The 55207-nt window shown below is 72.1% G+C and carries 54 protein-coding genes and 1 tRNA gene (2 of these 55 running past the window's edge); 31 read left to right on the top strand and 24 right to left on the bottom strand.

Translation table 11 applies throughout. The features are described 5' to 3' along the window. Window positions 1–2625, top strand: the 3' portion of a protein-coding gene (locus ACIBQX_RS04560; protein WP_397000544.1) for a hypothetical protein. It extends 810 nt beyond the left edge of the window; only the last 2625 of its 3435 coding nucleotides appear in the window; its start codon lies beyond the left edge, outside the window; it ends in the stop codon at window positions 2623–2625. Between the two features lie 15 nt (window positions 2626–2640). On the opposite strand, the gene ACIBQX_RS04555 is transcribed toward ACIBQX_RS04560, so the two are convergent. Continuing rightward, on the bottom strand, window positions 2641–3030 hold the full coding sequence (locus tag ACIBQX_RS04555; RefSeq protein ID WP_397000542.1) for a MerR family transcriptional regulator: 390 nt from the start codon (window positions 3028–3030) through the stop codon (window positions 2641–2643). Between the two features lie 136 nt (window positions 3031–3166). Here ACIBQX_RS04555 and ACIBQX_RS04550 point away from each other — a divergent pair, with 136 nt between their 5' ends. Then, window positions 3167–3502, top strand: a complete 336-nt coding sequence (locus tag ACIBQX_RS04550) for an EthD domain-containing protein (RefSeq protein ID WP_397000540.1) — start codon at window positions 3167–3169, stop codon at window positions 3500–3502. Here ACIBQX_RS04550 and ACIBQX_RS04545 read toward each other — a convergent pair. Continuing rightward, on the bottom strand, window positions 3499–4383 hold the full coding sequence (locus tag ACIBQX_RS04545) for a helix-turn-helix transcriptional regulator (protein ID WP_397000538.1): 885 nt from the start codon (window positions 4381–4383) through the stop codon (window positions 3499–3501). The genes ACIBQX_RS04550 and ACIBQX_RS04545 overlap by 4 nt on opposite strands. A gap of 175 nt (window positions 4384–4558) precedes the next feature. Between ACIBQX_RS04545 and ACIBQX_RS04540 the strand changes: the two genes are divergently transcribed. The 10 genes from ACIBQX_RS04540 to ACIBQX_RS04495 all read left to right on the top strand — a co-directional run bounded on the left by ACIBQX_RS04540 (window position 4559) and on the right by ACIBQX_RS04495 (window position 16022). Beyond that, entirely contained in the window at window positions 4559–5404 is an 846-nt protein-coding gene (locus ACIBQX_RS04540) for an SDR family oxidoreductase (RefSeq protein ID WP_397000536.1), read from the top strand. A 29-nt stretch (window positions 5405–5433) separates the two neighbouring features. Further along, on the top strand, window positions 5434–6861 hold the full coding sequence (locus ACIBQX_RS04535; protein WP_397000534.1) for an N-6 DNA methylase: 1428 nt from the start codon (window positions 5434–5436) through the stop codon (window positions 6859–6861). Between the two features lie 100 nt (window positions 6862–6961). Next, window positions 6962–7699 carry a VOC family protein gene (locus tag ACIBQX_RS04530; protein ID WP_397000532.1) on the top strand — a complete coding sequence of 246 codons (738 nt, stop codon included), beginning with the start codon at window positions 6962–6964 and terminating at the stop codon, window positions 7697–7699. A gap of 69 nt (window positions 7700–7768) precedes the next feature. After that, a complete protein-coding gene (locus ACIBQX_RS04525; RefSeq protein ID WP_397000530.1) occupies window positions 7769–8131 on the top strand; it encodes a hypothetical protein in 363 nt (120 codons plus the stop codon). Window positions 8132–8167: 36 nt separating this feature from the next. Next, window positions 8168–11170: a hypothetical protein gene (locus ACIBQX_RS04520; RefSeq protein ID WP_397000528.1), complete on the top strand. Its 3003-nt coding sequence runs from the start codon at window positions 8168–8170 to the stop codon at window positions 11168–11170. Then, entirely contained in the window at window positions 11167–11409 is a 243-nt protein-coding gene (locus ACIBQX_RS04515) for a hypothetical protein (protein ID WP_397000526.1), read from the top strand. The genes ACIBQX_RS04520 and ACIBQX_RS04515 overlap by 4 nt, the downstream gene beginning before the upstream one ends. 66 nt (window positions 11410–11475) lie before the next feature. Next, window positions 11476–12144: a TetR/AcrR family transcriptional regulator gene (locus ACIBQX_RS04510; RefSeq protein WP_397000524.1), complete on the top strand. Its 669-nt coding sequence runs from the start codon at window positions 11476–11478 to the stop codon at window positions 12142–12144. Window positions 12145–12217: 73 nt separating this feature from the next. Next, window positions 12218–12733 carry a (2Fe-2S)-binding protein gene (locus ACIBQX_RS04505; RefSeq protein ID WP_397001534.1) on the top strand — a complete coding sequence of 172 codons (516 nt, stop codon included), beginning with the start codon at window positions 12218–12220 and terminating at the stop codon, window positions 12731–12733. Beyond that, a complete protein-coding gene (locus ACIBQX_RS04500; protein ID WP_397000522.1) occupies window positions 12730–13719 on the top strand; it encodes an FAD binding domain-containing protein in 990 nt (329 codons plus the stop codon). Before ACIBQX_RS04505 ends, ACIBQX_RS04500 begins: the two co-directional genes overlap by 4 nt. After that, window positions 13716–16022, top strand: coding sequence for a xanthine dehydrogenase family protein molybdopterin-binding subunit (locus ACIBQX_RS04495; RefSeq protein ID WP_397000520.1), 2307 nt, complete (start codon window positions 13716–13718; stop codon window positions 16020–16022). Before ACIBQX_RS04500 ends, ACIBQX_RS04495 begins: the two co-directional genes overlap by 4 nt. A gap of 111 nt (window positions 16023–16133) precedes the next feature. On the opposite strand, the gene pruA is transcribed toward ACIBQX_RS04495, so the two are convergent. Continuing rightward, window positions 16134–17759: an L-glutamate gamma-semialdehyde dehydrogenase gene (gene pruA, locus ACIBQX_RS04490; protein ID WP_397000518.1), complete on the bottom strand. Its 1626-nt coding sequence runs from the start codon at window positions 17757–17759 to the stop codon at window positions 16134–16136. Between the two features lie 2 nt (window positions 17760–17761). After that, complete coding sequence (locus ACIBQX_RS04485; protein ID WP_397000516.1) at window positions 17762–18679, bottom strand: proline dehydrogenase family protein; 918 nt, start codon at window positions 18677–18679, stop codon at window positions 17762–17764. 75 nt (window positions 18680–18754) lie between these two features. Here ACIBQX_RS04485 and ACIBQX_RS04480 point away from each other — a divergent pair, with 75 nt between their 5' ends. Further along, window positions 18755–19807: a PucR family transcriptional regulator gene (locus ACIBQX_RS04480; RefSeq protein ID WP_397000514.1), complete on the top strand. Its 1053-nt coding sequence runs from the start codon at window positions 18755–18757 to the stop codon at window positions 19805–19807. Window positions 19808–19811: 4 nt separating this feature from the next. Here ACIBQX_RS04480 and ACIBQX_RS04475 read toward each other — a convergent pair whose 3' ends face one another. The 3 genes from ACIBQX_RS04475 to ACIBQX_RS04465 form a co-directional block, all read right to left on the bottom strand. Further along, window positions 19812–20405 (bottom strand): FMN-binding negative transcriptional regulator, encoded by a 594-nt coding sequence (locus ACIBQX_RS04475; protein WP_397000512.1) that lies wholly within the window; start codon window positions 20403–20405, stop codon window positions 19812–19814. Window positions 20406–20450: 45 nt separating this feature from the next. Then, a complete protein-coding gene (locus ACIBQX_RS04470) occupies window positions 20451–21554 on the bottom strand; it encodes a glycosyltransferase (protein ID WP_397000510.1) in 1104 nt (367 codons plus the stop codon). Window positions 21555–21659: 105 nt separating this feature from the next. Continuing rightward, window positions 21660–23492: a SpoIIE family protein phosphatase gene (locus ACIBQX_RS04465; protein WP_397000508.1), complete on the bottom strand. Its 1833-nt coding sequence runs from the start codon at window positions 23490–23492 to the stop codon at window positions 21660–21662. Between the two features lie 59 nt (window positions 23493–23551). On the opposite strand from ACIBQX_RS04465, the gene ACIBQX_RS04460 reads away from it, so the two are divergent. Then, the gene (locus tag ACIBQX_RS04460; RefSeq protein WP_397001532.1) at window positions 23552–24268 is read left to right on the top strand and encodes an ANTAR domain-containing response regulator; all 717 of its coding nucleotides are present in this window, start codon (window positions 23552–23554) and stop codon (window positions 24266–24268) included. On the opposite strand, the gene ACIBQX_RS04455 is transcribed toward ACIBQX_RS04460, so the two are convergent. Beyond that, window positions 24265–24621 carry an STAS domain-containing protein gene (locus tag ACIBQX_RS04455; protein WP_397001530.1) on the bottom strand — a complete coding sequence of 119 codons (357 nt, stop codon included), beginning with the start codon at window positions 24619–24621 and terminating at the stop codon, window positions 24265–24267. The two genes, ACIBQX_RS04460 and ACIBQX_RS04455, sit on opposite strands and share 4 nt — an antisense overlap. Window positions 24622–24834: 213 nt before the next feature. Between ACIBQX_RS04455 and ACIBQX_RS04450 the strand changes: the two genes are divergently transcribed. Next, window positions 24835–25608, top strand: a complete 774-nt coding sequence (locus ACIBQX_RS04450; RefSeq protein WP_397000506.1) for a SigB/SigF/SigG family RNA polymerase sigma factor — start codon at window positions 24835–24837, stop codon at window positions 25606–25608. An 18-nt stretch (window positions 25609–25626) separates the two neighbouring features. Beyond that, entirely contained in the window at window positions 25627–26040 is a 414-nt protein-coding gene (locus ACIBQX_RS04445; RefSeq protein WP_397000504.1) for an ATP-binding protein, read from the top strand. A gap of 87 nt (window positions 26041–26127) precedes the next feature. Here ACIBQX_RS04445 and ACIBQX_RS04440 read toward each other — a convergent pair whose 3' ends face one another. From ACIBQX_RS04440 to ACIBQX_RS04425, 4 genes are all read right to left on the bottom strand, one after another. Next, window positions 26128–26322 carry a hypothetical protein gene (locus ACIBQX_RS04440; RefSeq protein WP_397000502.1) on the bottom strand — a complete coding sequence of 65 codons (195 nt, stop codon included), beginning with the start codon at window positions 26320–26322 and terminating at the stop codon, window positions 26128–26130. 6 nt (window positions 26323–26328) lie between these two features. After that, on the bottom strand, window positions 26329–26937 hold the full coding sequence (locus tag ACIBQX_RS04435; protein ID WP_397000500.1) for a hypothetical protein: 609 nt from the start codon (window positions 26935–26937) through the stop codon (window positions 26329–26331). Between the two features lie 5 nt (window positions 26938–26942). Further along, window positions 26943–27488, bottom strand: a complete 546-nt coding sequence (locus tag ACIBQX_RS04430) for a hypothetical protein (protein ID WP_397000498.1) — start codon at window positions 27486–27488, stop codon at window positions 26943–26945. 68 nt (window positions 27489–27556) lie between these two features. After that, window positions 27557–28003, bottom strand: a complete 447-nt coding sequence (locus ACIBQX_RS04425) for a hypothetical protein (protein ID WP_397000496.1) — start codon at window positions 28001–28003, stop codon at window positions 27557–27559. Window positions 28004–28139: 136 nt separating this feature from the next. Here ACIBQX_RS04425 and ACIBQX_RS04420 point away from each other — a divergent pair. Both ACIBQX_RS04420 and ACIBQX_RS04415 read left to right on the top strand, forming a co-directional pair. Next, window positions 28140–28213, top strand: a tRNA-Pro gene (locus tag ACIBQX_RS04420). Window positions 28214–28399: 186 nt separating this feature from the next. Continuing rightward, entirely contained in the window at window positions 28400–29260 is an 861-nt protein-coding gene (locus ACIBQX_RS04415; RefSeq protein WP_397000494.1) for an NAD(+)/NADH kinase, read from the top strand. Here ACIBQX_RS04415 and ACIBQX_RS04410 read toward each other — a convergent pair. Beyond that, window positions 29206–30606, bottom strand: a complete 1401-nt coding sequence (locus ACIBQX_RS04410) for a YibE/F family protein (protein WP_397000492.1) — start codon at window positions 30604–30606, stop codon at window positions 29206–29208. The genes ACIBQX_RS04415 and ACIBQX_RS04410 overlap by 55 nt on opposite strands. Before the next feature lie 72 nt (window positions 30607–30678). On the opposite strand from ACIBQX_RS04410, the gene ACIBQX_RS04405 reads away from it, so the two are divergent. After that, entirely contained in the window at window positions 30679–31392 is a 714-nt protein-coding gene (locus ACIBQX_RS04405) for a DUF72 domain-containing protein (RefSeq protein ID WP_397000490.1), read from the top strand. Continuing rightward, the gene (locus tag ACIBQX_RS04400) at window positions 31393–32358 is read left to right on the top strand and encodes a magnesium transporter CorA family protein (protein ID WP_397000488.1); all 966 of its coding nucleotides are present in this window, start codon (window positions 31393–31395) and stop codon (window positions 32356–32358) included. Here the strand turns inward: ACIBQX_RS04400 and ACIBQX_RS04395 are convergent. From ACIBQX_RS04395 to thrS, 4 genes are all read right to left on the bottom strand, one after another. Further along, on the bottom strand, window positions 32253–32792 hold the full coding sequence (locus tag ACIBQX_RS04395; protein WP_397000486.1) for a DUF1850 domain-containing protein: 540 nt from the start codon (window positions 32790–32792) through the stop codon (window positions 32253–32255). The genes ACIBQX_RS04400 and ACIBQX_RS04395 overlap by 106 nt on opposite strands. A 35-nt stretch (window positions 32793–32827) precedes the next feature. Beyond that, window positions 32828–33769 carry a TAXI family TRAP transporter solute-binding subunit gene (locus tag ACIBQX_RS04390; RefSeq protein WP_397000484.1) on the bottom strand — a complete coding sequence of 314 codons (942 nt, stop codon included), beginning with the start codon at window positions 33767–33769 and terminating at the stop codon, window positions 32828–32830. Next, window positions 33766–35904, bottom strand: coding sequence for a TRAP transporter permease (locus ACIBQX_RS04385; RefSeq protein WP_397000482.1), 2139 nt, complete (start codon window positions 35902–35904; stop codon window positions 33766–33768). The genes ACIBQX_RS04390 and ACIBQX_RS04385 overlap by 4 nt, the downstream gene beginning before the upstream one ends. Window positions 35905–35996: 92 nt before the next feature. Then, window positions 35997–37172 carry a threonine--tRNA ligase gene (thrS, locus tag ACIBQX_RS04380; RefSeq protein WP_397000480.1) on the bottom strand — a complete coding sequence of 392 codons (1176 nt, stop codon included), beginning with the start codon at window positions 37170–37172 and terminating at the stop codon, window positions 35997–35999. Window positions 37173–37384: 212 nt separating this feature from the next. On the opposite strand from thrS, the gene ACIBQX_RS04375 reads away from it, so the two are divergent. Beyond that, window positions 37385–38356 (top strand): response regulator transcription factor, encoded by a 972-nt coding sequence (locus ACIBQX_RS04375; RefSeq protein WP_397000478.1) that lies wholly within the window; start codon window positions 37385–37387, stop codon window positions 38354–38356. On the opposite strand, the gene ACIBQX_RS04370 is transcribed toward ACIBQX_RS04375, so the two are convergent. After that, entirely contained in the window at window positions 38353–38829 is a 477-nt protein-coding gene (locus tag ACIBQX_RS04370) for an ATP-binding protein (RefSeq protein WP_397000476.1), read from the bottom strand. The two genes, ACIBQX_RS04375 and ACIBQX_RS04370, sit on opposite strands and share 4 nt — an antisense overlap. Window positions 38830–38987: 158 nt before the next feature. Here ACIBQX_RS04370 and ACIBQX_RS04365 point away from each other — a divergent pair, with 158 nt between their 5' ends. The 6 genes from ACIBQX_RS04365 (at window position 38988) to ACIBQX_RS04340 (ending at window position 43341) form a co-directional block, all read left to right on the top strand. Beyond that, window positions 38988–39455 (top strand): adenylyltransferase/cytidyltransferase family protein, encoded by a 468-nt coding sequence (locus ACIBQX_RS04365; protein WP_397000474.1) that lies wholly within the window; start codon window positions 38988–38990, stop codon window positions 39453–39455. 26 nt (window positions 39456–39481) lie between these two features. Beyond that, window positions 39482–40249 (top strand): hypothetical protein, encoded by a 768-nt coding sequence (locus ACIBQX_RS04360; protein WP_397000472.1) that lies wholly within the window; start codon window positions 39482–39484, stop codon window positions 40247–40249. A 56-nt stretch (window positions 40250–40305) separates the two neighbouring features. Then, window positions 40306–41049, top strand: coding sequence for a DUF427 domain-containing protein (locus ACIBQX_RS04355; RefSeq protein WP_397000470.1), 744 nt, complete (start codon window positions 40306–40308; stop codon window positions 41047–41049). A 62-nt stretch (window positions 41050–41111) separates the two neighbouring features. Next, window positions 41112–41504, top strand: a complete 393-nt coding sequence (locus ACIBQX_RS04350) for a GntR family transcriptional regulator (RefSeq protein ID WP_397000468.1) — start codon at window positions 41112–41114, stop codon at window positions 41502–41504. Next, window positions 41501–42382, top strand: a complete 882-nt coding sequence (locus ACIBQX_RS04345) for an ABC transporter ATP-binding protein (protein ID WP_397000466.1) — start codon at window positions 41501–41503, stop codon at window positions 42380–42382. The genes ACIBQX_RS04350 and ACIBQX_RS04345 overlap by 4 nt, the downstream gene beginning before the upstream one ends. Then, window positions 42379–43341 carry a hypothetical protein gene (locus ACIBQX_RS04340; protein ID WP_397000464.1) on the top strand — a complete coding sequence of 321 codons (963 nt, stop codon included), beginning with the start codon at window positions 42379–42381 and terminating at the stop codon, window positions 43339–43341. Before ACIBQX_RS04345 ends, ACIBQX_RS04340 begins: the two co-directional genes overlap by 4 nt. 35 nt (window positions 43342–43376) lie before the next feature. Here the strand turns inward: ACIBQX_RS04340 and ACIBQX_RS04335 are convergent, their stop codons facing one another. The 4 genes from ACIBQX_RS04335 to ACIBQX_RS04320 form a co-directional block, all read right to left on the bottom strand. Next, window positions 43377–43961: a TIGR03086 family metal-binding protein gene (locus ACIBQX_RS04335; RefSeq protein WP_397000462.1), complete on the bottom strand. Its 585-nt coding sequence runs from the start codon at window positions 43959–43961 to the stop codon at window positions 43377–43379. Between the two features lie 63 nt (window positions 43962–44024). After that, complete coding sequence (locus ACIBQX_RS04330) at window positions 44025–45287, bottom strand: M20/M25/M40 family metallo-hydrolase (RefSeq protein WP_397000460.1); 1263 nt, start codon at window positions 45285–45287, stop codon at window positions 44025–44027. Beyond that, window positions 45284–47152 carry a prolyl oligopeptidase family serine peptidase gene (locus ACIBQX_RS04325; protein ID WP_397000458.1) on the bottom strand — a complete coding sequence of 623 codons (1869 nt, stop codon included), beginning with the start codon at window positions 47150–47152 and terminating at the stop codon, window positions 45284–45286. Before ACIBQX_RS04325 ends, ACIBQX_RS04330 begins: the two co-directional genes overlap by 4 nt. A 3-nt stretch (window positions 47153–47155) precedes the next feature. Further along, window positions 47156–48217, bottom strand: coding sequence for a C39 family peptidase (locus ACIBQX_RS04320; RefSeq protein ID WP_397001528.1), 1062 nt, complete (start codon window positions 48215–48217; stop codon window positions 47156–47158). An 84-nt stretch (window positions 48218–48301) separates the two neighbouring features. On the opposite strand from ACIBQX_RS04320, the gene ACIBQX_RS04315 reads away from it, so the two are divergent. Beyond that, on the top strand, window positions 48302–49633 hold the full coding sequence (locus ACIBQX_RS04315; protein ID WP_397000456.1) for an SWIM zinc finger family protein: 1332 nt from the start codon (window positions 48302–48304) through the stop codon (window positions 49631–49633). Beyond that, window positions 49630–51012, top strand: coding sequence for a hypothetical protein (locus ACIBQX_RS04310; RefSeq protein ID WP_397000454.1), 1383 nt, complete (start codon window positions 49630–49632; stop codon window positions 51010–51012). The genes ACIBQX_RS04315 and ACIBQX_RS04310 overlap by 4 nt, the downstream gene beginning before the upstream one ends. 83 nt (window positions 51013–51095) lie before the next feature. Here the strand turns inward: ACIBQX_RS04310 and ACIBQX_RS04305 are convergent, their stop codons facing one another. Next, window positions 51096–52211: a DUF5925 domain-containing protein gene (locus ACIBQX_RS04305; RefSeq protein WP_397000452.1), complete on the bottom strand. Its 1116-nt coding sequence runs from the start codon at window positions 52209–52211 to the stop codon at window positions 51096–51098. Window positions 52212–52263: 52 nt separating this feature from the next. Continuing rightward, a complete protein-coding gene (locus ACIBQX_RS04300) occupies window positions 52264–53826 on the bottom strand; it encodes a protein kinase (protein WP_397000450.1) in 1563 nt (520 codons plus the stop codon). A gap of 71 nt (window positions 53827–53897) precedes the next feature. On the opposite strand from ACIBQX_RS04300, the gene mtnA reads away from it, so the two are divergent. After that, window positions 53898–54845, top strand: coding sequence for an S-methyl-5-thioribose-1-phosphate isomerase (gene mtnA, locus ACIBQX_RS04295; protein ID WP_397000448.1), 948 nt, complete (start codon window positions 53898–53900; stop codon window positions 54843–54845). Window positions 54846–55099: 254 nt separating this feature from the next. Continuing rightward, a protein-coding gene (locus ACIBQX_RS04290) for an N-acetylmuramoyl-L-alanine amidase (protein WP_397000446.1) crosses the window boundary here: on the top strand, window positions 55100–55207 show its beginning. It continues 489 nt past the right edge of the window; only the first 108 of its 597 coding nucleotides appear in the window; it begins with the start codon at window positions 55100–55102; the stop codon falls past the right edge of the window.

Raw genomic sequence — 55207 nt, 5'->3', positions numbered from 1 at the left:
CGCCTGCACTCCTCGCTCGCCCACCTGTACGGCAGGCCCCGGACCTGGATCGAGGCCTTCCACTCCAGCGGGTGGGGCGGCACGCTGGAGGAGACCTTCGACTGGCTGCTGCCCTGGCTGCGGGCCGGCGCCACCCTCTACAACCCGCACGCGGTCTACTACACGACCAAGCGCGGCTGGTGGGAGTGGGCGCCGCCGTCCACCGACTGGCGCCAGCCGTACTGGCGGCACCACCGCGTCTTCGCGGACGCGGTCACCCGGTTGTGCGCCGCGCTGTCGCTGGGCAGGCACGCCTGCGACGTCGCCGTCCTGCTCCCCACCGCGACCGCGCAGGCGGGCACGGCGGGCACGGCGGACCCCGGCCCGGACGGCGACGCGGGGCGGGCGCAGCGGGTGTACCGGGAGATCGTCGGGGACATGGCGTGGTTCGCGACCGTCCCCGGCGCGCTGGACCGGCTCTGCCTCGACGCCGACGTGATCGACGACGACTCGGTGCGGCGCGCGGCCGTGACCGGCGGGCGGCTGACGGTCTCCACCGAGGCCTACCGGGCTCTCATCCTGCCCGCCGTCACCGTCATCGACGAGGACGTCGCGGCCAGGCTCGACGAGTTCGTCAGCGGCGGCGGCCTGCTGATCGCGGTGGCCGCGCTGCCGGACTCGCCACGGCTGCGGGCTCGGTTCGAGACGGGCGACGCTCTGTACGTCGAGTCGAGCGAGCGGCTCGGCGAGGCGCTGGCCGGGCTCGTCCCCCGGGTCGAGGCGCCGGTGCCGCCGCTGGTGCGTGAGGTCGGCGACACCACGCTGGTGTTCCTCACCGCCACGTCCCCCATGGCCAGCCGGATCGGGGTGGGCCGGCCCGAGGAACGCGGCGTGGAGCTGGGCTGGCTGGACGCCGCCATCGACTTCGACCCCGGCAGGTACGCGCGCGAGATGCGGGTCAAGGTCAGGGGCGTCTCGGGCACTCCGCTGCTGGCCGGCCTCTTCGGCGGCGAGCCGAGGGCGTTGCCGTACACGATGGACGGTGACGCGGTGGAGGTCGTGGTGCCCTTCGACGACGCGCCCGCCGCGCTGCTCGTGTTCGACGGAAGTCACGTCCCCGCCGGCCCCCCGCCCGCGCCGTACCTCCAGGAGATCGACCTGGGCGAGGAGTGGGCCGTCGAGCTCGTCCCGACGCTGGACGACACCTGGTCGGACCTCGGCAGCAGCGCCACCGTCGAACGCTGGACGCTACGCACGCCGGACGGGGAGACGGCGCACGCGACGTTCGGCCCCCGCGGGGAGCAGCGGGTCGGCGACGGCCCGTGGACACCCTCGGTCTGGTCGGACTCGCGCGGGCTGCGCAAGGACCCGATCCACCGCGACACGCTGGGCCCGAAAGGGCACGTACCAGGGGATTTCCTCGCCTTCGGCCGGGTCGAGGCGGGCGGACGGGCCCGTTTCCGCAGCCTGCTCACCGTGCCCGAAGGGCGGCAGGCGTGGCTGGCCGTCGGCGCCGGCGCCGCGAAGACCGTCTGGCTGGACGGCGACGAGCAGCCGCTCGACGACGCGGGCTACGCCGCGGTGTCGCTGTCGCCGCTCACGCCCGGCGACCACGCGCTGGAGCTGCTGCTCGTTCCCGACGAGGAGCTCGATCTGCGGGCTTACGTCTGCCTGGTGGCCGATCCGGCCGACGCGGTCCGGCCCGAGTGGATCGGCGGCTCACCGCTGGAGACGACGGTGCGTGTCGGCCGGCCCGAACTGATCCAGGTCGCCTCCACCGCGCCCTGCGTCCTGTACGTCAACGGCGCGGAGGCGGGCAGGCAGGGCGGTTTCGACCCGTACGAGGAGGCGGACATCCCCCGGGTGCGCCGCTACGACGTGGCCCACCTGCTGCGGCCCGGCGACAACACGATCCGGGTGGAGTCCGACGGCTGGGTGCTGGTCGACGGGCTGGTCGTCTCCGGTCCCGGCTGGTCGTCCCGGCCGCGCGTACGGCGACGCCAGCACGGTGACCCGGCGGCGCTGTACCTGCGCCCCCGGCCGCATCCGCTGCCTGAGGCGGGCTGGCTGGACGGACGCCCGGCCGCGCTGCCCGCCGGGTTCGCGGTGCCGGGCAGCCGGTCCGGCGTCGAGCGCTTCCTGCTGGACCCGCCGCCGGGGGTGACCGGCATCCAGGTGGACGCGGCGGGCACAGCGGCGGGTTCTGTGGAGATCGTCGACGGCCGCGAGCTGAGGGTGACGACGACCCCCGGCGCTCGTTCCGGCGCGGCGCTGACCGGTCCGGTCCGCTTCACCTGCGGGCCCGGCCGGATGCGGCTCGGCGACTGGGAGGAGCACGGGCTGGCGGGCTACAGCGGCGGCGTCCGCTACCGCACCACGGTCAACGCCACGGGCGGTCCCGGCCTGATCGACCTGGGCCGGGTCCGGGGCACCGCCGAGGTGACCGTGAACGGGCGGCCCTGCGGGATCAGGGTGTGCTCGCCGTACACCTTCGACGTCCGGCTCGACGACGGCGACAACACGATCGAGATCCTGGTCCTCGGCACCCTCGCCCCCTACCTGGACGAGGTGAGCCCCACCCACTTCGTCTTCCCCGGGCAACGTGTCACCGGCCTGTTCGGACCCGTACGCCTGCGCCTGCCCTGAGCCGCCGGAGGCCGCTCACTGACCGGGGAGGGCGGCGCCGGTGCGGCGGTCCTCCGCCAGGAAGGCCAGGTTTTCGTCGATCAGGAGGTCAAGGGCCTCTCTGGCGGCGGTCAGGTCGTCGATCACGGATGACAGGCGGCCTCGCTCCTGATGCATCGCGGTCAAGGCCTGCCGGGCGCCTTCGCTGCTGGGCTCCGCCATGCAGGGAACCATCTGGGCGATGGTCCGGCTGGGCACGCCCGCCGCCAGGAACTTCTGGATCAGCGTAACCCGCTGGACGTGACCGTCGTCGTAGTGCCGCTGGCCGTTGGGGTGCCTCGTGCTGACCAGCAAGCCCTGCTGCTCGTAGTAGCGCAGTGAGCGACGGCTCGCCCCTGTCCGGGCGGACAGCTCACCGATCCGCATCTCACACCCCTCATGTGCGTTGGGTCACAACGGCTTGCCCGTGACATCGATGTCAGCATTTAGCGTAGCTCCGTGGTCAGCGACCCGGCATCCGGTCGCCGGCCTTTCGCGTCCGTGAGCACGAAAGAGGACAGGCATGATCAAATTCGCTTTTCTGATCAATCGTATCCAGGGAATGACCTTCGAGGAATTCGTCGAATATCACCGGAACCGTCACGCCCCGCTGTTCACCTCCATTCCCGAAGCGCGGCAGCTGGTGAAGAAGTACACCGTCTCGCACCCGGTGCCCGCTGATGGTTATCCGAGCCCTGCCTACGACGGGCTGACCGAGATCTGGTTCGAAAGCTGGGCCGATCACGACGCCTTCTTCGCGTCCGACAACTACAGGAAGCTGGTGAACCCGGACGAGAGCGTGTTCATCGATATGAGTTCGGTCGCGGTGATGGTCACCGAAGAAAGAATCGTCATCTAGCTCGGCTTCGGCCGTGGGCGGTCAGGTCCGGGCCTGGGGCCGGTGAGGCTCCAGCTCGCGAGCAGGTCAAGCGCCCGTTTCGACGGCGATCCCGCCTCCGCGGTGTAGACGTACAGGGTCGTGTCGGGGTCCCCGGGCGGCGAGAGAGTCTCGTACTCGACGGTCAGTTCGCCGACCAGAGGGTGGCGGAGGCGCTTGGAGCCGTGGGTGCGCTGGTGCACGCGGTGCTGCTCCCACCACTGGTCGAACTCGGGGCTGCGGGCGCGCAGGTCGTCGACCAGGGCGATCGTGGCCTGGTCGTCAGGGTCGCGGCCGACCTCGAACCGCAGACTCTCGACCGCGGCCCGCGCCTGATCCGCCCAGTCGACGAACAAGGAGCGGGCGTCGTCGTCGAGGAACATCCAGCGTGCGTAGTTGCGCTGCCGGGGAGGCAACTGCTCGAAGTCCGTGAACAGCGCCTTGGCCATCCGGTTGGCGGCCAGGACGTCGGTGCGGCGTCCCAGGACGAGGGCGGGCTCGCCGTCGAGGGCGTCGAGGAGCTGGTAGAGGCCGGGGCGGACCCGCTGGACGCTGGGGGGACGCCGGCGGGCCGGCGCCGCGGTCACGCCGATGAGGTCCTGGAGATGGGCGCGGCCCGCGGAGTCGAGCCCCAGGGCGCGGCCGAGGGCTTCGACGACGGCGGGCGACGGGACGATCGGCCGCCCCTGTTCGAGGCGGGCGTAGTAGTCGGTCGACACTCCGGCCAGGAGCGCGACCTCCTCGCGGCGCAGGCCCGGCACCCGGCGGACGCGGCCGTCCGGTGGCAGGCCGGCTCGCGAGGGGTCGCCCTGGCTACGGGCTCGCCTCAGGAAATCAGCCAGTTCACGGTTGGTCTTAGCCACACCACCAGTGTCCCCGACGCCGGGGCGTTCCAGACTGGCCCTGTGCGTCCTAGGTTGCCCCGTCCGCGGTCGTGCAGGGCTCGATATGCGCCTCCACCGCGGGGTGCGGCGAACCAAGCTGGATGACGTACCGGCCCCGAGAACCGCTCGGGGCGGCCCACAGATAGGGACGATCATGGCTATTCCTGCGATCTGGTTCGTCACCGGCACCTCCCGCGGCCTGGGGCTCGAACTGGTCAAGCAACTGCTGGCGCGCGGTGACAGCGTCGCCGCCACGACTCGCTCGGCCGAGCGGCTGCTCGCGGCGCTCGGCGACGTCGACACCGCCCGCCTTCTCCCGCTCACCGTCGACCTGCGCGACGAGGCGGCGGTCAAGCAGGCCGTGCGGGAGACCACCGAGCGCTTCGGCGGCCTGGACCGCGTCGTCAACAACGCGGGCTACGGATTCCTGGCCGCGGTGGAGGAGACCAGCGACCGCGACATCCGTGACATGCTCGACGTCCAGGTCGTCGGCGTGTGGAACGTGCTCCGTGCCACGCTGCCCGTCCTGCGCGAGCAGCGCGGCGGCCACATCGTCAACGTCTCGTCGATCCTGGGCCTGACCGCCGTCCCGGGCTGGGCGCTGTACAGCGCGGGGAAGTTCGCGCTGGAAGGGCTCAGCGAGGCCCTCGCCGCCGAGGTGGCGGACTTCGGCGTCAAGGTCACCATCGTCGAACCCGGCTACTTCCGCACGGACTTCCTCACCGAGGACTCGCTCGCCCTGCCCGCCGACACCACCGAGCACTACCCGGCCATCCGCGAGATGGTCGCCGACCACCTCAAGCTCCAGGGCAGTCAGCTCGGCGACCCGGTCAAGGGCGCGGAGGCGATCATCGGCCAGGTCGTGGCCGGCGACGGCCCGCTGCGCCAGTTGCTCGGCTCGGACGCCCACGCCTACGCCACCGCCAAGGTCAAGGCCCTCCAGGACGACCTCGACGCCACCGCCCTCAGCGCACCCGCCACCGACTTCCCGGCCGCCTGACTCTCAGGCATGTGTGTACTGTTGCCGCTGTGAACGCCGAGTCCCGGTCGGGTGCTGATCTCCTGGTCACGGCTGCTGAGATCGCGAGATCGGTGGGTGTGACGCGGGCCGCGGTCTCCGGCTGGCGCAGGCGCCACGCCGACTTTCCCGCTCCGGTGGGAGGCGGCACACGCAACGTCCTGTTCGTCCTGTCCGAGGTGCACACCTGGCTGGACCGGCACCGTAGGAGCGACCCCGGGGAGGTGCTCCTCTGGCAGGCTCTGCGGCGGACGTACGGAGACGACATGACGCGCGGCGTCGCCGGCATCGCGGACCTTTTCGTCACCGGGGCCGCCGCGTCTCTCGACGACGAGATCGCATCGCAGGCCACCGCCCTGGCTGCCGAAAGCTCACCGTCCGAGGTGGTCGCGGGGCTGACGGCACGTCTCGCCGGTTCGGCGGTACCGGAGCACGTCACCGGTCCTCGCCTGATCCGCGCCGTGAAGCACTTCGCGGGCCAGGCACACGGCGTCGTCTTCGACCCGGCCTGCGGCATCGGATCCCTGCTCCTGGCGCTCGGCGACGGCTGCGGCGTGGCCGGTCAGGAGCTGGACCCGGCCGCCGCCCGGCTGGCCGGGTCGCGCGCACGACTCGCCGGGCGCGGAGACGTGACGATCAGAACGGGCGATTCCCTGCGCGCGGACGGCTGGCCGGAGCTGCGTGCGCCCCTCGTGGTCTGCGATCCGCCGGTGAACGCGCCCGACTGGGGCCGCGAAGACCTGCTGCTCGACGCCCGCTGGGAGCTCGGCGTCCCCACCCGGGCGGAGGGCGAGCTGGCCTGGCTGCAGCACTGCTACGCGCACGTCGCGCCGGCGGGCAGGGCGATCCTGGTGATGCCGCCCGCCGTCGCCCACCGCGAGGCAGGCCGTCACATCCGCGCGGAGCTCGTACGACGCGGCCTCCTCACCCAGCTCGTCGCCCTGCCCCCGGGGATGGCCGCCAAGCACGATCAGCCCGTGCACCTGTGGCTGCTGGCCCGACCGGCCTCCCCCGACGACGCGGTCTCCTCCGTACGCATGGTGGACCTCACGGCCAACGACCCCGACGGCCCCCTCACGCCCACGCCCGGCCAGGTGGTGGACGTACCCCTGGTCGAGCTGCTCGACGAGACGGTGGATCTCACCCCCGCGCGCCACGTCGCGGCCTCCCGCAGCGACCGGCTCGCGCAGTACGCGTCCCTGCGCGAGGACCTGGCGCACCGGCTCCACGAGCTGCTGACCCTGCTGCCACCCCTCACCGCCGGCCCCGGCACGCTCGACGCCGCGCGGATGAGCATCGAGGATCAGCGGCTGTACGGCGCCGCCTTCCGCGCGCTCGACGAGTTCGAACGGCAGGTCAAGGAGCTCGCTGACCTGGGGGAGCAGGCCGCCTCGATGGCGCGCGACGGCCTCACCAGCGGCGCGATACGCCCTCAGTGAGGCAGGAACGGGCTGGCCGTCCCGCTCCAGGTTCGCGTCCGCGGTATGGCCCGCCGGCGGGGCCCATAACACCCATCTATCCGGTCATAAGATCGGCGGCATGGCACTGCGACTCGTTCAGGTCAATTTCAAGGCTCGGGATGACGCGGCGCTCGGCCGGTTCTGGGCGGAGGCGCTCGGCTGGAGTGTTTCCAGCGAGGGACCCGGCGTGACCAACCTCGAACCCGAGGGCTTCGCCTGGCCGGACCCCGACGCCTTCTACGTCGATCTCGTCACCGTCCCGGACCCCGAAACGGTGCAGTACCGCGTGCACCTCGACCTCGCCACCACCTCCGCCGCGCATCAGGCGGAGTTGGTGACGCGGCTGAAGGAGCTCGGTGCGACGCCTGCCGATGTGGGCCAGGGCGAGGTGCCGTGGACGGTCCTGGCCGACCCGGAGGGCAACGTGTTCTGCGTCCTGGAGCCCCGGGAGATCTACCGGGATACCGGGCCGATCGCCGCGGTGGTGGTCGACTGCGCCGATCCGCGGGCCATGGCCCGGTTCTGGGACGAGGCGCTGGACTGGACCCTGCACGCGGTCACCGACGATCACGCGCGGCTGCGCTCCGCCAAGGATGTGGGCCCGTATCTGGAGTTCCTCCGCACGCCCGGCGTGCAGACCGTGGGGAACCGCATTCATCTCGACCTGCTGCCCTGTCCCGTTGAAGGTCAGAAGGCGGAGGTGGCCCGGCTACGGGCTCTGGGCGCCACCGCCGCCGATGTCGGCCAGGGTGATGTTCCGTGGGTGGTTCTGGCCGACCCGGAGGGCAACGAGTTCTGCGTCCTCGGACGGGGCTGACGCAGAGGTTCTTCACCTGCGGCCTTCCTGAAGCGATAGGACGGGCTTGCATGCAATATGCATGCCTTCGTGCGTGACCTGCTGAACGAGGAGGCGGCCACGCCGACGCTGGATGAGGTGATGGCCAGGATCGCTGCCGACGAGCCGGTGCCGTACGATCCCGACTTCGTTCGAGACATCCTGACCGCCTATGACGGCATGTACGTGGCCCTCGCCGAACTCGCTGGGAGTGCCGTTGCTCACCGACGACGCGAAGTTCGCCGGCTCGCCGGGCCACCGGGCCGAGATCCACCGCTGCGTAGGCCTGAGATTTCGAAGCCGCTTTCCGGGCTGTCAGCGGTTTTTGGCGCGTTCACGGTGGACGACGGTCTTGTCTCCCGGTCCCGGGTACGCCATGAAGTTGATCAAGATGTGACCATTCGACCCCGGTAGCCCCTGTGGATTGTCGGAGATGATCTCTACGTTGCCGTGCATGACGAGTTCATCTACTTCCGCGCAGGCGACCTCATGACGGCCTGGGCGCAGGTCCGCGACCGCATCACCGCCCGCGACGCCCCCGGCCTGGCCGACCTCATGATCACACTGCCGGACGCCGAGCGCGCCGAGGTCGCCCGGCGCCTGCCGGACCTGCGCAAGGACCTGCGCGAGGCCGCCGACCGCCAGGGGAGGGCGCGCTGGGCGCTCGGCGAGGGCGAAGGGGACGATGAGTGGGATGGGGAGTGGGACAGCGGCGAAACCGATGACATCGGCGGGCACGGGGAGGTGCTGCGGATCGCGGGGGCGGGTGTGCTGGCAGGTCCCGCCGCCGCTGTCGCCTGGCTGACCAGGCGCGAGTTCGCAGGCCGGTGGGCCGGGGTGGAGGAGGTGGTCCGGGTGCTGGCCGCGCGCCCGGCCGGTTGGCAGGCCGAGGTGGCCGTCCGGCTGGCCCGGAAGATCCGGACGGCCGACGACCGCAACGCCTCGCTGGCGCTGGCGCTGCTGCGGGCCTGTGGCGCCCCGCCGCCCGAGCACGACCCGCTCGTCCTCGCCTGGCTGCGCGCCAGGCCGGCCGCCGACGACCCGCTGATCGGCCCACTCCTGCCCCGGATCTTCGAGGCCGAGGGCGCCGGTCGGGTGCTGCGCGAGGAACGCCTGGAGCCCGCCCCCACCCGCTGGCTGTCCCTGCTCCAGCGGCTGGGGGCGACCGGCCGGGTGTCGCGCGCGGAGCTGCTGGACGGCTGCCTGCGCCGCTTCCTGCGCGGCGGGGACGCGATCGGCCTGCGCTTCTTCGTCCGGCTGCACCGGATGCTCGATCCCACACCGCAGGAGGCCGCCGACCGGGTCCGTGACTACCTGCGGCTGCTGCCCGCCGCTCCCGGCACGGTCGCCGAGCTGGCGCTCGCCCAGGTGAAGTACGGCGGCCCGCACGAGGAAGCCGAGATCATCGAGGCGATCGGCGCGCTGACCTTCCGGCCCGAGGCCAAGCTCGCCCTGGAGGGCCTGCGCTGGCTGGAGCGGGAGTTGCCGCACGCCGCCGAGCTGGCGCCCGCGCTCGCGCTGGCGTTCGGGCACGCTTCCTACGAGGTTCAGGGGCGGGCGGCCAGGATCGCGCTCAAGCACGCCGCGGCCTTCGCGCCGGCCGGGGAGGCGATCGCCGAGGCCGTGCCGATGCTGCCGGCGGCGCTCGGCGCGCGGGTGGCGGCCGTGTACGGCGGGGAGGTGATGGCCCAGGAGCGGCGCGAGGTGTTCACCCCGCCACCGCTGCCCGTGCCGCCGGCGCCCGAGCCGTTCCCGGAGCCCACCCTGCACGTGCCCTGGAACATGTACCACTGGGTCGACTACGAGCGGTGGCTGGCTGCGTTCGTGCGGCATGCGGCCGGCGATCGGGAGGAGATGCGGCGGACGCTGGCCGCCGACCACGGCGGTGCCAACTCCTACCTGTTCCAGCAGGAGAGCTGGGCCGACGCCCGATCGTGGTTCACCGCCCTGGCGCAGGAGGTGCTGGCGCCCGGCACAGACCCCGGGCCGGGCGAACCCGAGCCCTTCGACCCGTGGGCGGGGGCGAGCTTCCGGGTGCGCGTCGGACTCGTACCGGACAGTGAGGAGGACGACGGGGACGGGGAACCGGCGGAGGAGGACAGCGAGCCGGAGCGGGCCTTCACGAATGTGCCCGAGCACGTGCGCGAGGAGATCTTCGAGCAGCTGCTGGAGCTCGGCGTGTCCAAGGAGCGCGTGGCGGCCATGCGCGACGGGTTGCCCGCCCCTCCGCCGGCGCCCGGTGAGCCGCGCGGCTTCCGCGTCGGGATCGCCTACTCCGGGTCCCGGCCGCCGTTCATGGCGCCCGAGCCGCCCGACCCGGCGGTGGAGTGGCGCCGCAGGCACCGCCTGCCGCAGCCGTCGGGGATCTCGCCGCCGCACGCGTTCGTGCTGCGTCGGCTCAGCGAGATCTACGCGGCGCTGCGAGCTGGGACGCTGCCACCCGTGCTGCTGGCCACGCCCACGCTCATGACTGGCCACCTCGACCCGGACGTGCTGGTGGACCGGCTGGCGGAGTGCGCGGCGGCGGGCGTCGAGCCGCTGCCCGCCGACCTGGCGCAGGCACTGGTGCGACTGCCCCGGGGACGCCACCCGGACGCGGCCGGAAAGGCCGCGCTCATCGGCTCGCCGGCTGCCGCGACCGCCGCCGCCTGGCTGGCGGGAGAGGGGTTGCCCGACCCGGAGACGGGCCTGCGATGGGGCTACCTGGACGGCGCCACCGACCGGTACTTCGACGAGCACGAGCCGGAGCACCGGCCGTGGGAGATCCGGCTGACGCCGAGGCTACGAGCCGCGCCGACCGGCCACGAACTGCTCGACGAGCTGCTCAGCGAGCCGAGCCGCTGGGGCTGGGATGTCCACGGCGGTGAGAAGGGCTGGTGGCCGGCGGTTCTGCCGTCGCACCGGGAGGTCGTGGCCACCAACTACCTGCGGTTCCTGCTCCACCCGGGGATCGCGCCGGTGTTCGTGGAGGCGCTGGCCGACGCGGACGGGCCCACGGGCGAGGCGATGGCCCTCACCCTGGCCTACTTCGTGGCCGCCGGGCATCCGGAGGCGGCGCCGCTGCTGCTGCGGATGGCGGCCAGAGGCGATCTGCCGGCCGAGGCGGTGGGCGAACAGGTCGCGCTGCTGCTCCGGCGCACGCCGAGGTTCGAGGAGCGGGCGGTGGTGCGGGTGCTGGCCGAGGCGGCACGGCAGGGCGCGTACGCCATGATCTGGCGGCTTCTCACGACCCTGCTGCCCGTGCTGCTGCCCGGCCCCGGCGAGCGGCCGGTCGCCGTGCACACCGAGGCGATGACGCTCGCGGCGGACACGGCGACCTGGGCGGGGGCCCGCGGCGCGATCCCGCAGGTGACGGCGTACGCGGAGAGCGGGGGCCGCAGCCGGTTCGTCCGCGAGTGCGCACGGCTGCGGGACCAGCTCGGCCATCCGGTATCCAGCGGGGGAGTGTCATGACGGATCGTGACAAATTAGATCAATGGTCGTATTTCGAGGAGCGAGATCTGGCGAGCGCGTTCGTGTGCTCGTGGGTCGAGGCGCCCGACCACCGCGCCGTCACGCTGCGGGCGGTGCAGGGCAATGCCCGCCTGGCCTCCGGCGGCCTGGCGGAGGAGATCGTCAGGTCTGATCGACGAGTACCTGACCAGGTCTACCCGGTGCTGGTCGGCGGTGGCATCCCGCTCTTTCCTAGGTAAATCTCATTAACCTCATAAGGTAAATGCTATTCACCTCTACAGGTAAATAGTGTTAACCTCGGGAGCGTGATCGGCAGACGGCGTAGCAGCGGGCAACACCATGGCGACCTCCGCAAGGCGCTGGAGGAGGCGGCTCTCGCGCTCGTCGCCGAGCGTGGCCCGCATGGCTTCACCCTGGCCGAGGCCTGCCGCCGGGCCGGGGTGAGCGTCGCCGCGCCGTACAAGCACTTCGCCGACCGCGACGCCCTGCTCGTCTCGCTCGCCGTGAAGGGCTACCGCGAGCAGGACCGGCGCTTCACGGAGGTCTGCTCGGCGAGCGAGGACCCCACCGAGCAGCTGGCCGCCCTGGCCGCGGCGTACGTGCGCTTCGCCTACGAGGAGCAGGCGCTCTTCGACATCATGTTCAACGCGGGCCTGGACAAGACTCGGCATCCTGAGCTGGCCGAGGTGGTCCATGCCCTCTTCGACACCCTGCTGCCGATCGCCAGGCGTGTCACCGGCACGGAGGCCGCCGCCTTCGACCTGCTCATCTGCATGGCGTCCGCCGCCCACGGCCTCGCGTTCTTCCTGCAGGAGGGCCTCCCGGGCGACGTGCAGGCCCCCCTCGCGGCGGCCGAGGAGCGGGCGGCCCGCACCGCGCGGGCCCTCGTCGAGCAGCAGCTTCGCGAGGCGTCATCACCCACGGCGGAGGACTCGGAGCACGGACGCGAGTCACCACGTTTTTCCTGCGGTTGAGCGCAGGCGAATGACTATAGGAGGATCGGTGTCGTTGCATCCTGAGGTACGGCCGCGTCAGGCCGAGCACACGATGGAGATAAGGCTGCGGGTGAACGGCGCAGACCGGACACTCCAGCTCCCACCACAGGTCAGCCTGCTCGACGCGCTCCGCGAGCACCTGGGCCTGACCGGCACGAAGAAGGGCTGCGACCAGGGCGCCTGCGGGGCGTGCACGGTGCTCGCCGACGGGGAGCGGATCAACTCCTGTCTGACCCTCGCCGTGCAGTACACCGGCCGCGAGATCACCACGATCGAAGGGGTCACCGACGGCGAGCTCCAGCGGGCGTTCGTCCGGCATGACGGCCTCCAGTGCGGCTACTGCACCTCCGGCCAGATCTGCTCCGCGATCGGCATGCTGGCCGAGCACGCCGCCGGCATGCCGAGCGCCGTGACCGAGCACCACCACGGCGACACAGAACCGACCGACACAGAACCGACCGACACAGAACTGACCGATGCAGAGATCAGGGAGCGGATGAGCGGCAACCTGTGCCGCTGCGGCGCCTACAACGGCATCGTCGACGCCATCGCCGAGGTCGCCCGATGAGATCCTTCTCGTACGTGAGCGCCCCCGACGTCGCCTCGGCCATCAGCGCGATCGGGGCCGGCCCCAACGCGAAGTTCATCGGCGGCGGGACGAACCTCGTCGACCTGATGCGCGAGGACATCGAGACGCCCGACACGGTCATCGACATCACCAGGCTTCCCCTGACCGGGATCGAGGAGCTGCCCGGCGGCGGCGTCCGGATCGGCGCGCTGGTCCGCAACAGCCACCTGGCCGCCGACCGGCTGATCAGGACCCGCTATCCGATGCTGTCCCAGGCGCTGCTCAGCGGCGCGTCGGGCCAGCTGCGGAACATGGCGACCGTCGGCGGGAACCTGCTACAGCGCACCCGCTGCGCCTACTTCTACGACTCGGCCGCGGCCTGCAACAAGCGCGAACCGGGCAGCGGCTGCGACGCCATCGGCGGGTTCAACCGCAATCTCGCCGTCCTGGGCGTGAGCGAGTCGTGCATCGCGACGAACCCCTCGGACATGTGCGTCGCGCTGGCCGCGCTCGACGCGATCGTCGAGGTGGAGAGCGTACGCGGAGTTCGCCGCATCGCGCTGGCCGACTTCCACCGGCTGCCGGGCAGCACCCCGCACCTGGAGACCGAGCTGGCCGCCGACGAGCTGATCACGGCGGTCGAGCTGCCGGCCCTGCCGATGGCGGCGAAGTCGCGCTACCGCAAGGTGCGGGATCGCTCCTCCTACGCCTTCGCCCTGGTCTCCGTCGCCGCGGCGCTGGACGTACGGGATGGCATGGTGTCGGAGGTCCGGCTGGCCCTCGGCGGGGTCGCCGCCAAGCCGTGGCGGGCACACGAGGCGGAGCGGATCCTGCTCGGCGCGCCGGCCACCGAGGAGTCCTTCGGGCGGGCGGCGGCGGCGGAGCTCAGCGCCGCGATCGGCCGGCCGGGGAACGAGTTCAAGATCGAATTGGCTCGGCGCGCGATCGTGGCGACGCTGCGTGCGCTGGACGGGAGCGCGGCATGACCCAGACCCAGACGGAGAGCCCGCCCCGGAGCGGGGCGAAGGACCTCAGCGTCGGCAAGCCGATCGACCGGGTGGACGGCACGGCCAAGACGACCGGCACGGCCCGCTTCACGGCCGAGTACCCCTATCCCGACCTCGCGCATGCCGCGCTGGTGCACGCGACGGTCGCCCGCGGCCGGATCACCGGGATCGACACGGCGGACGCGTCCGCCGTCGAAGGCGTGCTGGCGGTGCTCACCCATGAGAACGCGCCGGTGCTGAAAACGCCGCCCTCGCCGAGCCCGCTGAACCTGAGCAGCATGGTCTCCGGCGCGTCGCTCAACTACCTCAACACCGACGAGGTGCACTGGAACGGCCAGCCGGTCGCGGTCGTCGTCGCGGAGACCCTGGACGCCGCGCGCCACGCCGCGCTCCTGGTCCGCGTCACCTACGACACGCTCCCCGCCACGGTGGACTTCGCGGCCGAGGAGAAGAACGCCAAGCCGCGCAAGGGCGACCTGATATCGCCCGGCGCAGCGAAGAAGGGCGACGCGGAGGCCGCGCTCGCGGCGGCGCCCGTCTCGGTGGACCTGCGGTTCACCACGCCGCCCTACCACCACAACGCGATCGAGCCGCACGCGACGACGGCGGCGTGGGACGGCGACCGGCTCACCGTCCACGACGCGACCCAGAGCATCGACTGGGTGCGCAAGCATCTCGCCCTGAGATTCGACGTGCCGGTGGCCGGGGTGCGGGTGATCGCGCCGTACGTCGGCGGCGGCTTCGGCGGCAAGGGGTCGGTCTGGGCCGGCACCATCCTCGCCGTGATGGCGGCCCGGGTGACCGGCCGGCCGGTGCGGATGGTGCTCACCCGCGAGAGCATCTACCACACGGTCGGCGGGCGCACCCCCTCGGTGCAGCGGGTCGCGCTCGGCGCGGACGCCGACGGCAGGATGACCGCCCTGATCCACACCAGCGTGACGCGGACCGGCAGGATCGGCGGCAGGCCCGAGCCGGTGACCACCGTGTCCGAGCACCTCTACGACGCCGCCACCATCCTGCTCCAGCAGAACATCGTCGAGCTCGACCTGCTGTCGAACACGTTCATGCGCGCGCCCGGCGAGTCGATCGGTACCTTCGCGCTGGAGGCGGCCGTCGACGAGCTCGCCTGCGAGCTCGGCCTCGACCCGATCGAGCTGCGGATGCGCAACGAGCCCGCCAAGAATCCCATCGACGGCAAGGACTTCTCGAACCGGATGCTCCGGGAGGCGTACGCGCTCGGTGCGGAGAAGTTCGGCTGGTCCCGGCGGACGCCGCAGCCGGGCTCGATGCGGGACGGCAGGTGGCTGGTCGGCATGGGCGTCGCGTCGGCGTACCATCCGCCCGTGCAGCTGAACGCCAACATCACCGTGCGGCTGTCGATGGACGGCACCGTCGTGGTGCGGTGCGGCTTCCAGGAGATGGGGATGGGCGGGGCGACCGTCCAGGGGCAGATCGCCGCCGACGCGCTCGGCGTGCCGTTCGCGTCCGTCAAGGTGGAGTACGGCGACTCGGAGCTGCCCATCGCGCCGATGGCCGGCGGAGCCGCCCAGACCGCGAGCGTGGCCACCGCCCTGCTGGCCGCGTGCGAGAAACTCAAGCGGTCGATGCTCGCCCTGGCCAGACGGTCGAGCGAGTCCCCGCTGCGCGGCCGGCGCCTGGACCGTCTCGAAGCCCGCGACGGCGGCCTCTACCAGGTCGGCGAGCCGGGCCTGGGGGAGAAGTACACCGACATTCTCGGACGGGCGGGCCGGCCCTCGGTCGAGGCCGCCGTCGGGTCCGACACCGGGCTCGGGGCGGTGGCCGGACAGGTCCGTTTCATGACGAAGTTCCTCCGGGACCGCCGCCGCTGGGTGAAGGCCGCGCTCGGGGCACACTTCTGTGAGGTACGGGTGGATCCGGACACCGGCGAGGTACGCGTCTCCCGCTGGGTCGGCTCGTTCGACGTCGGCACCGTGATCAACCCGAAGACGGCGAGCAGCCAGCTCCGCGGCGGCATCGTGATGGGGATCGGCATGGCGATGAGCGAGCACACGCTCATCGACCCGCGCACCGGCCGGATCATGAACCCGAGCCTGTCCGAGTACCACGTCCCGGTGCACGCCGACATCCCGCCGATCGACGTCCACTACCTGAACGAGCCCGACCCGACCATGCCGCTCGGGCTGCGCGGGCTGGGCGAGGTCGGCATCACCGGCGTCGCCGCCGCGGTCGCGAACGCCGTCCACCACGCGACCGGCAAACGCGTCCGCGACCTGCCCATCACCCTGGACAAGCTGCTGTGAACCCGGGCGGGTCGTCGCCGGAGAACTGAAACCGCGCCCCGGCTCACGCGAGAGCCGGGGCGCGGGAACTAAGCCGGCCCGAGGGCCGGGGCGCGGCACAGAGCCGGACCGTTACCCCATGTGCGGGTAGCGGTGGTCGGTCGGCGGGACGAAGGTCTCCTTGATCGTGCGGGCGTTCACCCACCTGATCAGGTTGAAGATCGAGCCGGCCTTGTCGTTGGTGCCGGAGGAGCGGGCGCCGCCGAAGGGCTGCTGGCCGACGACCGCGCCGGTCGGCTTGTCGTTGACGTAGAAGTTGCCCGCCGCGAAGCGCAGCCGCTCCGAGGCCGCCGCGATGGCGTAGCGGTCCTGGGCGATGATCGACCCGGTCAGGGCGTACGGCGCGATGCCCTCCATCTGGTCCAGCACCGTGTCGTAGTCGCCGTCGTCGTAGACGTGCACGCCGAGGATCGGGCCGAAGTACTCCTTGACGAAGATCTCGTCCGTCGGGTCGGCGCACTCCAGGATGGTCGGCTTCACGAAATATCCGACCGAATCGTCGTACGAGCCGGTGAGCACGTCGATGTTCGACGCCTGGCGGGCCCGGTCGATGGCGGTCTTGTGCTTGGCGAAGGCCCGCTCGTCGATGACCGCGCCCATGAACGTCGACAGGTCCGCCGCCACGTCCCCGGCCGTCAGCGACTCGGCCGTGGCCACGAAGTCGTCGCGCATCCGGCTCCACACCGAGCGTGGCACGTAGGCCCGCGAGGCCGCCGAGCACTTCTGCCCCTGGTACTCGAACGCGCCCCTGATCAGCGCGGTCGCGAGCACGCCCGGGTCGGCGGACGGGTGGGCCATGACGAAGTCCTTGCCGCCGGTCTCGCCGACGAGCCGCGGGTAGCCGCGGTAGGAGGCGATGTTCGCGCCGACCGTGCCCCACAGGTGCTGGAAGGTCGCGGTCGAGCCGGTGAAGTGGATCCCGGCGAGCTCCGGATGGGTCAGCGCGACCTCGGAGATCGCCTGGCCGTTGCCGGTCACCATGTTGATGACGCCCGGAGGCAGCCCGGCCGCCTCCAGCAGCCGCATGGTGAAGTGCGCCGCGAACTGCTGCGTCGGCGACGGCTTCCACACGACCACGTTGCCCATCAGGGCGGGCGCGGTCGGCAGGTTGCCGGCGATGGCGGTGAAGTTGAACGGCGTGATCGCGAGCACGAAGCCTTCGAGCGGCCGGTACTCCATCCGGTTCCACACCCCGGCCGAGGAGACCGGCTGGTCGGCGTAGAGCTGCCGGGCGTAGGAGACGTTGAACCGCAGGAAGTCGATCAGCTCACAGGCGGCGTCGATCTCCGCCTGCTGCGCCGACTTCGACTGGCCGAGCACGGTCGCGCCGTTCAGCGTCGCCCGCCACGGGCCGGCCAGCAGGTCAGCCGCCTTCAGGAAGATCGCGGCCCGCTCGTCGAAGGACAGCGCCCGCCAGGCGGGGGCCGCCCGCAACGCGCTGGCGACCGCGTCCTGCACGTCCTGGGCCGTAGCGTCGTTGGTACGCCCCAGGACGGCGGTCTTGTTGTGCGGCTGCACCACGTCGATGGGCGTGCCGCCGCCCAGGCGCTGCTCGCCGTCGATGGTCATGGTCAGGTCGATCGAGGAGCCGGCCAGCTCCTTGATCCGGTTCTCCAGTGCCGTGCGCTCGGCGCTGCCGGGCGCGTACCCGTAGATCCGCTCGTTCGCGGGAACCGGCACGTTGCTGATGGCGTCCATTTTCACTTACCCCCAAGGGCACGAAGGAAGAAGGCGACGTTCGCGGGGCGTTCGGCCAGGCGGCGCATGAAGTAGCCGTACCAGTCGCCGCCGTAGGGGACGTAGACCCGGACGGTGTGACCGGCTCCGGCCAGGGCTTCCTGCCGGTCGGTGCGGATCCCGTACAGCATCTGATACTCGTAGTCGCCCCTGGAGCGGCCGCACCGGTCGGCGAGCAGCTCGGTGATGGAGATCAGCCGGTCGTCGTGCGTCGCCACCATGGGGTACCCCTTCCCCGCCATGAGGACGCGCAGGCACCGTACGAAGGCCTTGTCCACGTCGGTCTTGCTCTGGTGGGCGACGGAGGCGGGCTCCTTGTAGGCGCCCTTGACCAGCCGCACGCGGGCGCCCTCGGCGGCGAGCGCGCGGCAGTCGTCCTCGCTGCGGAACAGGTAGGACTGGATCGCCACGCCGGTCGACGGGTGGTCGGCGCGCAGCTCCCGCAGGATGCGCAGCGTCGAGTCGACCGTGGTGTGGTCCTCCATGTCGAGGGTCACGGTCGCGCCGGCGGCGTCGGCGGCGGCGCAGATCTCGCGGGCGTGCTTCAGCGCCATCGTCTCGTCCAGGGCCTGCCCGACGGCCGACAACTTGACCGACACCTCGGCCCTCGGCCCGAGATCCAGCGGGCGCAGCGCGTCCAGCAGCGTGACGTACGCCCTCGCGGTGGCGGCCGCGGCCTCGGCGTCGAGGGTCTGCTCACCGAGATGGTCGACGGTCACGGCGAGACCCGCGTCGCACAGTCGCTCGACCGCGTCGCGAGCGTCCTCGACGCGCTCTCCGGCGACGAAGCGGCGGACCACCTTGCGCGTGAGCGGGAAGGCGGACACGGAGCGGCGCACGATCGCGCTCCGGGACGCGGCGAACAGCAGCTGACCCAACATGTCTCCAGCCTAAAACGCCTGTTCAGGCGGGGCCATTGACGGGCGTAACGCGGGGTGTGGCAGGCTGTCATACATATGTACAAAGCCACCGATCTGCAGGAGATCGTCGACGAGATAGCCGGTGTGCTGGGCGCGTCGGCGACGCTGGAGGACCGTTCGTTCCGGCTGCTGGCGTACGGCGCGCAGCACGGCGACATCGACACCGTCCGCCAGGAGTCCATCCTGCGCAGGCGCGCTACGGGGGAGGTGCGCGACTACTTCGAGCGCTACGGCATCGCCAGGGCGCACGGCCCGGTGCGCATCCCCGCCGACGCCGACCTCAAGGTGCTGGCCAGGGTCTGCTGGCCGCTGCGCCACCGCGACGTCGTCTACGGCTACCTGTGGCTGCTCGAATCGGGCAGCCTGACCGATGCCGCGCTGGCCCGGGTCGCGCCGCTCGTCGCCAGGGCCGCCGGCGCGCTCGCCCAGGAGGCCAGGAGCCGCCAGGACCTCGGCCGGAGCCTCACGGCGCTGCTGTCCGCCGACCCCGAGGAGCGCGCCGACGTCTCCATCGAGGTGCCGGGCCCGGTGACCGTGATCGCGGTGCGTGAGTCGCAGGATCGGGTCGCCGCCCTGTGGACGCTCCCGCGCGGCGTGCTCGCCCGCGCCGGCTCACCGGTGGCGCTGCTCGCCCCGGCGCACCTGGGTGCCGAGGTCGCCCAGACCCTGCAGCGCGCGTACGGCACCGCCGCCGGGATCGGCGCGCCCCGGGCCGACCCCGCGGACGCCTGGCAGAGCTGGCGGGAGGCGAAGCAGGCGCTGCGTGTGGCCGAGCACTTCCCGAGGTTCGCCCCCGTCGCCCGCTGGGAGGAGCTCGGCGTGCACCGGCTGCTGGCCAGGCTCGGGCCGGGCGATCTGCGGGAGCTGGCGGCCGAGGTCGCCGTCCTCGAACCGGAGCTGGCCCGGACGGTGGAGGTCTATCTGGACCTGGGCGGCCAGGCGAACCAGGCCGCCGCCGAGCTGGGCGTCCACCGGCAGACGCTCTACTACCGCCTGGGCAAGGCCGAGCGGCTGACCCACCGGGACCTGTCCGACGGCGACGACCGGCTCACCGTTCACCTGGGGCTGAAGGCCGGCCGGTTGCGGTGATGGTTCAGGCGAGGTGGCGCAGGGCCGCCTCGTCGCCGGGGCCGCCGCGCTCGGCGAGCCCCCGGGCGACCTGCTCACGCACCTCGGCGTCCTTGTGCGCGTCGTACTTGAACTTGCCCCGGACCTCCGTCACGGCCAGCCGCAGGCCCTGCAGCCCGGCCAGCAGCCTCGGCAGGGCGGCCGGGTCGCCGTGGCCGGGCTCCAGGTCGCGGAGCTGGGCGCGCAGGATCTCCAGCTTGCCCTCGGGATCGGCGACGATCTCGGCGTGGCAGGTGAGCTGGACCGAGGAGTAGTAGGTCGTGGGGACGCCGAGCGAGGGGTCGGTGCCGGGCTCGGCCCGCCACCGGCCGGCGATGTACGCCCACGGGCCCGCCACCGACAGCAGAACCGCGGGGTTCTCCTCGACGGCGGACCAGATGGGGTTGGGCCTGGCCAGATGCAGCCAGACCGTCCGATCGTCCACGAGCAGGAACTGGGTGGGCACCACGACGGGCACGTCACGGCCTCGGCCGGCCGCGATCAGGTGCCCGAACTGGTGGTCCTTGACGTACGCGAGCGCCTGGTCGTGGGTGCCCGCGTCCCACGGGTGGATCAGCATGCGGTGACCATACAAGACGCTCTTCGAGGCTGTCGTACGGGTTTCCTACGCGCAGGCCGATTCGTACACGCGGAGCAGTTCCTGGCTGACGCGCTCCCAGGAGTAGCGCGAGCGGGCCCGGTCGGCCCCCGCGTACCCGAGCGCGGTGCGCAGCGTCGGGTCGGTGAGCAGCTCACGGGCCAGCCGCGCGGTCCTGGCGGGCCGGTCCGGCGGCACCAGCAGGCCGGTGACGCCGTCGATGACGGAGTCGAGGTGGGCGCCCACGGCCGAGGCGATCACCGGCACGCCGCAGGCCATCGCCTCCAGCGCCACGATGCCGCTCGTGGTCTCCCGCGGCACCGACACCACGGCGTCGGCGCTGCGCATCAGCTTGGGCACCGAGGCGCGCTTGACCTGGCCCAGCATCGTCACCCGGTCGGAGACGCCGAGCTGCTCGGCCAGGGCGCGCAGACGCCGCGCGTCCCTGTCGTCCTCGAGCTGCTCGGGGTCGGGGCCGCCCGCGATCACCAGCTCCACGTCCGTCAGGCCCGGCAGCGCGCGGACCACGGTGTGCGCGCCCCGGTCGGGGGAGAGCGGGCCGACGTGCAACAGCCGCTTACGGGTGCCGCGCACGGCCGTCAGGCCCTGGCGGTGAAAACGCTCGGTGTCCACGCCGTAGGGCACGATCGCGATGTGGTTGCGCGGGACGCCGATCCTGATCAGCGCCGACTCCTCGTCGCCCGAGCCCGCGATGACCACCCTGGCCCTGCGGCCGAGTGCCCGCTCCAGCTTCAGATGCGCCGCGTCGACGGTGTGAAAAGTATGGGTGACCGGCACGTCCAGGCCCTTCGCGCCGGTGACCGCGGCCAGGCCGCAGGTCCACGAGTGTGCGTGGATCACGTCGGGGCGGTCCTGCTGCCACCGCTTCATCAGATGGTCGCCGACGTCGTTCAGGAACGGCACGACATCGGACGGGCTCAGGCTGCGGGCCGGCCCCACGCCGATGTGCTCCACCGTGACACCCGGGGCCACCCTCGTCCTGGGTTTGCCGTCGGCGCTCTCACGGCGGGAGTAGATGGTGACGTGGTGCTCACGCCCGAGCTCACGGGCCACCGAAAGGATCTGGTGGCGCCTGTTGCCGGAACCGGAAGCGACGATCGCGATATTCATGGCACACCTCAGCGTTGAAAGCCTTCAAGGTGTGCCTGCGTCTTAGGCACGTCGTTCTACGGCAAGACGATACCCACTTTCCGCTGATCCGCAAACCCTGCCGAATCAGACACCGCGCAGGGCCAGCACCACGATCTCGTCCCAGACCTGCCCGCCTGAGAAGGCGCTGCGGTCCTCCTCGATCGCCTTGACCACGGTGGACGGCCCCTGACCGGCGCACCTGCCCAGGACGTCCGCCAGCCGCTCCTCGCCGTACGGCTCGCCCAGCTCGTTCCTGGAGGAGATGAGGCCCTCCGAATAGAGCACCAGCGTCTCGCCGACGGCCAGCGTGATCTCCTCCGTGCTCGTCTCCGCCTCCGGCGCGATGCCCAGCGGCACCCCGCCGCCCGCGGTGAAGCGCACGTAGCCGTCGGGCTGCACCAGCGCCGCCGGATGGTGACCGGCCGAGGACATGCGGATCCGGCGGCCCTTCACGAACCCGGCCACCGCCATCACGAACAGGCCGGTGCCCTGCTCGACCAGCGCCTCGTTGACCTTGCGCACCACCGGGTCCGGGTCGGACTCCCAGACGCTGAGCACCCGCAGCCCGCCCCTGACCATCGCGCTGACCGACGCCGCCTCCTCGCCCTTGCCGGCCGCGCCGCCCAGCGCGAAACCCCAGCCGCCCCCGACCGGGAACACATCGTAGAACTCGGCCCCGACCGACGAGCCGGGACGGTAGACGGCGGCGGCCTCGTACCCGGGCACGTCCGGCAGGCTGCGCGGGGCGACGCTGGCCGACAGGGCGTCGGCCGCCCGCGAGCGGCTCTGGAAGCTGCTCTGCGCCCTGGCCGCCAGGCCGAGCTGCATCCCGACGTCCTGCATGACGCTCAGGTCCGCCAGCGTGAACGGCGGCCGGTCGTGCGCGCGCACCAGCGTCAGCGCGCCGTCGCCGTCGCCGATCGGCACGCACAGCAGCGATCCGGCGCCCATCACGGTCAGCAGCGGCCCCTCGGCGCAGAACCCGAGCAACGTCTCGTCGTCGACCATCTCGTGCACCACGCCCGAGCGGCGCTCCAGCACTTGCGTCACCACCTGCGCGCCGGCCGGGGCGGTCGCCTCCACCTGCCGGACCAGCTCGGCCACCGGGAGGTTCTTCGGCCCGGCCACGATCGAGCGCCGGGGCAGCCCGTCACGGACCATGTCCGCGATCACCCAGTCGGCCCATTCGGCGGCCAGCAGCCGGGTCGCCCTGGGCAGCGCCACCGGCTGGCGCAGCGCCTCCTCGTCCAGCAGCAGCCTGCCCATCCTGGCCAGCAGGTCCTGCCGTCTGGCCGCGGCCATCAGCAGCGCGCCGTCGGACAGCTCGGGCCGCCGGGAGCCAGGCTCGGGCAGCTGCACCTGCGTCGGCAACGCCACCACGGCCACCATCTGCTGCGGCTCACCGGGCATCGTCAGCCGCGAGATCGCCAGCTGCACCGTGTGCGTCCTGCCCTGGTGCGACAGCCGCGTCTCGAACGCCGCCGGCTGCCCGATCTGCAGGACCGACGTCAGGTGGGACCGGAACGCCGCCCTGCGCGACACGTCCACCAGCAGCGGGAACGACCGGCCCACGAGATAGCCGTCGGGACTGCCGAGCATCCGTGAGGTCTCGGGGTTGATCCGCCGGACCATGCCGCCGCCGTCGAGCACGATGACCGGCACCGGAAAGGCCCGGAACACCTGGCGCAGCAGCTTCAGCTCCCGCTGCGACCCGTCCTTCTTCCCGGCGGGCCGCCGGGGCGCCTTGCTCAGCTGCTCGCGGGCCTCGGCCAGCAGCTCGGCCGCGGTGTCCAGCTCCGCGAGCGCGGCGTCCAGGGTGGGGCCGAGGTCCGCGGGATAGGCGGCCCTCGCCTCACGCAACGACGCGACACGCCCCTCGAGTGCGTCGAGGGCGTGATCGAGGTCCGGCATGGTCATCCTCTGACGCTACGCCACACGGGATAATGGTAGCCATAAGGGGTAGGGGCTTGAATGTTATGGAATCCACCGCGATGATCACTCCCGGGCTTGCCCGTAACCTGGCCACGCTCGGCCGGCTCGGCGAGGACACCTCGACCGAGAGTGTGCTGCGCGGCCTGACCACGGCGCTGGCGGCCGGCGTGCCCGGCTGCTCGGGCGGCTCGGCGGAGCACTGGCGCGACCACCGCGTCCTGGTGTCCGGCTCGCACAGCGAGCTGATCATGCTCGTCGAAGGCGAGCGCGAGCTGGGCGAAGGGCCGTCCGTCGAGGCCAGGAAGACCGGCGGCCGGGTCGCCGTCGCCGACGTGCTCGCCGACAGCCGCTGGCCGCGCTACGCCGCCCTGGCCACCCGCTGGGGCGTGCGCTCGGTCCTCGCGGTCCCCATCGAGGTGGCCCCCGTCCTGCTGATCGTGGGCCTGTACTCGGTACGGCGCGGCGCCTTCTCCCCGCAAGGCGCCCAATCGCTCGCCGGCATGCTGACCGAGCAGGTCGGGGTGGCCATGGCCAACATGTGGGACTTCGAAGAGGTGCGCACCGACGCCGCCCAGATGCAGGAGGCCCTGGCCGGCCGGGCACTGATCGACCAGGCCAAGGGCATCATCATGCAGACCAGCGGATGCACGGCCGAGGCCGCCTTCGAGGAGCTGCGCCGGATCTCCCAGCATCATCAGGTGAAGGTCGCCGACCTGGCGCGCCTCCTGGTCGAGGAGCACCAGCGCAAGAATCGTCGTTAGCCGATGGCGGCCAGGGCGTCGTCGAGCGTGTCGTAGATCGGCAGCCTCTGGGCCAGTCCGGTGATCCACATCACCTTGGACTTCGAATACTCCACACCGATCAGGGCGAACTTGGTCCCCGAGGTCAGGCTCGTCTGCCAGTGGTGGACGATCAGCCCCAGGGCGCGCGAGTCCATGAACGTCACCCCACCGAGGTCCAGGATCAGATCCGGGTCGGCCAGCGAGAGATAGTCGGCGAACTGTTCGCGCGTCGTGGCGTCAAGGACACCGTCGACCTTGATCACAGAGACCTCGGCCACTGTCGACGATGTCAGGGTCAGGGCCGCCACGGACCCGTCGCCGTTCTCGGGCATTGTCACGGGGCAACATTACCGAAGTCCGCAGAAAGCCTTGGCCTTCAGGCATTGAGCTCCCCCAGCAAGTCAAGAGGGGATATTTCCGGGGAGATGGGGGATACTGGAGGAGAAGTCCAGCAGAGGGCTTCCGTCTCGAAGTAGAGCGAGGCGTGCCTCTGCATGGGCTTTTTCTCATGTGGGGGGCGCCCGAAACCCAGATGAGGAGCAGCCATGGCTGCGCAGACACTCGTCCTCGAAGAGATGACCGCAGAAGAGCTTCTGGCCGAGATGGTCAGGGAAGACGCCCCTCACAGCCAGCGGGAACGGGTGCGCGAACGCATCGTCGAGATGCACCGGCCGCTCGCCATGGAGATCGCCAGGCGCTACCGCTACCGCGGCGAGCCCCTGGAAGATCTCCTCCAGGCCGCCTACGTCGGCCTGATGAAGGCCATCAACGGCTTCGACCCGACCCTCGGCCACGCCTTCAGGGGATACGCGGTCGTCACCATGACCGGAGAGGTCAAACGTCACTTCCGCGACCGCACCTGGGCCATCCGGGTGCCCCGCCTCTACCAGGAACGCCGCTCCGAGCTGAACCGGCTCGTCGCCGACCTCAGCCAGGACCTCGGCCGCTCACCGACCATCGCCGAACTGGCGGCCAAGATGAACATCTCCGAGGAGGACGTCCTGCTCACCCTCGACGCCTCCGCGGCGTACAGCACGCTCTCCCTCGACGCGCCGCTGGGCACCGAGGACGACGCCGCCTCACTCGGCGACGTCATCCCGGAGGACGACGACACCCTCAGCACCATGGTCGACCGGGAGGCGGTCAAGCCGCTGATCGACGCGCTGCCGTCGAGGGAGAAGCACATTCTGCTGCTGCGGTTCTTCGGCAACATGACGCAGGCCGAGATCGCGGCGGAGTTCGGCATCTCGCAAATGCACGTGTCCAGGATTCTCCGTAAGGTTCTCGACCAGCTGCGCGCAGAGCTTCTGGTCGGTTGAGAAGGCGGTTGCCGGGTGATGAGAGAGGACGCGGATCCTCGGGTGGGCTCCACGGGCCCGCCGCCCGGTGCGCCCGTACGACGACTCCGTTTCCGGCTCCCGGACCTGCCTCGGGTCCGGGAGTTCGCCGAGTCCGGGGCCCGTGACGTCGGCATGTCCGAAGAGTCCGTCAACGACTTCGTGATCGCCGTCAACGAGGTGGCCACGAACGCCGTCACCCACGGCGCCGGCGACGCCCAGGTGCGCACCTGGCCCGACAGCGGCGACCTCGTCGTCGAGGTGCACGACGAGGGCGACTGGAAGGCGGGGCCGACGCCCGGGGCGGTGGGCGGCATGGGGCTGTGGGTGGCCCGGCTGCTCTCCGCCGACCTGACGCTGCGCATCGGCGGCCGTGGCAGCACGGTGATCATGCGGTTCCCGGCCAGGGCCTGACAGTGACGGCTCGACAACGACGCGTGCGGCGCACCCGGTCATCCGGGTGCGCCGCGTCAGTGAGGTCGTACGACGGTCAGGTGATGGTCAGCGGCGGGCGCGTCCTCGCCATCCGCCACTGGTCTTGAAACTGGCCGTGCCGATGCCGGCCTGGTGGAGCGCCAGCAGGGTCAGGCCGAGCAGGATGAAGGTCGTCCCGGAGATGCCTCCGGCGATCTGGGTGTCCAGCAGGTCGAGCAGGAAGCCCAGGCCGAAGATGATCGCTGCGACGATGGCGAGCATGTCAGGTCACCTCGTTCTCGGTTCGGAAAGGGCCAGCAGGCGTTCGAGCACGCCCCGGTAGTCGCGCAGCGCCAGGCGGAGCTGCTCGGTGTCGCCGCCGTCGGCGCTCTTCCAGCGCTCGCGCAGCTCTCCCGTACGTGCGGTCAGCGAGCCGGTGAGGGCCTCGACGACCTCTTCCACCAGCTCGTCGGCCCGGTGAACGGCCTGGCCGGGGTCGTCGACGAACGAGGCCTGCAGGTCGCGCCAGCGGGCCTGCGCCTCGGTGGGGTCCTGGTCGAACAGGACGATCTCCTTGGGGGCCGCGTGCGCGGGGGTCTCGTCTGTCGCGCCGCCCTGGCCGGTCTCGGTGACGACCACGGTCTCGGAGTCCGTGTCGGCACTGGTCCCGGTCTCGGGGGTGATCCTGCTGCCGGGGTCGGCACCGGCTCCGGTCGTGGGGTCGGTAGTGCTCCCGGGCCTGGGGGCGGCCCTGGTGTCGGCGTCGGCCGCGACCAGCATGTCGCCGTCCGTGTCGGCGTAGGGGGCACGGTAGGTGGGGTCTTCGTGGTCGTCCTGTGTGCCGTCATGGGCGGCTTCCGCCCGTTGCGACGGCACTTTGAGCTCGTCGCCGTGCATGTCTGTCACCGTCCTCGGGAGGTCTCGTGGAGCAGCTCCTCGAACAGCTCGCGGTAGTGCACCATGGCCTGGCGCAGCTCCTCGGTGGAGGCCGCCTTCCTGGCCGCGCGCCCGCTGATCTCGTGAGCCTTGCGATAGTGGTCCAGCGTCGTCGCGTGACCCACCGACAGGTCGGACAACCGCTGCTCGAAGTCCTCGGTCGGGTAGCCCCGCTCGGCCATGACGGCGGCGACCAGCTGGTCGGCCTCCGTCACCGCGAAGCCGGGGGAGTCGACGAAGCGCTCCTGCACCTCGGTCCAGCGGTTGGCGTAGGTCTCACGCGACTCCTCGGGCAGCGGCCGGATGTCGAGCTCGGCGTGGCGCTGCTCGCGGGCGAGCAGCTCCTGCTCCACTTCCCGCTTGTTGTCGTGCTCGGCCATCATGCGCTCGTACTCGGGGCCGAAGCGTTCGCGCAGGTGCCCGCGGCGCTGCTGCTGAACCACGACATAGCCCACCGCGGCTACCGCGACCACCGCGAGAACGACGACGGCCACCCAGATGAAGGTGGTCATGATGTTCGCCTCCGGTCTCTGTGTTGAGACCGGCGTCTGCCCGGGAACGGGCTCGCGAAACGCCCGTTTCAGCCCTTTTGCAGGGCTTCTCTGGCCGCTGCCAGCACGGATGCGACGTGCGAGCCGGATGCGCCTGCGGGGACCTCGGTGAACCCGGCCGCCGGGTCGTAGCTCACGTCGAGCCCGGCGCCGACGAGCCGCTCCGCCCACCGCAGCGCGGTGTTGAGCCGCTCGGCCGCGGGCGGCTTGCCCTGCGCCGCCGCCGACAGGTTGCGCAGGTTGGTGGCGGGCCCGGACTGGGCGTGCGCGCGCGCCAGCTTCCACGGTACGGCGCGGCTGTGGTCGAGCATCGGCTTGGCCAGCCCGGCCGACCGTTTGGCCTGCAGCACGCCGGACTCGCTCACCCCGAAGCGCGCGGCCAGCTCCTGCACGCTCAGCCCTTCGGCGACGAGCCTGGCCAGCTCGTCCCGATCGATCGTCGGCCTGCGCCCCACCCGGCCACCTCCGCTTCCCATGACTCCTGAGACTACGGTGCCCGCCCGTCGTCCAGGGGCGTCGAGCACGGATCGCGTGGCCCGCAACCGTGATAGTCTTTCTCCTGCGCAACCGAGGGAATCCACCACATTCACCACGGCTCTGAGCAGCAGTTTCCGGGGTATGGCCCAGCTTGGTAGGGCGCCTGACTGGGGGTCAGGAGGTCATCGGTTCGAATCCGGTTACCCCGACGCATGGAGAGGCTCGATCGACGGACACCGTTGATCGAGCCCTTTCTTGTTTCCGCCCCGATCGGCTTCCCACCGCAATCGACTTTCCGGCCCGTACGGCTTCCGCCCCGTACGTTCTTCCGGCCCGTACGGCGACGCGTGGTGGTGCGGGCGACCGGCTCCGAGCAGGGCCCATAGGGTGTTCCCATGGGCATGGTGGGGACGGTCGGCCTGGTGCTGCATCCCAGGCGCGACTCCAAGAAGGCGATCGACACGATCCTGAGGTGGGCCGCCGAGCGCGGCGTCACCGTGCTGGGGCTGCCGGAGGAGGTGGGCCGGATCGACTGCAGCGCGGTGTCGGTGGACGCCGACTCGCTGGTGGAGCGGGCCGACCTGCTGGTGGGCCTCGGCGGTGACGGCACCATGCTGCGCACGATGCGGCTGATCGCCGGGCGGGACACGCCGGTGCTCGGGGTCAACATGGGGCGGCTCGGCTTCCTGGCCGAGATCGACGTCGAGGAGCTGCCCGCCACCCTGTCGGCCATCGACGGCAACCGCTACACCATCGAGCCCCGGATGGCGGTGCGCACCAGACTGTCGGACACGGCGGAGCTGACCGCGTTCAACGACATCGCGCTGGTCCGCATCCCGGGGGACGGCCTGGCCGCGGTGACCATCACGCCGGCCGGTCATCCGTTCGTGAACTACGCCGCCGACGCGGTGATCGTGGCCACCTCCACCGGCTCGACCGCCTACAGCTTCTCGGCCGGCGGGCCGGTCGTGTCGCCCCGGGTGGAGGCGGTGCTCGTGGTGCCGGCGGCGGCCCACTCCTCCTTCAACCGGGCGCTGGTCCTGCCCGCCGACGAGGAGGTGGAGCTGGAGCTGCTGCCGTCCAGCGGGCGGCTGGCGGTCGAGCTGGACGGGATGGTGGTCGGCCATCTGCGGCCGGGCGACCGGATCACGGTGACCGCCATGCCGGGCGCGGCCAAGGTGGTGCGTCTCGGCACCACCTTCTACGAACGCGCGCGGCGCAAGCTGCGGGTGGACGGCAGCGCCGAGGTGGGCTGAGCGGGCGAGCGGCGATGCCGGGCCGACCGGGACGGCGGCTCGGCGTGCTCCTGCGGGCCCGGCCGGCCGTACGGGTCGGCGCGGTCCCGGGGGGTCCACAGGTCGTGCGGGTCCGGGCGGTCCGGGCGGTCCGGACGGTCGTCCGGGTCGGTGTGGTCGTGCGGGCCGGGGTGCGCGCGGGTGTCCGGCGGGTCGCGGCGGGCCGTGACGAGGGCGGCCAGCGCGGTGGTGATCGGCACGGCGGCGATGAGGCCGAGCGTGCCGACGACGCTCCGGGCGATCTCCTGGGCCAGGACCGGCGTCGTCAGCACCTCGCCGAGCGGCTGCTCGCCGATGCTGAAGAGCAGCAGCAGGGGCAGCGAGGCGCCCGCGTAGGCCAGGATGATGGTGTTGATCACCGAGGCGATGTGCGCCCGGCCGACCCGGCTGCCCGCCCGGTAGAGGCGGCGGAACCCGTAGGAGGGGTTGGCGGCGGCCAGCTCGGCGACGGTGACCGACTGGGTGACCGTCACATCGTCGAGCACGCCGAGCGCGCCGATGATGATGCTGGCCAGCAGCAGCCCCTGGGTGTCGATCGACAGGCTCATGTCCAGGGTGAAGGAGCTGTCGTCGGTGATGCCGTTGAGCCGGGCCAGACCGATCGCGGCGTAGGACAGGGCTCCGGTGATGACCAGGCTGGCCAGCGTGCCGAGCAGGGCCATCGACGTCGCCAGCGTGAAGCCGTGGGTGAGGTAGAGGACGGTCAGCATGATCGCCGCCGCGCCCACGATGGCCACCAGCATCGGCGGCCGGCCTTGCAGGATGCCGGGGATCACGAAGGTCAGCAGCAGCACGAACGTGATCGCGAGCCCGGCCAGCGCGGTGACGCCGCGCCAGCGGCCGAACGCGATCACGGCCAGCGCGAAGGCCGCGCCGAACAGCCACAGCGGGGTCGACCGGTCATGGTCGGACAGCTGGTAGGCGGGCGTGCCGGGCTCGGCTCCCGGATGGTGCAGCAGGATCACGTCGTCGCCCGGGGTGAAGCGCTGCGAGCCGGGACCGCTGGGCAGCGAGAGCGTCACCCGCTTGCCGCCCTCGACCTGCACCGTGGCCTTGCCGCAGGTGGCCGGGTGCGGCTTGGGCGCTCCCGGCTGGGTCTCGCCGCAGGGCTCCAGGGTCACGGTGCTGATCGTGCCGCTGAGGCGCTGGAAGCCGGTCTCCTGGACCGTCTCCGTCCTGCTGTCGGGCCAGAGCCAGACCAGCGCCACCAGCGTGGCGATCGCGAGCGGCAGCAACACTGCCAGCGTGGCGACCACCGCCCGCCGTGACGCGGGTACGGCGGTGCCGTGCGCGTGATTGGCGCCCATCCCGAATCGCCCTCCCCGTGGACTTCGGGATGAGACAGTACTGCACCTCGACCTGCTGGGTAGACAGCTCGCATGACGACGCTGGTGGGCACCTCCGGATGGCAGTACCGGGACTGGCGTGGCGTGCTCTACCCGCAGGACGTCCCGCAACGGCTCTGGCTGGAGACCTACGGCGAGCGGTTCGGCACGGTCGAGAGCAACAACGCCTTCTACCGGCTGCCGTCCCCGGAGACGTTCGCCTCCTGGCGCGAGCGGACCCCGCACGGCTTCGTGATGGCCGTGAAGGCGAGCAGGTTCCTCACCCACATCAAGCGGCTGGCCGACCCGGAGGAGCCGGTCGAGCGGCTGATGACGGCCGTGGCGGGGCTGGGGGACAAGCTCGGCCCGATCCTGCTGCAGCTCCCGCCGACGCTGAAGGCCGATCCGGGCAGGCTGGACCGGTGCCTGGGCTGCTTTCCCGGCCGGGTGCGGGTGGCGGTGGAGTTCCGGCACCCGTCCTGGTGGACGGAGGAGACGCGCAAGGTCCTGGAGGCGCGCGGGGCGGCGCTGTGCTGGGCGGACCGGCTCGGCAGGCCGCAGAACCCGTTCTGGGACACCGCGCCCTGGGGGTACGTGCGGCTGCACGAGGGCCGCGCCACCCCCAGGCCGTCGTACGGCGACACGTCGCTGAAGACGTGGGCCAGACGGGTGCGCGAGGCCGGCTGGCGGGACGCGTACGTGTACTTCAACAACGATCCCAACGCGGCGGCCGTGCGGAACGCCGACCGCTTTGCCAAACTCATCTGAGTGCGTACACGCCTGTATCGAAACGGCCGTCTGGAGAAGGAGGGCTTCCCCGTCGCGGAGGTCTCCGACTACGTGGCCGACCGGCAGAACGTCGTCTGGTTCGACCTGTGCTCCCCGACGGCGGCCGAGCTCGCCGTGGTCGGCGAGGAGCTCGGGCTGCACGAGCTGGCGGTGGAGGACGTGCACAACGACCATCAACGCCCAAAAATCGATATTTACGACAATCACCTGTTCATCACCGTTTATGCGGCGCGCCTCGACGGCGAGGACGTCGACCTCGACGAGGTCGACGTCTTCGTGACCGCCAACGCCCTGGTCACGGTGCGGCAGAGCGACCACTTCGACATCCACGAGGTGCTCCGGCGCTGGGACTCCGCCCCCCACCTGGCGGGCTACGGCGTCGCCTTCCTCCTGCACGGCCTGCTGGACTACGTGGCCGACGGCCACCTCACCGTGGCCCAGGGGCTCGACACGCAGGCCGAGGCGCTGGAGGACGCGCTGTTCGACGAGGGCCCCGCCGACAGCCGCGAGCTGCAGCGCAGGATGTACGGCCTGCGCAAGGCGACGGTCACCTTCCGCAAGATCACGATGCCGATGCGGGAGATCATGGGCACGCTCCGCCGCGACCAGGAGCTGGTCGCCGAGCCCAAGATGGACCCCTACTTCGAGGACGTCTACGATCACGTGCTGCGCACCACCGAATGGGTCGAGTCACTGCGCGACCTGCTCGCCAACATGCGTGAGACGCGCCTGGCCCAGCAGGGCTTCCGGCTGAACGAGATCATGAAACGGCTGACGGGCTGGGCGGCGATCATCGCGGTGCCGACCGCCATCACCGGTTTCTACGGCCAGAACGTGCCCTATCCCGGCGAGGGCGAGCCATGGGGCTTCTGGATGTCGCTGCTGCTGGTGGCCGTCGCCTCGGTGGCGCTGTACGCGGCGTTCAAGAAGAAGGACTGGCTGTAGGGCGGCGGGCACGGACCGCCCCGGTCGTGCGACGTCAGCTCCACCGCCACCCGCACCCGCCGCGCCCCCGACGCCGGATACAGCGGCAGGCAGCGCCCGCCCGCCAGCAGCGTCCTGCGGCCGATGGGGGTCGCGAGCAGCGGCAACTCGTCGTACGTCGCGGGCACGGCCAGGCGCAGCAGCCACCGCCCGCCCGGCGTCCGGCTCCGCTCGCCGTCGACCGCGTAGTAGTCGAGCACGCCGCCGCTGTCCGAGACGACGGCCCGCATGGTGAAGCGGCCGTCCTCGACGGTGAAGATCTCGGCGGAGGGGGAGTGGTAGACGCTATGCACATAGCCGATCGCGAACACTCCTGAGCGGGGGAGGACGAGGCCGTTCACGGCCAGGCGGCCGGCCCCGCTCCCGGAGCCCGCCGCCAGCACCGCCGCCAGCACCAGCAGGAACCTGATCAGGCCTGCTCCCCGTTGTTTCAGCCTTTTTCCTTGAAGTACCTGGCCGCGCCCGGGTGCAGCGCCACCGGCTGCACCTGCTGGGCGAGGGCCGGGTCGAGTTTGTTCGCCTCCGGGTGCACGGCCACGAGCTCGGCCTTCTTCTCGAACAGGGTCCGGGTGATGTCGAAGGCGAGCTGCTCGTTCATCTTGTCCGGCACCAGCAGCACGTTGGCGATCCCGACGGTCTTGATCGTGCCGTCCAGTTTGTAGACGCTCATGTCGATGTCCAGGCCGACGTACTGCTCGCCGTGCTCGGCCTGCATCTTCGCGAGCACGTCGGCGGTGTCGAGCATCTTCATGTCGGACCTGGTCGTCGCCAGGTCCACCACCCCGGCCGTGGGCAGGCCGCCCACCCAGAAGAACGCGTCGATCGTGCCGTCCTTCACCGCCTGCACCGACTCGTTGATCGACAGCTGCTGCTTGCTGATGTCGCTGTCCGGGTTGAGCCCGGCGGCCTCCAGCATGCGCCTGGCCACCACCTGCGTGCCGGAGTTCGGCGGGCCGAGCGAGACCGTCCGGCCCTTCAGGTCGGCCACCTTCTCGGCGGCGATCCCCGGCGCGACCACCACGTGCGCGTAGTTGTCGTAGATGCGGGCCAGCGCCTTGACCGGCTGCTTCTCGGTGAAGGAGCCGGTGCCGTTGACGGCGTCGGCCGCCGTGTCGGACTGCGAGAAGCCGATGTCGGCCTTGCCGGTGGCCAGCAGCTTGATGTTCTCGATCGACGCGGAGGTGACCGAGGCGGTGGCCTGGGTGTTGGCGATGTTGGCGGACAGCTGCCTGGCCAGCCCGCCGCCGTAGACGTAGTAGACGCCGGTGGTGCCGCCGGTGGCGATCGACAGCCGGTTGCCCGACCCGCCCGCGCCGCCGCCGCAGCCCGCGATCAGGACGGCCACGCCGAGTAGCGCCAGTATCCGCTTCACGCTGGGACTCTCCTTCTTCTGATGAGGTGTACGGCCGCCGCGGCCGCCAGCACGACGATGCCCGCGGCGATCGGGACGGGTTCGAGGAAGAGCAGCAGCACCGCGGCGACCGTGGCCAGCAGCCGCTCCACCGGGCCGCTGAGCCCGCCGGTCGCCATGGCGAGCGCCGCCACCGCCACCGCCGAGACCGCCGCCATCAGCAGCACGACGGTGATCGGCCCCTGACCCAGCAGCGCCTGTCCGTTCGGGGTGAGCACGAACGCGAACGGCACCAAGAAGGCCGGCAGCGTGTAACGCCAGGTCATCATCATGGTCTTGTACGTGTTGCCGCCCGTGATCGCGGAGGCCGCGACCGCCGACAGCGCGGTCGGCGGGCTCACCTCCGACAGGACCGCGTAGTAGAACACGAACATGTACGCCTCCGCCGGGCTCACACCGAGCGTGGTGAGCGCCGGGGCGATGATCACCGCCGCGATGATGAAGCTCGCCGTCACCGGCACCGCCAGGCCGAGCAGCAGGACCGCCACGGCGGACATGACCGTGGTGAGGATGAGGTTGCCCGCCGCGACGTCCACGATGATCGAGCTGAGGTTGAGCCCGAGCCCGGTCTGGGTGATGACGCCGACGATGATGCCCGCCGCCGCGCAGACCGCGGTCACCGGCAGCACCTCCAGCGTGCCCTTGGCCAGTGCCTGGCCGATCCGTCCGGGGGTCATCCGGTGCGCCGGGTCCAGGAAGGACAGCGCGAACGCGACGGCGGTGGCGATCACCACGGACTGGAACGCCGACCGGTCCAGAGCCATCAGCACGATGATCAGGATGAGCGAACTGAAGTGGTAGCCGAAGCGCAGCAGCAGCTTCCCGGCCCGCGGCGCGTCCACCGCCACGGCGTGGGTGTTGAAGCGGCGCGAGTCGATCTCGATGGCCAGGAAGATGCCCAGGTAGTACAGGATCGTCGGGATCGTCGCGTAGACCAGCACCTCCAGATAGCTGACCCGGAGGTACTCGGCGATGATGAACGCCGCCGCGCCCAGCGTGGGCGGTGACAGGATCGCGCCGATGCCGCCCGCCGCCAGGATGCCGCCGGCCGGCTCCTTCGGGTAGCCGGCCCGCCTGAGCACCGGCCAGGCGACGCTGCCCAGGCTGACCGTGGTCGCCACGCCCGACCCCGAGACGGTGCCGAGCAGGAAGCCCGCCGTGGTGACGGTGCGGCCGGGGGCGGCACGGGACTTGCGGAAGGCGGCGAAGCTCAGGTCGATGAAGAACTTGCTGGCGCCGGAGAAGTCGAGGACGGCGCCGTAGATGGTGAAAAGGATGATGTAGCTGGCCGCCACCTGCAAGGGGACGCCGAAAAAGCCCTCGGTGCCCGTATACAGCTGCGACACGATCTGGTCAAGGTCGAATCCTCGGTGACCAATAGTCCAGTCAATCGGCAAATATGCACCCAAATAGGCATACGCCAGGAAAAAAGCGCAGATGAGGGTGAGTGCCCATCCGACGGTTCGTCGTACGGCCTCCAGCAGCAGCGCCGTCAGCACCACCCCCGCCACCACGTCCAGCTCGCTCAGCGCCGCGCCCGAGCCCCGGTCGCGGAAGGCGTCGATGCCGAGCAGCGGATAGACCAGCACCGCCAGGGAGGCCGCCGCCAGCAGCCAGTCACCGACGGTCGGCCACTCGACCCGCGACCGAGCCCCGCCCGCCGCCACGGGCGCGGTGGCCGGCGGCTCCCCACCGGCCACCCTGGGCACGGTCGCCGACGGCTCCTCGCTCACCGCCACGGGCACGGTCGCCCGCGTATCGCGGGCTGCCGGCACGGTCTCCACTGTCGCGTCCGCGTCGCGAAGGGCGGTCGCCGCCGCGTCCGGCGGGCCGGCGCGGCGTTCGCGCAGGCGCCGGATCGCCGGCCCCAGGCCGGAGCGGTAGCTGAGGAAGACCAGCGGCAGCGCCACCGCCAGGAAGGTCATCCGGTGCTGCAGCGCCTCGACCGGGTAGAACACCACCGCGATCGAGTACGCCGACAGCGATCCGCCCACGATCCAGGCGCCGAGCCGGAGGCGGTCGGGTAGCCGGCGGGCGGGCCGTTCCTGCTCGTGGGCGGAGACCAGCTCCGCCTCCCGGTCACTGAGCTCGGTCAAGTGGTTCCTCCCGACAGGGCGTTGGGGCAATTTAAGAGCCCTTTACTGTCCGTGGGAAGCCTCTGTTACCTTTATTTGATTATTTGCCCGCCTTAAAATCGTGGCCTGGACCGATCGGCCAATTCGGCGAGCGGCACCGGCCCCTCCTGGCCGCCGTCGCGCGACCGCACCGACGCCTGTCCGCTCGCCACCTCACGCGGCCCCACCACGAGCTGGTACGGCACCAGCCGGTGGGCTCTGATCCGGGCGCCGAGGGTCCCTCTGCCGGCCGGAGCCAACTCGGTCCTGAGCCCCGCCGCGACGCTTCGCCGTACGAGATCCTCGGCGGCGGGCAGCTCGGCGTCGGACAGCGGCAGCACGACCGCCTGCACGGGCGCCAGCCAGGCGGGGAACGCGCCGGCGTGCACCTCGATCAGGTGGGCCATGAGCCGCTCCAGGCCGCCGACCACGCTGCGGTGCACCATGACGGGCCGGCCGCCGCCGACGTAGCCGAGGTCGAAACGGCCGGGCTGGTAGTAGTCCACCTGAACGGTCGACAAGGTCGACTCGCGCCCTGCGGAGTCGGCGATCTGGATGTCGATCTTCGGGCCGTAGAAGGCGCCCTCGCCGGGCTCGGCGTCGAAGTCGCGCCCGCGCTGTTTCAGGACCTCGGTCAGGACGGCCTCCGAGCGCTGCCACATGCCGGGGTCGTCCACGAACTTGGCGCCCTCGCCCCGCAGCGACAGCCGGTAGCGGACGGCCCGGATGCCGAGCTGGGCGTGCGCGGCCTCGATCAGGTCGAGTGCGGCCGACACCTCGGCGGCGGCCTGCTCGGGCGCGCAGAAGGTGTGCCCGTCGTTGAGCTGGATGGCCCGCACCCTGGTCAGCCCGCCGAGCACGCCCGACAGCTCGGAGCGGTACATGCCGCCGATCTCGGCGATGCGCAGGGGCAGGTCGCGGTGGCTGCGCTGCCGGGAGCGGTAGATCAGCGCGTGGTGCGGGCACAGGCTCGGCCGCAGCACGAACTCCTCCCCGCCCACCATCATCGGCGGGAACATGTCCTCGGCGTAGTGCGCCCAGTGCCCCGACTTCTCGTACAGCTCCCGCTTGCCGAGCACGGGGGAGTTGACGTGCTGATAGCCGTGCCGGCGTTCGAGCTCGTGCACGTAGTCCTCGACGGCCTTGCGGACGGCCGCGCCCGCGGGCGGCCAGTAGGGCAGGCCGGAGCCGATCAGCGGGTCGGTGCCGAACAGGCCGAGCTCACGGCCGAGCCTGCGGTGGTCGTTCATGATCATCCCTCTGGGTGGAAGGGGCGAACGGCCGATGTCCCCGGGCGTTCGCCCGGGGAGCAGGAATCAGCGCGCCGGGACAGGGTCCGGCGTCGTCGTGACGTAAGCGCGCTGCATGCCTGCGACGCTAGCACCGGAGGTCCCGCTCCGGCTGCCGGATTTCGCCACCGCACAAAATCACCAACAAAAGGTCAAAATGATATAAAGAACCGGTGGCCGAGATCACCCTGAACCTCCGCCAGCTGCGGGCGTTCGCCGAGGTCGGCTACCAGGTCGCCGGCGGCGGCGGGGCGCACGGCGCGATGACGGCGCTGCGCCGGGTCGTGCCGCTCGACGCCTACGAGTTCGTCGCCTTCGACCCCGCCACCGGCCGCCACCACAGCGTCTCCTCCGACGGGCACGCGCGCATCGACGGCGACGCGGCGGAGGAGTACGCGGGCCTCGACGCCTACCGCACCGCCATGGCCACGCGGGAGCCGGTGACGATGCCCGAGCCGGGCACCGAGCGCTACTTCCGCCGCCACCTGGCGCCCTACGGCTGGCGGGCCGGGCTGACCGCGCCGCTGTTCCTGGCCGAGGGCCGCTACACCGGCCTGCTGCACCTGGCCACCAGGGGTGCCTTCGCGGACGTCACGCCCGCGCTGGTCGCCGCCGCGAGCCCGATGCTGGCGCACGTCACCGACCTGGCCACCTGCGTGATCGACCCGGTCGGGCTGCCCGCCGGGTTCCGCGCGGTCGCCTTCGACCGGGTGGGCACCCGCCGCGACGTGCCCGGCCTGGACACCTCGGCGGCGCTGTGGGACGACCCCGCGATGGCCGGCTACGCCCGCGCGTTCATCGACTCACGCGAGCTCAACCGGCACGGCCTCTGGCTCGACCCGCGCGGCCAGTGGCACGAGACGCGGCTCCTGCGGGCCGGTGTCGGCTTCCAGGGCGCGCTGCAGGGCGCGGTGGTCGCCGAGCGGCCGTGCTCGCTGCCGTACGACCTGACCGGCCGGGAGGTGGACGTGCTCACCCGGGTCGCGGCCGGCGACTCCAACCCGCAGATCGCCGCCGCCCTGGTGCTCAGCGTGCGCACCGTGACGACCCACCTGGAGCACATCTTCGCCAAGCTCGGCTGCGACAGCCGCACCCGGCTCACCACCAAGGCGCTCGCCGAGGGCCTGTGCCGGCTGGACGTCTAGACGGCCCACCCCGGCTGGACGGCCCACCCCGGCTGGACGGCCCACCCCGCCGGGACCGTCACCAGCGGCAACTCGAACCAGACCGCCGTCCTGCCCCCGCCCCGGGTGAAACCCCAGCGGTGGCTGAGCTCCTCCAGCAGCGGCAGCCCCCGCCCGCCGGTCGACTGCGCGTTGGCACGGCAGGCGCACGGCGGCTCCTCGGAGCCCGCGTCCTCCACGCACACCCGCACCACGTCCCGCGCCGCCAGCACGGTGACCGTGAACTCGCCCCCGGCCCCCGACCGGGAGTGCAGGATCGCGTTCGTGGCCAGCTCGCTGGTGAGCAGCACGCAGTCGTCGTGCAGCGGATGGTCGCGCCCGAGCACGGCGGTCACCAGACTCCTCGCCCTCGCCACCTGGGACGGGATTCCCGGGAAGCGGAGTTCGAGCCGGTGGGAGCCCGGGTCGATGGTCTCTGGCGAGGACGGTGTCACGGCGACCCCCTGATGACGGCGACGTCATGAGACGCGCCAGACCGGTGCCAGGGACTATCGCGAAAAGGTAGGAATGCCCTTTCTCAAGGTCGCCCGTACGACCGTGCGGGTGGACCGAGTACGCTGCGATCGACGAGTCGACTAGGAGGAGTGCCTGCGTGAGCAGCCTGGAGGCCGTCTGGGTGCAGCGATACGACCACCCGGGGGCAGCGGTCGTGACCGGCGTCTTCGACATTCTGCACGTGGGACACGTGCGCTATCTGAGCTCCGTCGCCGCGCGCGGCCGGCCGCTGGTCGTCGGGATCGAGGACGATCCGAGGGTGCGGGCCTGGAAGGGGCCGTCGCGGCCCTTCAACCCGGCGCCGGAGCGGGCCGAGGTGATGGCGGCGCTGCGGTTCGTGACGGGGGTGTTCATCGTCACAGGACCGCCGGACGCGCACGGACCCGAGGACTACATCGACCTGCTGGCCCCGATGCGGCCCGGCGCGCTCGCGCACACGGTGGGAGACCCCCACGCGGCCGCCCGCCACGCCGCCGCGACGCTCCTGGACGCCGAGTGCTGGGAACTGGAGGCGATCCCCGACCGCTCGACCACCCGCATCGTCAACGCCGCCGGCAAAGGCTGAAGGCAGCCCGCAGTCCGAGGTGATGGATGGTGATCGGTGCCCGGCGTTCTCAGGACGAGGTGGGCCGGTGCCCGGCGTCCGCGAGGGGCAACGCGGGGTGGCGCGGCGTCCGTACCCGGCAGGGCGGTGGCGTGCGTCCGGAGCACGACACGACGTGGGGGCCGGGCGGCCGGCTGGGCGGGCATGATCGCGTAATCTTTCCTGACATGATGGCCGACTCGTTGGCGCGGAAGGTCACCGACCTGCTCGCTCCCCAGGTGCTCGTGATCGCGATGCCGCCTGCCGTCGGCCTGATCGCGCATGGGTGGCCCGGAGCCGTGTGGGGGCTGCTGGCCTCCGCCCTGTGCGGTGGGGTGCCCGCCGCGGTGATCGCCGTGGGGGTGCGGTCGGGGCGGCTGGACTCCCACCACATCGTCGACCGGGCCCGCCGGACCGGCCCGCTGCTCGCCGCCGTCGCGGCCGTGCTGTTCGCGCTGCTGGTGCTGGCCTTGCTGGGCGCGCCGAGGCTGCTGGTGGCCACGGTGACCGCGATGCTCGCCGCCCTGGCCGTGACCATCCCGGTCACGCTGCGCTGGAAGATCTCCTTCCACGCCGCCGTCTCCGCGGGCACGGTCGTGGTGCTGGCGCAGGTGCTGCCCGCCCTGCCCACCTTGGCCGCCGGAGCGGCCGTGGTGGCGCTGGTGTGCTGGGCGCGGGTGCGACTGGCCCACCACACCCCGGCCCAGGTGGCCGCCGGGGCGTTGGTCGGGGCGCTGGTGACCTGGGGGACCCTGGCGGCGTTCGGCATGGAGTAGTGGGCATGGAGTAGCGGGCGCGGAATAGCGGGGGGCGGGCGGGGGTTGGCGCGAGCATGGATGCCACGAACCGCGGCCGGGTGCGTGTCGAGCGCTCGGCCAAGCGCGTCAGGACCTACCTCGGTGGCCGGGTGGTGGCCGACACCACCCGCGCGCTGCTGGTGTGGGAGGTCCCCTACTATCCCGTCTACTACTTCCCGCTGCAGGACGTCGAGGAATCGGCGCTCAAGCGGACGGACACGACCAAGCACTCGCCGAGCAGGGGCGACGGCGTCGTCCACACGGTGACGTCCGGGGGCGTGGAGGCGCCGGAGGCGGCGCTGACCTATCCGGAGTCGCCGCTGGAGGACATCCGGGGGCATGTGCGCTTCGACTGGGAGGCGATGGACGCCTGGTTCGAGGAGGACGAGCAGGTCTACTTCCACGCGCGTGACCCGTACACGCGCGTGGACATCCTGCCGAGCTCGCGTCATGTGCGGGTGGAGGTGGACGGGGTGACGGTGGCGGACTCGCGCGCCGCCAGGATCCTCTTCGAGACCGGTCTGCCGGCCCGCTACTACCTGCCGAAGACCGACGTCCGGCTGGACCTGCTGGAGCACACCGACACCGTCACCCACTGCCCGTACAAGGGGAGCGCCGAGTACTGGTCGGTCAACGGACGCGAGGACCTGGCGTGGTCCTATCGCACCCCGCTGCCGGAGAGCGAGCGGGTCGCGGGCCTGATCGCCTTCTACAACGAGAAGCTCGACATCTACGTCGACGGCGAGCTGGAGGAGCGGCCGAAGACCAAGTTCGGCTGAGTTGACAGACCCGGCCCGCATCCAACACCCTTTCACTATTCAAATAGTGAAAGGGTGTATTGGTGATCGAGTTCCAGCTGGACAGGGGTTCGGGGGTGTCCACGTACCTCCAGCTCGTCCACCAGGTCAGGCAGGCGCTGCGGCTGGGCACCCTGCGGCCGGGTGACAAGCTGCCCACGGCGAGGGAGGTCGTCGAGAGCCTGGCGATCAACCCGAACACCGTGCTCAAGGCCTACCGGGAGCTGGAGCGCGAGGGGCTGGTGGCGGGCAAGCCGGGGCTCGGCACGTTCGTGGAGCGCGGCCTCGCCGGCGGGACTCTGGCCGACCACACCCGCCTGCGGCGCGGGCTCGAGGCGTGGGTGCGGCAGGCGCGGGAGGCCGGGCTGGACGAGGAGGACCTGCGGACGCTGTTCGGCGCGGTGCTGGCCGATGCGGCGCGTGAGGGGGTCGCATGAGGCCGCCCGCGCCCGAGGCGCCCGTGCTGGAAGCGCCAGTGTTGGAAGCGACCGGGCTGGGCGTGCGCTACCGGCGAGGCTGGGCGCTGCGCGACTGCTCGCTGGCCCTCCCCGCCGGACGGGTGGCCGCGCTGGTCGGGCCGAACGGGGCGGGCAAGACCACGCTCATGCACGCCGCCGTCGGGCTGCTCGCCCCCGCCCGGGGCAGGGTGGTCGTACGGGGACAGGCCGCGTTCGTGGCCCAGGACAAGCCGCTGTACGAGACGTTCACCGTCGCGGAGATGCTCACCTTCGGCCGCCGGACGAACCTCCGGTGGGACGAGCGGGCGGCGTTGGATCGGCTGGCCGGGCTGGGCATCCCCCTGGACCGCAAGGTGGGCCGGCTGTCCGGCGGACAGCAGGCGCAGGTGGCGCTGACCATCGCGCTGGCCAGGACCCCCGATCTGCTCGTGCTGGACGAACCGCTCGCCAACCTCGACCCTGTCGCCAGGCACGACGTGATGCGGGCGATCATGGCGGAGGTGGCCGAGCACGGGCTGAGCGTGCTGCTGTCGTCCCACGTGGTCTCCGACCTGGAGGAGACCTGCGACTGGCTGGTCGTGCTGAACGGCGGGCGGCTGCAGGTGAGCGGCGACATCGAGGACCTGCTGGCCGGGCATCTCGTCATGACGGGCCCCGCCGGGCTCGCCGGGCCGGGGCGGGTGCAGGTCGTCGCCGAGAGCCGTACCGCGCGGCAGGTCAGGCTGCTCGTCAGGGGCGAGCCGCCGCTGGACCCGCGCTGGCAGGCGCGGCGGCCGGGGCTCGACGAGCTCGTCATGGGCTATCTGCGCAGCCCCGAGTCGGCCGCGCTGCCGGGGCTCGCGGCGGCGGGCCGATGATCTGGCTCACCTGGCGCCAGCACCGGGCGCAGATCCTGCTCACCGCCGCCTTCCTGGCCGCGCTCGCGCTGCTGCTGCTCGGGTCGGCGATCGAGGCCACGCTGTACGTCTCCGAGCACGCCGCGCCCGGCTGTCCCGGGAGCGCGCCCGCGTGCGCCCCGCTGGAGGTGGCGCTGGGGGAGCGGTACGACGCGATCTACTCGATCTTCGGCTGGATGCCGCTGGTGCTGCCGGCGCTGATCGGCGCGTTCTGGGGGGCGCCGCTGCTCGGCAGGGAGTACGAGCGCGGCACCCACCGGCTGGCCTGGACCCAGGCGGTGCCGGTGTGGCGCTGGCTGGCGGTCAAGCTGGCGGTGCTCGGCGGCGCGGTGGTGGCCGGCGGGCTGCTGCTGTCGCTGATGGTCAGCCTGTGGCGGCCGGTGTTCCGGGCCGGGATCGAATCGTCGTTCGGCAACGTCGGCGTGTTCAACATGGTCGGGGTGGCGCCGGCCGTGTGGTGGCTGTACGCCTTCGCCTTCGGCACGCTGGCCGGGACCGTGCTCCGGCGCACGATGCCGGCGATGGCGGTGGTCGTCGCGGGGGTGGCGGTGACCATGTTCACGCTGTTCGCGCTGAGCGACCACTACGCGACCCCCGAGCGGGTGGTGCTCTCGGGCACCACCGAGCTCGGTGATCCGGACGCGCGGCTGGTCGGTGCGACGTGGGTGGACCCGGCGGGCCGGGAGGTCGACAGCCCCGGCGCGGAGGTCTGCCCGCGCCGGGTGGACGCCGGGCGGAGCAGCCGGAACACCGAGGCGTGGGAGACGTGCCTGTTCGGCAAGGGGTACGGCTACGCCGTCTCCTACCACCCGCCCGCGATGTTCTGGCGCTTCCAGTGGACGGAGGCGGGCATCCTCCTGCTCGCCTCCGGGGCGATGGGCGGGCTGGCCGTGCTGCGCACGCTACGCCGCACTGCCTAGCGGCCCTGAGCGAGCCGCGGACCCGTACGGCTCGCTCAGGAGCGGCCCCAGTGAGGGTCGCGGCCCAGGTACCGCAGCAGGGTCGCGACCTCGTCGTCACCGGTCTCAGCGGCCAGCGCGGGGCCGTAGGCGAACCCGCGCACCACTTCGGCGGTCGCCCGCGCCACCGGCAGCAGCCCCGCCGCCAGCTCGGGCGTCAGCGGCGAAGGGCGGCCGGTGGCCACGGCGATGTCCCACGCGTGCACCGCGGCGTCCAGCGCGCAGGCGCCCGCGCCCAGCTCGGGCGTCATCCTGTTCGGCGGCATCGGCACCGGCACCTCGGCCGCGGCCCGGTCGACGCCCGCCCACGCCTTGGCCGAGCGCGCCATGGCGTCCTCCGCGTACGCCACCGGGTCGGCCGGCAGGGTGCCGGAGGGCGCGAACGGGTTCTCCGCCGGGCCGGGCTCGCCGGTGAGGAAGGCGGCGTAGCCGATCTGGTCGCCCGCGGCGTGCTGGAGCACCTGGGTGACGTTCCAGTCGGCGCAGGGCGTGGGGAGCTCCCAGGCGTCGGCGGGCACGTCGCCCACGACGGTGCGAAGAGCCTCGTGCGCGTTGTCGAGCAGTGTCCACCCGGACGTCATGACTGGCCCCTTTCGGCGTTTTCCGTTGACACCACTCTATCAGAACGGAATGATTTGTTCCACTCAGGTGAGGAGTCGGGTGAGCACCCTCGTGCCGAACTCCAGGCCCTCCACCGGGACCCGCTCGTCCTTGCCGTGGAACATGCCGAAGTAGTCCAGGTCGGGCCGGAGCATGAGCGGCGCGAAGCCGTACCCCTCGATGCCGATCCCGGCGAACGACTTGGCGTCCGTGCCCCCGCTCATCACGTACGGCACCGGTCTGGCCAGCGGGTCCTCGGCCACGAGCGAGCCGGCCAGCTCGTCGAAGAACGCCGAGGGGTACGGCGCGGCCGGGGCGTCCTCCAGGTTGACGAACTCGCGGACGATCTTCGGGCCGAGCAGCTCGTCGATCGTCTCCAGGAACTCCTCCCGCAGGCCCGGCAGGTAACGGCCGTCCACATGCGCCTCGGCGGTCGAGGGCACCACGTTCACCTTGTAGCCGGCGTTCAGCATGGTCGGGTTCGCCGAGTTGCGGATCTGGCCCTCGAACAGCTGGCCCAGCGCGCCCAGCCGGGCCGCCTCCTCGTCCAGGCGGTCCAGGTCGATCGGTGTGCCGGTGATCTCCGACAGGCCCTGGACCAGCGCCGCCACGGATGGCGTCAGCCGTATCGGCCATTGGTGGGCGGCCACCCGCGACAGCGCGTGCGCCAGCGTGGCGACCGGATTGTCCACCGCGGGCCTGGAGCCGTGCCCGGCCACGCCGTGCGCGGTCAGCTTCATCCAGGCCGTGCCCCGCTCGCCCACCGCCACCGGGTAGACCCGGTGCTCGCCGGAGGTGACGCTGAAGCCGCCCGACTCGCTGATCGCCTGCGTCACGCCGTCGAACAGCTCCCGGTGCTCGGTCACCGCGTGCCGCGAGCCGTAGTCGCCGGTCGCCTCCTCGTCCGCCAGGAACGCCAGCACGACGTCCCGCTTGGGCCGCACGCCGAGCGCCCGCAGGCCGAGCACGGCCGACAGCGTCATCGCGCACGAGCCCTTCATGTCGACCGCGCCCCGGCCGTGGACGCATCCGTCGGCGATCTCGCCCGAGAACGGGTGCGTGCGCCACTCGGCGGGGTCGGCGGGCACCACGTCCAGGTGCCCGTGGATGAGCAGCGCGTCGGGGGAGTCGCCCTCGATCCGGGCCACCACGGTGGTGCGGCGCGGCGCCGCCTCGAACACCTCCGGCTCCAGCCCCGCCTCGGCCAGCAGCGTGGCCACGTACTCGGCGGCCGGCCGCTCGCCCGAGCCCGGATTGGTGGTGTCGAACCTGATGAGGTCCGAGCAGATCTCCGCGACGCTCTTCACGCGCTTCCCTCCAGCTTGAGCGGCGCCACCTCGGGTGTGTCGAACCCGAAGAGCGTGCCGTAGAAGGCCAGCTCGGCCTCCAGCACCGCCACGATGGTCTCTTCCCTGCGCCAGCCGTGCTGCTCGCCCGGATAGGTGAGCAGGGCCCACTGTTTGCCGTGCCTGTCCAGCTCCGCGACGAACCGCTCGGCCTGGCCGACGTCCACGATCGCGTCCTCCAGGCCGTGCAGCATGAGGCACGGCCCGGACGCCTGGCCGGCGTGCAGCAGCGGCGAGCGGTCGGTGTAGCGCTGCCGGGTCTCCGGCAGCGGGCCGATCAGGCCGTCCAGGTAGCGGGACTCGAAGTCGTGCGTCTCCGCCGCCCAGCTCTCCGGGTCGGTGATCGCGTAGTGGGCGACGCCGCCCGCGAACACGTCGCTGTGCACCAGCGCCGCCACCGTCGTCCAGCCGCCGGCGCTGCCGCCCCGGATGGCGATCCTGGCGGCGTCGGCCCGGCCCAGCTCCACCAGGCCGCGCGCCACCTTGGCGCAGTCCTGCACGTCCACCACGCCCCACTGGTGGCGCAGCCGCTCCCGGTAGGCCCTGCCGTAGCCGGTGGAGCCGCCGTAGTTGACCACGGCCACGCCGAGGCCCCTGCTGGTGAAGTAGGCGATCTCCAGGTCGAGCACGACCGGGCTGCTGCCGGTGGGCCCGCCGTGCGCGAAGATCACGTAAGGCGCGGGGCCCTCGGCCCCGGCCGGCGGATACAGGTGCGCGTGCACGCCCTCGACGGTCACCGGCTCCGGGTCGGGCAGCAGCTCACGCGGCGGCAGCGGCTTCGGCGCCGACACCACCTCGCGCCCGCCGCCCTCATCCAGGTCCAGGTCCAGGTCCACCAGCACCACCTCCAGCGGCGTGTACGGGGTAGCGGCCACGGCCGCGACCTTCCCGCCGGCCGCCGACACGGTGGAGGCCCAATAGGTCGCCTCGCCGCCGATCTCCCGCAGCTCCCCGCCGTCGGGGTCCAGCACACCCAGGCGGCGGCGGTCCGCCGTGCCGTACACGACGACCAGCCGCCCGTCCGCCACCGCCAGGCAGGCCAGGCCGGGCTTCCACGGCGCGGCGCCGAACTCGGCCTCCATCGGCGTCAGGTTGCGGTCACGGACGCCGTCCCTGCCGATCACGTGCACGTTCCACCAGCCGGTCGGGTCGGTGACCGCGTACAGGCTGTCGTCGTCGCGCCACTCGGCCTGCACGACCGACTCCTGCGGCCCGCCCGCGACCACCTCGTGCGGGCCCGCCACCCCGTCCGCGTCCAGCGGGGCGACGCACAGCTCGGTGCCGTCCCACGGCATGGCCGGGTGGTTCCAGCCGATCCAGGCCAGATGGCCGCCGCCGGGGGACAGGCGGGGGTTCATCACGAAGTGCTGCGCCTTGACGATCCGCCTGACCGGGCCGCCGCCGAGCGGGATCGCCACCAGGTCGCGCACGTCCTCGACCTCGCGCACCGCCCACACCTCCTCGCGGCCGGGCGGCAGGTAGAGGTCGGCGTAGCGGGCGGGGCCCGCCGGCGTGAGCGGCACCGGGGCGCCGCCGTCGAGGCGGTAGACGCGCTGGTCGGCCCAGTTCGTGAAGACCAGGCCGCCTCCGGGCAGGGGACGCCACGAGCGGCCGCCGTACTCGATCACCCGGTTGCGCGCGTTCCACCCGGTGGGCAGGGCGTCGACGCGGTCGCCGCCGGGCAGCCGGCGCACCACGCACCGCCTGCCGCCCTCGTGCGGGCGCGGCTCGTCCCACCACACCTCGACACCGTCGGGCGTGGCCACGGCCTCCACCCACTGGGGGCCGCCGTCCGTGCGCGCCACATCGATCGGTCGAATGCTCATATTTCACCAATTGCCGTCGGATGGGGGCAGGGACAAATCAGGCGGATGCAGGACGTACACGATGCCGCCACTGCCTCCGCTGCCGGTGCTCCTGAGCCAGACGTTCTCGAACGCGGCACGCGGATAAACCCTGCGCACCTCCGCGCCGCCCCCAGGCGCGGCCGGATCGTTGACCAGGATGTCGCCCCCGGCGGTGAAGCCGGTGACGACCATGATGTGCCCGCTGGTGGAGTACCCGGAGCCCGGCAGCTCATGCGACCGGAACGACAGCGAGGTGATCACCGGGATGCCGGCGCGCACCAGCCGCTCCAGCTCGGCCGCCGACCGCAGCCTCGTCACGAACCCCGCCAGCCCGTACGTCCCCGCGTAGGCGACGTTGAACGGCCAGTTGCCGGTGCCCTGGTAGCTGGTGTCGTAGCTGCCGCGCGCCGCGTGGTCGACCGCCGGGCACGGGTCGCCGTCCCCCACCCAGCCGAGCTCGGCCGGCGCGGGACCGCGCTCCCAGTAGGCGAGCACCATGGCGACGGCGGCGGGTCCGCACCAGTTGGCGCCGCCGCCGTCGTACTCGGGATGATGTCCGGCGTGCTCGTGCTGGGAGTACGCCGGAACCACCAGCTGGACCGCTCCCGCCGTGGCGGAGGCGCTCGGCGTCACCGGCCGGGGCGGCACGGCCGAGGCCAGCACGCCTAGGCAGTCCACCCGCGCGCCCTCGCCGTGCGCGGTGACCCGCACCTGATAGGCCACCACCGCCCGCCGCGCCACGAACGTGTCCACCGCCACGTCGCCGTCCCGGTCGCCCTGCCCGGGAACCGAGGTGCGCGGGCCGCCGTGCGCGGACCACCGGCCCATCACGTACCACTTGGTACGGCTCCCCGGCGCGGTCGTGGCCCGCAACTCCACCTCGATCCAGGAGCCGGGAGGAGTGCGCGCCGTCCACGAGGCGACGAGCTGCGTCGCGGCGAAACCGATCGGGTGCTCGTCGCTCGTCCACACCGCACCCCCGGCGGGCACGGTGAAGCGGGTGAAGGCCACTTCGGCCAGGTCGACGGTGAGCACCGGCCCCATTGTGGAGCGGCCGCGCCGCCCGCGCATCGGAGGGTTTACGTACGTCCGCCGAATGTGTCAGTGGTGATCACTATCGTCCCGATCATGACTCAAGCGGTGCAGGCGTACTCCTACGCCGGGCCCTCCGTGCTCGCCGATGGCCGTCTCGGGCTGTCGACCTCCGGCGGCACGGCCCTCTCGGGCCCCCAGACCCACCCCCGGTTCTTCAGCGGGCTGCTCACCCACGCCGCCCCGGCCGCCGCCGGTCTGCTGGCCGTGGCCGACGTCGCGCTCACCCGCTACCACCAGCCCCGCCCCGGCTGGACCCGCGACCCGGTGGTGACCTGCGACGGCGGCCGGCTCAGGTTCGAGTCGTTCTCCGCCTGCGGCGGCGTCTACGCCCGCCTGGACGTGCTCGGCCTCGACGGCGACGTGCTCGACCGCGGCACCACCAACGTCGACGTGAACGGCCCGCTGCGCGAGTCGCTGGCCAGAGTCGGCGGCAGGGACCCGCTGCACCTCGGCGTCGGCCCCGACGAGCTGACCGTCACCACGCTCGACGGCGCGGTCGTGGAGAAGAAGGTGCCGCTGCCCACCCGCTGGCTGCGCGGCTTCGCCGAGGTGCAGGTGATCGCGGCCGGCTTCGACCTGCGGGCGGAGCTGAAGGGGCCGCAGGCGGTGCGCTTCCTGCGGTCGCTGCCGCGCAAGGCCTCCACCGCCGTGTGGGCCGCGCCGTCCGGCCGCGACCTGCGCCTGACCTCCGGCCCAGGGAATGGCGCCGTCAGCCTGGCCGGCGTCGGCCGCGTCGCCACGCTGATGCCGCTGCTCAGGTTCGCCAAGGCGCTGCGGGTCTACGGCCCGGCGGCCGGCAGCCGGCACCAGGCGAGCGCGTGGGAGCTGGAGCTGCCCGGCATGCGCTACACCGTGGCCGTCTCACCCGAGCCGTGGCGCGGGTTCTCCGGCGAGGGCGCCGTCCTTTCGCACCTGGCCACCGACGAGGCCGCCGGCGACGCCGACGTGGTCGGCATGCTGCTCAACTTCGAGCCGACCGTGGAGATCGGGCTGCTCGCCGACCGCTCGGGGCTCACGGTCGAGCGCGTACGCGCCGCGCTGACCCAGCTCGGCACCGCCGGCCGCGTCGGCTACGACCTGCACGACGCCTCCCACTTCCACCGCGAGCTGCCCTACGACCGGGACCAGGTGGCACAGCTCAACCCCCGGCTCACCGCCGCCCGCGCGCTGGCCGCCTCCGGCGCGGTCCGGCTCGACGGCGACCAGGCCCAGGTCACCACCTCCGGCGGCGTCAGGCAGGTCGGGATCGAGCAGGGGACCTGCACCTGTGCGTGGTGGTTCGACCATCGCGGCTCACGCGGGCCGTGCAAGCACGTGCTCGCCGCCCGGATCGCCGCCCGCCTGATCGTCGACGTGCCCGCATGAGCGCCGGAAGGAAGACGAGCACGGCGACCGCCGCCGGCGACGCGCCGACGGTGGCCGAGCTGGAGCGCGCACTCGGCGAGGCGGCCACCGGAGAGACCTGGCAGGACCTGGAGCGCTGGCTGGAGGCGTTCGTCAGGTTCCGCACCGAGGACCTCCCAGGGCTCAGGGAGGCGATGCGGGCGCCGGCGGTGCGGCAGTCACCCCCGTACGACAAGCGCGAATGGCCATATCCGGCGCAGTGGGTGGCGGCGATGGCCGACCTGGTCACCACGCCGGGGCCGCACCCGGTGGGCCGGCTCCCCGACATCTCGCGGGTCTCCGCGCCGCACTGGCTCCTGCTGCGCCGCCTGGCCGAGATCCACGCCGCCGTGCGCGGCGGCACCGCGCCGCCGTACCTGCTGGCCACCCCCACCACCGGCACCGGCGGGCTCGACCCGGCCGCGCTGGTCGCTCGGATCGAGGGGTACGAACGGGCGGGCGTCGAGGCGATGCCCGCCGACCTGCAGCAGGCGCTGCTCCGGCTGCCCCGCCGGATCCCGCCGGAGGTGGCGGCGCGCGCGGGCCGCCTGACCTCCGCGGCGGGCGTCACACTGGCGGGCTGGCTGACCGGCAGGCCGGAGCCGCGGACCCGGATCGCCTGGCGGCACGGCTCGGGCGTCTACCTCGACGACCGGGAGCCGTCCCCTTCCAGCGAGGTCTCCCTCGTCCCCGGGATCCGCGCCGAGCCCACCGGGCTGGAGCTCGTCGACCACCTGCTGTCCGCCCCTCGCCCGTCCCGGTGGCAGGCCGACGGAGACGATCCACGCGGCTGGCCCGCGATGCTGCCCCACGACCGGGAAGCCGTGGCCGTGCACTACCTGCCGTACCTCTTCTGCCGGGAGCACGGATCCCACATCGAGCTCACCCACGTCCAGATCCTGTCGGTCACGGACGGGCCACCGGGGGAGGCCATCGCGCTCCTGGCGGCCTACTTCCTGCTCAACCGCAAGTGGAACCGGGCCCCCGCCGGGGTGTCGCTGCTCCTCGACCTGGCCGCCAGGGGCGACCTGCCCACCGTCGAGGTCGGCCGTCAGCTCGCGCTGCTGCTGCGGCGGACCTGGCTGAAGGCGGCGGCGCTGCGCGAATCGATGGAGCTCGCGGCCGACCGGGGCGGCCACGACCACGTATGGCAGATCATGACCGGCCTGCTGCCCGCCTACCTGCCGGGCCCGGGCGAACGGGCGCACGCCGGGCACACCCAGGTGCTCGCGCTCGCCGCCCGGATCGCCCACCGGACCGGGGCCGGCGGTGAGCTGCCGTGTGTGGCGGAGATCGCCGGCCGCGGGGGCGAGAGCGGCTTCGTCCGGGCGGCCCGTCACCTGCGGGCCGCCCTGAACTGACAGCTTCCCGCCCGGGGGAGTCGCGGGGGCGCACCCGGGCGGGGACCATTTTCCGGCGGCAGGAGCCGCGAGCGCGGCCGGGACTACAGGTACAGGCCGGTGTTCTCGCCGCTGGAGGCCGACGGGGTGACCGCGCGGCCCGAGCGGAGGGCGTACAACTCGGCCAGGGTCGCGCCCGAAGGGCCGACACCGTCGGAGTGGCCCAGCCAGGAGACCGCCTCGTCCCTGGTCAGCGGGCCGACCTCAAGCTGTGCCAGGCAGCGGCCGGGACGCACGACGGCTGGGTGGAGGCGGGCCAGGTCCTCGTTCGTGGTGATCGCCACCAGCACGTCACGGCCCTGGCCGAGCAGGCCGTCGGTCAGGTTGAGCAGGCGCGACAGCCCCTGCCCCGTCTGGGACTTCGCCGACGCGCTGATCAGCTCGTCGCAGTCCTCCAGCACGAGCAGCCGCCAGCGCTGCTTGTCGTCCTCGTCGTTGTCGTAGCCGACGGCCACCTCCATCAGGTAGCCGGGCTCGTCGAACAGCCGCTCGGGGTCGAGCACGCAGTCGACCTGGCACCACTCCTGCCACTGCTTGGCCAGCGTGCGCAGCAGCGTGGTCTTGCCGGTGCCGGGAGGGCCGTGCAGGAGGATGAGCCGGCCGTTCACGTCGGCCGGGGTGACGGCCATCAGGTCGTCCAGCGAGCGGCGCACGGCCGCGGAGTAGTTGCCGCTGATGTCCTGCCAGGGCTGGGCCGTGATCGGCTTGTCGGAGCGAGTGCCGCCGTGCGAGCCGCGCCACCAGAAGCCCATGTCGACGTGGTCGGTGTCCGGCTCCGGCTCCTCCGCCCCCTCCAGGCTCTCCTTGAGCACCGAGCGGGCCAGCTCCTCGCTGATCGCGGTGACGCTGATCGTGGCCGCGCGGTTGCGGTGCCGGATGACACGCAGGGTCCAGCCGTCGCCGCAGATCAGCCGTGACTCCGAGCCGTCCTCGATCTGCGCGGTCCGTACGACGCGGCCGTGCGAGGGACGCAGCGGCGCGTCCGGGCGGACCCGCTCCAGACTCGCCAGCCGGGACCAGGGCTGGACACCGGTGGCGAACGGCGACAGCGCCAGGGCATCGATGACGTCGATGGCCGAGTCGGAGTCGTCGATCCAGATCTTCATCGGCAGCTCGCCCGACTCCTGACCGGGGAACGGCACCTCCTTCATCACAGACATGACTCCAATGATCACAGTTAGCGGGACTTGATGTCGAAGGGTTTGCGGGAAATCACCCTGTCTTGGTCAGCTCTCCCTTGCTCTCCCCGCCGAACATGGTCAGCTCGTAGTCGGCCCGATCCTCGTCCTTGCGGTCGAGCGACACCTTGATGCCGCCCGTGCTGTCGAGGATGGCGCAGACGCCGCCGAGACCGGTCAGGTCGAAGGATAGCTTCGTACCGGCCACCTGGGTCAGCTTGAGGGTGCCCTTCGCACAGCCGGGGTCCTCGCCGGGGGACTCCCACACGCCCGTGCTCCGGCCCTGGCGCAGGATGATCGTGACGGCCTCGTCGTCGAACCGCTTGTCCAGCATCGTGCCGCTGGCCTTGCCCGACCAGGTGCCGGCCAGCGCCGCCGGAACCTTGAGCCCGCCTTCCGCGGCGCTCTCCCGCGATGTCGGCTCCTGGGCCGGGGTGGGCTCCGTGGCCGGGATGGAAGGGGACGCCGTGTCCGCGCTCGGCGTAGGAGAGGCGGTGGTGGACAGGTCGTTCACGATGGGCGGAGTGGGGGTGAACCAGAGCAGCGCGCTCCCGCCCGCCGTCAGCGCCACCAGGACGGCCAGCGAGCCGATCAGCACCCCACGCGAACGCCGCCGGGGCACGCCGGTCGTGTACGCCGGCCCCGGCGGGCCAGTGCGATGAGGATCCCCGGAGACCTCCGGGGGCGGCATGCCGCCGGGGTGGGCGAAGCCTCCGGACGGCCCCGCCGCCGGTCCGCCGGGGTGGGAGACGGCGGGTGGTGGGGTGGTGTGGGGGCCGCCGGTGGTCGTGTCCGTCAGGGGTGGGGTGTTCGGGCCGACCAGCATGCCGATCAGGTCCCTCGCCGTGGGGCGGCGGGACGGATCCTTGGCCAGGCAGCCGGCCAGCACCGCGCGCAGCCGGGGCGGCAACGGCCTCAGGTCCGGGTCGGTGTGCAGGACCCGGTGCAGCACCGCCGGGACGGTGTCCGCGCCGAACGGGCTGACCCCCGTCGCCGCGTACACCATGCTCGCCGCCCACGCGAACACGTCCGAGGCGGGCGAGGCAGGGGTCCCGTTGATCTGCTCGGGGGCCAGGTAGGCGGGGGTGCCGATCAGCCCGGAGGTCATCGTCGCCGCCCCCTCTGCCCTGGCGATGCCGAAGTCCACCACGCGGGGACCGTCCGGCCCGAGCAGCACGTTGCCGGGCTTGAAGTCGCGGTGCACGATCCCGGCCGCGTGGATGGCGGCCAGCGCGGTGGCGCTGCCGACCACCACCCGTTCCAGCTCGCCACCGGCCAGCGGGCCCCGATCCCGCACCCGGTCGGCCAGCGAGGGCCCGTCGATGAACTCGCTGATCACGTACGGGCGCGGCCCCTCGGTCGAGGCGTGCAGCACGCGCGCCGTACAGAAGGACGCGATGCTCTCCAGCGCCTGGAGCTCCCGGGCGAGCCGGGCGCGGGTCTCGCGGTCGCCCGTGCTCAGCAGTTTGATCGCGACCGGCTCGCCGGCCGGTGAGTGTGCGAGGTAGACCACCCCCTGGCCGCCCTCCCCGAGCCGCCCGGCCAGCCGATGGCCGCCCAGGGAGGGCGGATCGTCCGGCGTGAGGGGGGTCACCATGGGCGCTACGTTACCGCTCGCCACGTCTGGTGATAGGTCGTGACTCGTACCGTCTGCGTTAGCGTGCAGACGTGAGAACCATTGACTGGGTGGACGGCGCCGTCGAGCTCGTCGACCAGACCCGGCTGCCCGGCGAGTGCGTGATGCTGCGCCTGCGCGGCGTGGACGAGCTCATCGGGGCGATCCAGCGGCTGGCGGTGCGGGGCGCGCCCGCGCTGGGCGTGGCCGGCGCGCTCGGCGTGGTGCTCGCCGGGGACGACCGCGACGCCATCGCCAGGCTGCGGGCCGCCCGGCCGACCGCCGTCAACCTGGCCTGGGGCGTCGACCAGGCCGCCGCGCACCTCGGGGAGGGGCCGCAGGCCGTGCTGCGGGCGGCCCTGCGGATCAGGGACGACGACATCGCCGCCTGCCTGGCCATGGGGGAGCGCGGCGCGGACCTGCTGGAGGGCGACGGCCTGCGGATCATGACCGTGTGCAACACCGGCGGGCTCGCCGCAGTCGAGCGGGGCACCGCGCTCGGCGTCGCGCAGACGCTGCACGAACGCGGGCGGCTGGCCGAGGTGCTCGCCCTGGAGACCCGTCCGCTGCTGCAGGGCGCCAGGCTCACCACCTGGGAGCTGGCCAGGATGGGGGCGCCGCACCGGCTCATCGCCGACTCCGCGGGACCGTACCTGCTGTCGCGGGGAGGCGTCGACGCGGTGCTCATCGGCGCGGACCGGATCGCCGTCAACGGCGACACCGCCAACAAGATCGGCTCGTACGCGCTCGCGCTCGGCGCCCAGCGAGCCGGGGTGCCCTTCATCGTCGTCGCCCCGGAGAGCACGATCGACCCGGCGACGCCGTCGGGCGAGCACATCGAGATCGAGGATCGCGCCCCCGGCGAAGTCACCACATTCGCGGGTATAAGGGTCGCTCCTGAGGGCACACAGGTGGCCAATCCGGCGTTCGACGTGACGCCACACGAGTTGATCACTGCCATCGTGACGGAGAGGCGTGTCATCCGGCCTTCGGCGAAATAGTCAGAACCGGGGACCTATCTGTGCTTCCCACGTTACGCTCAGTTGTCATCAATGCCGATTTTCTGGAGCACGGTATGGCCATTGACCTTGTCAGACGACAGGACTGGGACGCGCGGTCGCCGCGCGGCGACTACACACAGCTTGGTTCCACCAAGGGGGTGAAGGTTCACTACACAGGTGGGCGGGTCGATCCCGGAATCGTCGGCGACCACGCCGGGTGCGTCAAACTCGTCCAATCCATTCAGAGTCACCATATGGATGGCAATGGGTGGATCGACATTGGTTACTCGTTCGTCGCGTGTCCCCATAAGAAGGTCTTCGAGGGGCGGGGGCTGCACCACTTACCAGCCGCCAACGGCTCC

The organism is Nonomuraea sp. NPDC049714 (genome assembly GCF_044465295.1).
Taxonomy (GTDB): Bacteria; Actinomycetota; Actinomycetes; order Streptosporangiales; family Streptosporangiaceae; genus Nonomuraea.
The sequence above is the reverse complement of the archived record's forward strand: the minus strand, read 5'-3'. Positions and strand labels throughout refer to the sequence as shown.

What these genes read in the sequence shown, in the direction of transcription:
- ACIBQX_RS04415 (WP_397000494.1), top strand. Translation starts at nt 28,400, where the DNA reads ATGGGCATGGTGGGGACGGTCGGCCTGGTGCTGCATCCCAGGCGCGAC.
- ACIBQX_RS04305 (WP_397000452.1), bottom strand. Translation starts at nt 52,211, where the DNA reads ATGTCTGTGATGAAGGAGGTGCCGTTCCCCGGTCAGGAGTCGGGCGAG.
- ACIBQX_RS04465 (WP_397000508.1), bottom strand. Translation starts at nt 23,492, where the DNA reads ATGACCATGCCGGACCTCGATCACGCCCTCGACGCACTCGAGGGGCGT.
- ACIBQX_RS04315 (WP_397000456.1), top strand. Translation starts at nt 48,302, where the DNA reads ATGACTCAAGCGGTGCAGGCGTACTCCTACGCCGGGCCCTCCGTGCTC.
- ACIBQX_RS04425 (WP_397000496.1), bottom strand. Translation starts at nt 28,003, where the DNA reads ATGGGAAGCGGAGGTGGCCGGGTGGGGCGCAGGCCGACGATCGATCGG.
- ACIBQX_RS04325 (WP_397000458.1), bottom strand. Translation starts at nt 47,152, where the DNA reads ATGAGCATTCGACCGATCGATGTGGCGCGCACGGACGGCGGCCCCCAG.
- ACIBQX_RS04455 (WP_397001530.1), bottom strand. Translation starts at nt 24,621, where the DNA reads ATGCCCGAGAACGGCGACGGGTCCGTGGCGGCCCTGACCCTGACATCG.
- ACIBQX_RS04300 (WP_397000450.1), bottom strand. Translation starts at nt 53,826, where the DNA reads ATGGTGACCCCCCTCACGCCGGACGATCCGCCCTCCCTGGGCGGCCAT.
- ACIBQX_RS04480 (WP_397000514.1), top strand. Translation starts at nt 18,755, where the DNA reads ATGTACAAAGCCACCGATCTGCAGGAGATCGTCGACGAGATAGCCGGT.
- ACIBQX_RS04410 (WP_397000492.1), bottom strand. Translation starts at nt 30,606, where the DNA reads ATGGGCGCCAATCACGCGCACGGCACCGCCGTACCCGCGTCACGGCGG.
- ACIBQX_RS04310 (WP_397000454.1), top strand. Translation starts at nt 49,630, where the DNA reads ATGAGCGCCGGAAGGAAGACGAGCACGGCGACCGCCGCCGGCGACGCG.
- ACIBQX_RS04435 (WP_397000500.1), bottom strand. Translation starts at nt 26,937, where the DNA reads ATGCACGGCGACGAGCTCAAAGTGCCGTCGCAACGGGCGGAAGCCGCC.
- pruA (WP_397000518.1), bottom strand. Translation starts at nt 17,759, where the DNA reads ATGGACGCCATCAGCAACGTGCCGGTTCCCGCGAACGAGCGGATCTAC.
- ACIBQX_RS04340 (WP_397000464.1), top strand. Translation starts at nt 42,379, where the DNA reads ATGATCTGGCTCACCTGGCGCCAGCACCGGGCGCAGATCCTGCTCACC.
- ACIBQX_RS04355 (WP_397000470.1), top strand. Translation starts at nt 40,306, where the DNA reads ATGGATGCCACGAACCGCGGCCGGGTGCGTGTCGAGCGCTCGGCCAAG.
- ACIBQX_RS04460 (WP_397001532.1), top strand. Translation starts at nt 23,552, where the DNA reads ATGGAATCCACCGCGATGATCACTCCCGGGCTTGCCCGTAACCTGGCC.
- ACIBQX_RS04405 (WP_397000490.1), top strand. Translation starts at nt 30,679, where the DNA reads ATGACGACGCTGGTGGGCACCTCCGGATGGCAGTACCGGGACTGGCGT.
- ACIBQX_RS04450 (WP_397000506.1), top strand. Translation starts at nt 24,835, where the DNA reads ATGGCTGCGCAGACACTCGTCCTCGAAGAGATGACCGCAGAAGAGCTT.
- ACIBQX_RS04440 (WP_397000502.1), bottom strand. Translation starts at nt 26,322, where the DNA reads ATGCTCGCCATCGTCGCAGCGATCATCTTCGGCCTGGGCTTCCTGCTC.
- ACIBQX_RS04320 (WP_397001528.1), bottom strand. Translation starts at nt 48,217, where the DNA reads ATGGGGCCGGTGCTCACCGTCGACCTGGCCGAAGTGGCCTTCACCCGC.
- ACIBQX_RS04360 (WP_397000472.1), top strand. Translation starts at nt 39,482, where the DNA reads ATGGTGATCGGTGCCCGGCGTTCTCAGGACGAGGTGGGCCGGTGCCCG.
- ACIBQX_RS04540 (WP_397000536.1), top strand. Translation starts at nt 4,559, where the DNA reads ATGGCTATTCCTGCGATCTGGTTCGTCACCGGCACCTCCCGCGGCCTG.
- ACIBQX_RS04485 (WP_397000516.1), bottom strand. Translation starts at nt 18,679, where the DNA reads ATGTTGGGTCAGCTGCTGTTCGCCGCGTCCCGGAGCGCGATCGTGCGC.
- ACIBQX_RS04495 (WP_397000520.1), top strand. Translation starts at nt 13,716, where the DNA reads ATGACCCAGACCCAGACGGAGAGCCCGCCCCGGAGCGGGGCGAAGGAC.
- ACIBQX_RS04530 (WP_397000532.1), top strand. Translation starts at nt 6,962, where the DNA reads ATGGCACTGCGACTCGTTCAGGTCAATTTCAAGGCTCGGGATGACGCG.
- ACIBQX_RS04505 (WP_397001534.1), top strand. Translation starts at nt 12,218, where the DNA reads ATGGAGATAAGGCTGCGGGTGAACGGCGCAGACCGGACACTCCAGCTC.
- ACIBQX_RS04430 (WP_397000498.1), bottom strand. Translation starts at nt 27,488, where the DNA reads ATGACCACCTTCATCTGGGTGGCCGTCGTCGTTCTCGCGGTGGTCGCG.
- ACIBQX_RS04345 (WP_397000466.1), top strand. Translation starts at nt 41,501, where the DNA reads ATGAGGCCGCCCGCGCCCGAGGCGCCCGTGCTGGAAGCGCCAGTGTTG.
- ACIBQX_RS04335 (WP_397000462.1), bottom strand. Translation starts at nt 43,961, where the DNA reads ATGACGTCCGGGTGGACACTGCTCGACAACGCGCACGAGGCTCTTCGC.
- ACIBQX_RS04475 (WP_397000512.1), bottom strand. Translation starts at nt 20,405, where the DNA reads ATGCTGATCCACCCGTGGGACGCGGGCACCCACGACCAGGCGCTCGCG.
- thrS (WP_397000480.1), bottom strand. Translation starts at nt 37,172, where the DNA reads ATGAACGACCACCGCAGGCTCGGCCGTGAGCTCGGCCTGTTCGGCACC.
- ACIBQX_RS04515 (WP_397000526.1), top strand. Translation starts at nt 11,167, where the DNA reads ATGACGGATCGTGACAAATTAGATCAATGGTCGTATTTCGAGGAGCGA.
- ACIBQX_RS04470 (WP_397000510.1), bottom strand. Translation starts at nt 21,554, where the DNA reads ATGAATATCGCGATCGTCGCTTCCGGTTCCGGCAACAGGCGCCACCAG.
- ACIBQX_RS04550 (WP_397000540.1), top strand. Translation starts at nt 3,167, where the DNA reads ATGATCAAATTCGCTTTTCTGATCAATCGTATCCAGGGAATGACCTTC.
- ACIBQX_RS04555 (WP_397000542.1), bottom strand. Translation starts at nt 3,030, where the DNA reads ATGCGGATCGGTGAGCTGTCCGCCCGGACAGGGGCGAGCCGTCGCTCA.
- ACIBQX_RS04500 (WP_397000522.1), top strand. Translation starts at nt 12,730, where the DNA reads ATGAGATCCTTCTCGTACGTGAGCGCCCCCGACGTCGCCTCGGCCATC.
- ACIBQX_RS04445 (WP_397000504.1), top strand. Translation starts at nt 25,627, where the DNA reads ATGAGAGAGGACGCGGATCCTCGGGTGGGCTCCACGGGCCCGCCGCCC.